General features: G+C 63.4%; 46 protein-coding genes, 1 tRNA gene, 2 rRNA genes and 1 pseudogene (1 of these 50 running past the window's edge). 31 read left to right on the top strand and 19 right to left on the bottom strand.

Going from position 1 to position 51,959, the window contains the following annotated elements; genetic code table 11:
• Positions 1 to 54 precede the first annotated feature (54 nt).
• The 3 genes from ACXJ1Z_RS04995 to ACXJ1Z_RS04985 all read left to right on the top strand — a co-directional run bounded on the left by ACXJ1Z_RS04995 (position 55) and on the right by ACXJ1Z_RS04985 (position 3,531).
• Positions 55 to 2,854, top strand: a 23S ribosomal RNA gene (locus tag ACXJ1Z_RS04995).
• Positions 2,855 to 2,995: 141 nt separating this feature from the next.
• Positions 2,996 to 3,110 (top strand): 5S ribosomal RNA (gene rrf / locus ACXJ1Z_RS04990).
• Positions 3,111 to 3,454: 344 nt separating this feature from the next.
• Positions 3,455 to 3,531 (top strand) — tRNA-Met (locus ACXJ1Z_RS04985).
• Positions 3,532 to 4,726: 1,195 nt separating this feature from the next.
• On the opposite strand, the gene ACXJ1Z_RS04980 is transcribed toward ACXJ1Z_RS04985, so the two are convergent.
• A complete protein-coding gene (locus ACXJ1Z_RS04980; RefSeq protein ID WP_463779993.1) occupies positions 4,727 to 5,086 on the bottom strand; it encodes a PilZ domain-containing protein in 360 nt (119 codons plus the stop codon).
• Positions 5,087 to 5,485: 399 nt separating this feature from the next.
• Between ACXJ1Z_RS04980 and sciP the strand changes: the two genes are divergently transcribed.
• From sciP to ACXJ1Z_RS04960, 4 genes and pseudogenes are all read left to right on the top strand, one after another.
• Positions 5,486 to 5,788: a CtrA inhibitor SciP gene (gene sciP / locus ACXJ1Z_RS04975; RefSeq protein ID WP_463779992.1), complete on the top strand. Its 303-nt coding sequence runs from the start codon at positions 5,486 to 5,488 to the stop codon at positions 5,786 to 5,788.
• Positions 5,789 to 6,236: 448 nt separating this feature from the next.
• Positions 6,237 to 6,479 (top strand): annotated as a pseudogene (locus ACXJ1Z_RS04970) (TonB-dependent receptor domain-containing protein); the annotation flags it as partial.
• 23 nt (positions 6,480 to 6,502) lie between these two features.
• Positions 6,503 to 6,718, top strand: a complete 216-nt coding sequence (locus tag ACXJ1Z_RS04965; RefSeq protein WP_463781297.1) for a hypothetical protein — start codon at positions 6,503 to 6,505, stop codon at positions 6,716 to 6,718.
• Positions 6,719 to 6,988: 270 nt separating this feature from the next.
• Positions 6,989 to 7,360: a hypothetical protein gene (locus ACXJ1Z_RS04960; RefSeq protein ID WP_463779991.1), complete on the top strand. Its 372-nt coding sequence runs from the start codon at positions 6,989 to 6,991 to the stop codon at positions 7,358 to 7,360.
• Positions 7,361 to 7,390: 30 nt separating this feature from the next.
• Here ACXJ1Z_RS04960 and ACXJ1Z_RS04955 read toward each other — a convergent pair whose 3' ends face one another.
• Positions 7,391 to 7,882, bottom strand: a complete 492-nt coding sequence (locus ACXJ1Z_RS04955) for a PilZ domain-containing protein (RefSeq protein ID WP_463779988.1) — start codon at positions 7,880 to 7,882, stop codon at positions 7,391 to 7,393.
• A gap of 94 nt (positions 7,883 to 7,976) precedes the next feature.
• The gene (locus ACXJ1Z_RS04950) at positions 7,977 to 8,189 is read right to left on the bottom strand and encodes a hypothetical protein (protein WP_463779987.1); all 213 of its coding nucleotides are present in this window, start codon (positions 8,187 to 8,189) and stop codon (positions 7,977 to 7,979) included.
• Between the two features lie 243 nt (positions 8,190 to 8,432).
• Here ACXJ1Z_RS04950 and ACXJ1Z_RS04945 point away from each other — a divergent pair, with 243 nt between their 5' ends.
• A complete protein-coding gene (locus ACXJ1Z_RS04945) occupies positions 8,433 to 9,845 on the top strand; it encodes an HD-GYP domain-containing protein (protein WP_463781171.1) in 1,413 nt (470 codons plus the stop codon).
• Positions 9,846 to 9,933: 88 nt separating this feature from the next.
• On the opposite strand, the gene ACXJ1Z_RS04940 is transcribed toward ACXJ1Z_RS04945, so the two are convergent.
• Together ACXJ1Z_RS04940 and ACXJ1Z_RS04935 are read right to left on the bottom strand one after the other, a co-directional pair.
• Positions 9,934 to 10,962 carry an SRPBCC family protein gene (locus ACXJ1Z_RS04940; RefSeq protein WP_463779986.1) on the bottom strand — a complete coding sequence of 343 codons (1,029 nt, stop codon included), beginning with the start codon at positions 10,960 to 10,962 and terminating at the stop codon, positions 9,934 to 9,936.
• 249 nt (positions 10,963 to 11,211) lie between these two features.
• Positions 11,212 to 12,243, bottom strand: coding sequence for a zinc-dependent alcohol dehydrogenase family protein (locus tag ACXJ1Z_RS04935; RefSeq protein WP_463779985.1), 1,032 nt, complete (start codon positions 12,241 to 12,243; stop codon positions 11,212 to 11,214).
• Between the two features lie 900 nt (positions 12,244 to 13,143).
• Here ACXJ1Z_RS04935 and ACXJ1Z_RS04930 point away from each other — a divergent pair.
• From ACXJ1Z_RS04930 to ACXJ1Z_RS04920, 3 genes are all read left to right on the top strand, one after another.
• The gene (locus ACXJ1Z_RS04930; protein ID WP_463779984.1) at positions 13,144 to 13,716 is read left to right on the top strand and encodes a DedA family protein; all 573 of its coding nucleotides are present in this window, start codon (positions 13,144 to 13,146) and stop codon (positions 13,714 to 13,716) included.
• 117 nt (positions 13,717 to 13,833) lie between these two features.
• Entirely contained in the window at positions 13,834 to 14,286 is a 453-nt protein-coding gene (locus ACXJ1Z_RS04925) for a hypothetical protein (protein ID WP_463779982.1), read from the top strand.
• 113 nt (positions 14,287 to 14,399) lie between these two features.
• On the top strand, positions 14,400 to 15,104 hold the full coding sequence (locus ACXJ1Z_RS04920) for a glutamine amidotransferase (RefSeq protein ID WP_463779981.1): 705 nt from the start codon (positions 14,400 to 14,402) through the stop codon (positions 15,102 to 15,104).
• A gap of 4 nt (positions 15,105 to 15,108) precedes the next feature.
• Here the strand turns inward: ACXJ1Z_RS04920 and ACXJ1Z_RS04915 are convergent, their stop codons facing one another.
• Together ACXJ1Z_RS04915 and ACXJ1Z_RS04910 are read right to left on the bottom strand one after the other, a co-directional pair.
• A complete protein-coding gene (locus ACXJ1Z_RS04915; protein ID WP_463779980.1) occupies positions 15,109 to 16,494 on the bottom strand; it encodes a glutamate--cysteine ligase in 1,386 nt (461 codons plus the stop codon).
• Positions 16,495 to 16,505: 11 nt separating this feature from the next.
• On the bottom strand, positions 16,506 to 17,282 hold the full coding sequence (locus ACXJ1Z_RS04910; RefSeq protein ID WP_463779978.1) for a 16S rRNA (uracil(1498)-N(3))-methyltransferase: 777 nt from the start codon (positions 17,280 to 17,282) through the stop codon (positions 16,506 to 16,508).
• Positions 17,283 to 17,332: 50 nt separating this feature from the next.
• Between ACXJ1Z_RS04910 and ubiA the strand changes: the two genes are divergently transcribed.
• Both ubiA and ACXJ1Z_RS04900 read left to right on the top strand, forming a co-directional pair.
• Complete coding sequence (gene ubiA / locus ACXJ1Z_RS04905) at positions 17,333 to 18,232, top strand: 4-hydroxybenzoate octaprenyltransferase (protein ID WP_463779976.1); 900 nt, start codon at positions 17,333 to 17,335, stop codon at positions 18,230 to 18,232.
• A 3-nt stretch (positions 18,233 to 18,235) separates the two neighbouring features.
• Positions 18,236 to 18,892, top strand: a complete 657-nt coding sequence (locus tag ACXJ1Z_RS04900) for an SOS response-associated peptidase (RefSeq protein ID WP_463779975.1) — start codon at positions 18,236 to 18,238, stop codon at positions 18,890 to 18,892.
• A 7-nt stretch (positions 18,893 to 18,899) separates the two neighbouring features.
• Here ACXJ1Z_RS04900 and ACXJ1Z_RS04895 read toward each other — a convergent pair whose 3' ends face one another.
• The 5 genes from ACXJ1Z_RS04895 to paoA all read right to left on the bottom strand — a co-directional run bounded on the left by ACXJ1Z_RS04895 (position 18,900) and on the right by paoA (position 27,105).
• Complete coding sequence (locus ACXJ1Z_RS04895; RefSeq protein ID WP_463781170.1) at positions 18,900 to 21,533, bottom strand: hybrid sensor histidine kinase/response regulator; 2,634 nt, start codon at positions 21,531 to 21,533, stop codon at positions 18,900 to 18,902.
• A 71-nt stretch (positions 21,534 to 21,604) separates the two neighbouring features.
• Positions 21,605 to 23,107 carry an ATPase domain-containing protein gene (locus tag ACXJ1Z_RS04890; RefSeq protein ID WP_463779974.1) on the bottom strand — a complete coding sequence of 501 codons (1,503 nt, stop codon included), beginning with the start codon at positions 23,105 to 23,107 and terminating at the stop codon, positions 21,605 to 21,607.
• Between the two features lie 185 nt (positions 23,108 to 23,292).
• Positions 23,293 to 25,512 carry an aldehyde oxidoreductase molybdenum-binding subunit PaoC gene (paoC, locus tag ACXJ1Z_RS04885; protein WP_463779973.1) on the bottom strand — a complete coding sequence of 740 codons (2,220 nt, stop codon included), beginning with the start codon at positions 25,510 to 25,512 and terminating at the stop codon, positions 23,293 to 23,295.
• A gap of 4 nt (positions 25,513 to 25,516) precedes the next feature.
• Positions 25,517 to 26,470, bottom strand: a complete 954-nt coding sequence (locus tag ACXJ1Z_RS04880; protein ID WP_463779971.1) for an FAD binding domain-containing protein — start codon at positions 26,468 to 26,470, stop codon at positions 25,517 to 25,519.
• Positions 26,467 to 27,105, bottom strand: coding sequence for an aldehyde dehydrogenase iron-sulfur subunit PaoA (paoA, locus tag ACXJ1Z_RS04875; protein WP_463779970.1), 639 nt, complete (start codon positions 27,103 to 27,105; stop codon positions 26,467 to 26,469). Before paoA ends, ACXJ1Z_RS04880 begins: the two co-directional genes overlap by 4 nt.
• Before the next feature lie 241 nt (positions 27,106 to 27,346).
• Here paoA and ACXJ1Z_RS04870 point away from each other — a divergent pair, with 241 nt between their 5' ends.
• From ACXJ1Z_RS04870 to cobA, 9 genes are all read left to right on the top strand, one after another.
• Complete coding sequence (locus ACXJ1Z_RS04870) at positions 27,347 to 27,760, top strand: VOC family protein (RefSeq protein ID WP_463779969.1); 414 nt, start codon at positions 27,347 to 27,349, stop codon at positions 27,758 to 27,760.
• 134 nt (positions 27,761 to 27,894) lie between these two features.
• Complete coding sequence (locus ACXJ1Z_RS04865) at positions 27,895 to 28,473, top strand: ANTAR domain-containing response regulator (RefSeq protein WP_463779967.1); 579 nt, start codon at positions 27,895 to 27,897, stop codon at positions 28,471 to 28,473.
• Positions 28,473 to 29,681: a CmpA/NrtA family ABC transporter substrate-binding protein gene (locus ACXJ1Z_RS04860; RefSeq protein ID WP_463779965.1), complete on the top strand. Its 1,209-nt coding sequence runs from the start codon at positions 28,473 to 28,475 to the stop codon at positions 29,679 to 29,681. The genes ACXJ1Z_RS04865 and ACXJ1Z_RS04860 overlap by 1 nt, the downstream gene beginning before the upstream one ends.
• A 244-nt stretch (positions 29,682 to 29,925) precedes the next feature.
• On the top strand, positions 29,926 to 31,176 hold the full coding sequence (locus tag ACXJ1Z_RS04855; RefSeq protein WP_463781169.1) for a nitrate/nitrite transporter: 1,251 nt from the start codon (positions 29,926 to 29,928) through the stop codon (positions 31,174 to 31,176).
• Between the two features lie 88 nt (positions 31,177 to 31,264).
• A complete protein-coding gene (locus tag ACXJ1Z_RS04850) occupies positions 31,265 to 32,578 on the top strand; it encodes an alginate export family protein (RefSeq protein ID WP_463779963.1) in 1,314 nt (437 codons plus the stop codon).
• A gap of 230 nt (positions 32,579 to 32,808) precedes the next feature.
• Positions 32,809 to 35,322 carry a nitrite reductase large subunit NirB gene (gene nirB, locus ACXJ1Z_RS04845; protein WP_463779962.1) on the top strand — a complete coding sequence of 838 codons (2,514 nt, stop codon included), beginning with the start codon at positions 32,809 to 32,811 and terminating at the stop codon, positions 35,320 to 35,322.
• On the top strand, positions 35,322 to 35,678 hold the full coding sequence (gene nirD / locus ACXJ1Z_RS04840; protein ID WP_463779961.1) for a nitrite reductase small subunit NirD: 357 nt from the start codon (positions 35,322 to 35,324) through the stop codon (positions 35,676 to 35,678). Before nirB ends, nirD begins: the two co-directional genes overlap by 1 nt.
• A gap of 4 nt (positions 35,679 to 35,682) precedes the next feature.
• Positions 35,683 to 38,283: a molybdopterin-dependent oxidoreductase gene (locus tag ACXJ1Z_RS04835; RefSeq protein WP_463779960.1), complete on the top strand. Its 2,601-nt coding sequence runs from the start codon at positions 35,683 to 35,685 to the stop codon at positions 38,281 to 38,283.
• Entirely contained in the window at positions 38,276 to 39,055 is a 780-nt protein-coding gene (gene cobA, locus ACXJ1Z_RS04830; RefSeq protein WP_463779959.1) for a uroporphyrinogen-III C-methyltransferase, read from the top strand. The genes ACXJ1Z_RS04835 and cobA overlap by 8 nt, the downstream gene beginning before the upstream one ends.
• Before the next feature lie 97 nt (positions 39,056 to 39,152).
• Here cobA and ACXJ1Z_RS04825 read toward each other — a convergent pair whose 3' ends face one another.
• Entirely contained in the window at positions 39,153 to 39,584 is a 432-nt protein-coding gene (locus ACXJ1Z_RS04825; RefSeq protein WP_463779958.1) for a DUF3597 family protein, read from the bottom strand.
• A 151-nt stretch (positions 39,585 to 39,735) separates the two neighbouring features.
• Here ACXJ1Z_RS04825 and ACXJ1Z_RS04820 point away from each other — a divergent pair, with 151 nt between their 5' ends.
• Together ACXJ1Z_RS04820 and ACXJ1Z_RS04815 are read left to right on the top strand one after the other, a co-directional pair.
• Positions 39,736 to 40,308, top strand: coding sequence for a DUF4142 domain-containing protein (locus ACXJ1Z_RS04820; protein WP_463779957.1), 573 nt, complete (start codon positions 39,736 to 39,738; stop codon positions 40,306 to 40,308).
• Positions 40,309 to 40,435: 127 nt separating this feature from the next.
• Positions 40,436 to 41,746 carry a cation:proton antiporter gene (locus ACXJ1Z_RS04815; protein WP_463779955.1) on the top strand — a complete coding sequence of 437 codons (1,311 nt, stop codon included), beginning with the start codon at positions 40,436 to 40,438 and terminating at the stop codon, positions 41,744 to 41,746.
• 109 nt (positions 41,747 to 41,855) lie between these two features.
• Here the strand turns inward: ACXJ1Z_RS04815 and ACXJ1Z_RS04810 are convergent, their stop codons facing one another.
• The 3 genes from ACXJ1Z_RS04810 to ACXJ1Z_RS04800 all read right to left on the bottom strand — a co-directional run bounded on the left by ACXJ1Z_RS04810 (position 41,856) and on the right by ACXJ1Z_RS04800 (position 42,924).
• Positions 41,856 to 42,227, bottom strand: a complete 372-nt coding sequence (locus tag ACXJ1Z_RS04810) for a cupin domain-containing protein (RefSeq protein WP_463779954.1) — start codon at positions 42,225 to 42,227, stop codon at positions 41,856 to 41,858.
• Positions 42,228 to 42,392: 165 nt separating this feature from the next.
• Positions 42,393 to 42,605, bottom strand: a complete 213-nt coding sequence (locus ACXJ1Z_RS04805) for a hypothetical protein (protein ID WP_463779953.1) — start codon at positions 42,603 to 42,605, stop codon at positions 42,393 to 42,395.
• A gap of 55 nt (positions 42,606 to 42,660) precedes the next feature.
• Complete coding sequence (locus ACXJ1Z_RS04800) at positions 42,661 to 42,924, bottom strand: hypothetical protein (RefSeq protein WP_463779951.1); 264 nt, start codon at positions 42,922 to 42,924, stop codon at positions 42,661 to 42,663.
• A gap of 535 nt (positions 42,925 to 43,459) precedes the next feature.
• On the opposite strand from ACXJ1Z_RS04800, the gene ACXJ1Z_RS04795 reads away from it, so the two are divergent.
• The 7 genes from ACXJ1Z_RS04795 to ACXJ1Z_RS04765 all read left to right on the top strand — a co-directional run bounded on the left by ACXJ1Z_RS04795 (position 43,460) and on the right by ACXJ1Z_RS04765 (position 50,361).
• Positions 43,460 to 44,653: a DUF2252 family protein gene (locus ACXJ1Z_RS04795; RefSeq protein ID WP_463779949.1), complete on the top strand. Its 1,194-nt coding sequence runs from the start codon at positions 43,460 to 43,462 to the stop codon at positions 44,651 to 44,653.
• Positions 44,653 to 45,147, top strand: coding sequence for a nucleoside deaminase (locus tag ACXJ1Z_RS04790; RefSeq protein WP_463779948.1), 495 nt, complete (start codon positions 44,653 to 44,655; stop codon positions 45,145 to 45,147). The genes ACXJ1Z_RS04795 and ACXJ1Z_RS04790 overlap by 1 nt, the downstream gene beginning before the upstream one ends.
• Before the next feature lie 415 nt (positions 45,148 to 45,562).
• Positions 45,563 to 46,717 (top strand): HlyD family secretion protein, encoded by a 1,155-nt coding sequence (locus ACXJ1Z_RS04785; protein WP_463781168.1) that lies wholly within the window; start codon positions 45,563 to 45,565, stop codon positions 46,715 to 46,717.
• A 1-nt stretch (position 46,718) separates the two neighbouring features.
• A complete protein-coding gene (locus tag ACXJ1Z_RS04780) occupies positions 46,719 to 48,305 on the top strand; it encodes an MDR family MFS transporter (RefSeq protein ID WP_463779947.1) in 1,587 nt (528 codons plus the stop codon).
• Positions 48,305 to 49,801 (top strand): efflux transporter outer membrane subunit, encoded by a 1,497-nt coding sequence (locus ACXJ1Z_RS04775; protein ID WP_463779945.1) that lies wholly within the window; start codon positions 48,305 to 48,307, stop codon positions 49,799 to 49,801. Before ACXJ1Z_RS04780 ends, ACXJ1Z_RS04775 begins: the two co-directional genes overlap by 1 nt.
• Positions 49,802 to 49,874: 73 nt before the next feature.
• On the top strand, positions 49,875 to 50,081 hold the full coding sequence (locus ACXJ1Z_RS04770) for a hypothetical protein (RefSeq protein ID WP_463779943.1): 207 nt from the start codon (positions 49,875 to 49,877) through the stop codon (positions 50,079 to 50,081).
• A 70-nt stretch (positions 50,082 to 50,151) separates the two neighbouring features.
• A complete protein-coding gene (locus tag ACXJ1Z_RS04765) occupies positions 50,152 to 50,361 on the top strand; it encodes a hypothetical protein (protein ID WP_463779942.1) in 210 nt (69 codons plus the stop codon).
• On the opposite strand, the gene ACXJ1Z_RS04760 is transcribed toward ACXJ1Z_RS04765, so the two are convergent.
• From ACXJ1Z_RS04760 to ACXJ1Z_RS04750, 3 genes are all read right to left on the bottom strand, one after another.
• Entirely contained in the window at positions 50,358 to 51,284 is a 927-nt protein-coding gene (locus tag ACXJ1Z_RS04760) for a formylglycine-generating enzyme family protein (protein ID WP_463779941.1), read from the bottom strand. The two genes, ACXJ1Z_RS04765 and ACXJ1Z_RS04760, sit on opposite strands and share 4 nt — an antisense overlap.
• 97 nt (positions 51,285 to 51,381) lie before the next feature.
• Entirely contained in the window at positions 51,382 to 51,714 is a 333-nt protein-coding gene (locus ACXJ1Z_RS04755; RefSeq protein WP_463779939.1) for a hypothetical protein, read from the bottom strand.
• Positions 51,715 to 51,742: 28 nt separating this feature from the next.
• Positions 51,743 to 51,959, bottom strand: partial view of an SPL family radical SAM protein gene (locus ACXJ1Z_RS04750; RefSeq protein ID WP_463779938.1) — the 3' end only. It continues 869 nt past the right edge of the window; 217 of the gene's 1,086 nt are visible here — the last part of the coding sequence; the start codon falls outside the window, past its right edge — the gene reads right to left on this strand; its stop codon occupies positions 51,743 to 51,745.

Here is a 51,959-nt window from a genome sequence, read left to right as displayed (position 1 = left end):
CATCTATTACAGCGCAGTTTCTATGCAGGGCTGTCGTTGATGGTGTGGATTTCTCAAGCGTGAGGTAAGAGCATTTGGTGGATGCCTTGGCATGTACAGGCGATGAAGGACGTGGCACGCTGCGATAAGCGTCGGGGAGTTGTGAGCAAACTTTGATCCGGCGATTTCCGAATGGGGAAACCCACCTTCACCATTTCTCTCGATGGTTGGTCTTCGGACCAGTTATTGAGCGAGGTGGACAAGGTATCACCGAGCTGAATAAAATAGGCTTGGTGAAGCGAACCCGGGGAACTGAAACATCTAAGTACCCGGAGGAAAAGACATCAACCGAGATTCCGTTAGTAGTGGCGAGCGAACGCGGACCAGGCCAGTGCCTTCATTTCAACTAGCAGAACACTTTGGGAAGAGTGGCCATAGCGGGTGACAGCCCCGTATGCGAAAGTGATAATGAAGGACTCGAGTAGGGCGGGACACGTGAAATCCTGTCTGAACATGGGGGGACCACCCTCCAAGCCTAAATACTCGTACATGACCGATAGCGAACTAGTACCGTGAGGGAAAGGTGAAAAGCACCCCGATGAGGGGAGTGAAACAGTACCTGAAACCGAATGCTTACAATCAGTTGGAGCCTCTTTAGGGGGTGACAGCGTACCTCTTGCATAATGGGTCAGTGACTTAATCTGTCGAGCAAGCTTAAGCCGTTAGGTGTAGGCGCAGCGAAAGCGAGTCTGAATAGGGCGACTGAGTTCGACGGATTAGACCCGAAACCCGGCGATCTAGGCATGACCAGGTTGAAGGTGCGGTAACACGCACTGGAGGACCGAACCGTTGAATGTTGAAAAATTCTCGGATGAGTTGTGTTTAGGGGTGAAAGGCCAATCAAGCCGGGAAATAGCTGGTTCTCCGCGAAATCTATTGAGGTAGAGCGTCGGATGTATGCCGTTGGGGGTAGAGCACTGGATGGGCTAGGGGGTCGCGAGATCTACCAAACCTAACCAAACTCCGAATACCAACGAGACTTATCCGGCAGACAGACGGCGGGTGCTAAGGTCCGTCGTCAAAAGGGAAACAGCCCTAACCTACAGCTAAGGTCCCCAAGTCATCACTAAGTGGGAAAGCATGTGGAAGTCCCAAAACAACCAGGAGGTTGGCTTAGAAGCAGCCATCCTTTAAAGAAAGCGTAACAGCTCACTGGTCTAAATAAGGGTTTCTGCGGCGAAAATGTAACGGGGCTCAAGTGATGCACCGAAGCTTAGGGTGTGATCGTTTACGATCACGCGGTAGCGGAGCGTTCCGTAAGCGGATGAAGCGGGAGGGTAACCGACCGTGGACGTATCGGAAGTGCGAATGCTGACATGAGTAGCGATAAAGAGGGTGAGACACCCTCTCGCCGAAAGACCAAGGGTTCCTGCTTAAAGCTAATCTGAGCAGGGTGAGCCGGCCCCTAAGACGAGCCCGAAGGGGGTAGTCGATGGGAACCACGTTAATATTCGTGGGCCTGGTGGTGTGTGACGGATCATGTGTGTTGTCTGGCCTTATTGGATTGGTCAGGCTTCGAAATGGTTCCAGGAAATAGCCCCACCGTATAGACCGTACCCGAAACCGACACAGGTGGTCAGGTAGAGTATACCAAGGCGTTTGAGAGAAGTATCCTGAAGGAACTCGGCAAATTGCCTCCGTACCTTCGGAAGAAGGAGGCCCTCTCACCGGGCAACCGGTGTGGAGGGGGCACAGGCCAGGGGGTAGCGACTGTTTAGCAAAAACACAGGACTCTGCTAAGTCGGCTTCAAGACGACGTATAGGGTCTGACGCCTGCCCGGTGCTCGAAGGTTAAGAGGAGGAGTGCAAGCTCCGAATTGAAGCCCGAGTAAACGGCGGCCGTAACTATAACGGTCCTAAGGTAGCGAAATTCCTTGTCGGGTAAGTTCCGACCTGCACGAATGGCGTAACGACTTCCCCACTGTCTCCAGGATATGCTCAGCGAAATTGAATTCTCCGTGAAGATGCGGAGTACCCGCGGTTAGACGGAAAGACCCCGTGCACCTTTACTGCAGCTTCAGAGTGGCATTAGGAAGAAATTGTGTAGCATAGGTGGGAGGCTTTGAAGCGTCGGCGCCAGCTGACGTGGAGCCATAGGTGAAATACCACCCTGTTTGTTTCTGATGTCTAACCTCGTACCGTAAGCCGGTACAGGGACCCTCTGTGGCGGGTAGTTTGACTGGGGCGGTCGCCTCCTAAAGAGTAACGGAGGCGCGCGATGGTAGGCTCAGGACGGTTGGAAACCGTCTGCAAGAGTGCAATGGCATAAGCCTGCCTGACTGCGAGACTGACGAGTCGAGCAGAGACGAAAGTCGGTCATAGTGATCCGGTGGTCCCTCGTGGAAGGGCCATCGCTCAACGGATAAAAGGTACGCCGGGGATAACAGGCTGATGATTCCCAAGAGCTCATATCGACGGAATCGTTTGGCACCTCGATGTCGGCTCATCACATCCTGGGGCTGGAGCAGGTCCCAAGGGTTTGGCTGTTCGCCAATTAAAGTGGTACGTGAGCTGGGTTCAGAACGTCGCGAGACAGTTTGGTCCCTATCTGCCGTGGGCGTCGATACTTGAGAGGAGTTGTCCCTAGTACGAGAGGACCGGGATGAACATGCCTCTGGTGTACCTGTCGTTCCGCCAGGAGCGCAGCAGGGTAGCTATGCATGGACGGGATAACCGCTGAAAGCATCTAAGCGGGAAGCCTCCCTCGAGATTAGGTATCATCGAGTCGTGATAGACCATCACGTTGATAGGCCGGGTGTAGAAGTGCGGTAACGCATGGAGCTAACCGGTCCTAATCACTCTGTTCATGCTTGTGGAAATTCGCACCATCAATGACAGCCCTGCCTGACAGCAGCGCAAACCGTCATCGGTACGGACGATAAACCAGCCAGACACATCATCTAATCCAGCACGGGCCATCGATTAAAAACCCATACGAAACGCGCCAGCTCCATTGCTTGGTGACCATAGCGTCAGTGACCCACCCGATCCCATCTCGAACTCGGCCGTGAAACCTGACAGCGCCAATGGTACTACCGCTCAAGCGTTGGAAGAGTAGGACGTCGCCAGGCATTGAAGCCGGCGCGCTTCGTATCGGATAAAAACCCATTCACATGACAAGGGCGTCACCGCCCGCAAAACAGGGCCGCTCCAGATATCCTGGCGAGGCCCTGTTCGCGTCGGATCAAGACACCCAACCTTGGGCTGAAACATTCAGCCCACACGGTGACGCGGGGGTGAGCAGCCCGCCGTCCAGACCGACATCGTCGGGATGGGCCGACAAACAACTGCTTCCGGGCTGACCACTCAGCCCACACGGTGACGCGGGGTGGAGCAGCCCGCCGTCCAGACCGACATCGTCGGGATGGACCGACAAACAACTGCTTCCGGGCTGACCACTCAGCCCACACGGTGACGCGGGGTGGAGCAGCCCGGTAGCTCGTCAGGCTCATAACCTGAAGGTCGTAGGTTCAAATCCTACCCCCGCAACCACCGTTCTAAAACTCCACGCGCCGCCCCTCAGGGCGGCGTTGTCGTTTACAGCCCAGAACACCAGATCCGCGACATCAGTGACAACCCCCGGGCTCTAAGCCGTCGAAGCCATCGGGGGCGATCGGCACCCTCCATCAAGGCCGTTCATAAATCCGACGCGTCTATCCGGATTGGCTCCTAGCTAGCGGCTCGCGCTAAGCGACAGCCCTCTACGTCACAGTGAGCGAACTCGGGGTGTCAACAAGGTCCTCGCGAGGTAATTCGCTTCGAAGCACCCGTCTTCCTGTGTCCTCTTGGTACATCGGGTGGTTATATCGGTTCTAACCATCTGGTGGTGATGCCTGCTTAGTCGCAGTGCGAACCGATAAGCCGTTGGATGAGACCGTTCATGGCGTTCTTGCCGTGGTAGTCGTGGATGTGGTCCGTCCAAATCCTTAGCTGGGTGTTTGTGGCGGGATGCTATTGATGATGTCCGTAGTGTGAGACGTTTGCTGCCAAAGGCTGATTTGCCGTTGTCTTGCGGCAGCAGCAGTTAAGCGCCCATGCTTGTCTTTCGTTCACTCTGTAGAACCGCATGCCATAACGGACTGAATAGGCTGCGAGCGCTGTAAGTTCTGCTACTCGGCGCAAACACATCAGGGCAACCTGCTACTGGACATAGGTGTCATTTGCAGCCGGTGAAACATGTTGCCATCACTTCGACCATCGACCCGCTGGTCCCACAGGAGGCGCCGGCGCGCTTCTCCTCAATGGTCCGGCCAATGATGTCCAGTTTTATAATATTGATGATCGCGATTGGAAGATGGAGCAGCGTCCCATCGGCGACCCACCCCGATCATTGGTAGGACAAAACCTTAGCATCTTGTAAAATCGAACGTTCAGGGTGCGAAGACCGCGCTGGCGAATGTCCGTTCAGGATAGGCGGGAACAGCTTGTTCTTCGCAATCACGATGCCGCCGGGTTTGACGTCCCTGTGCGCAAAATTCGCATTTATGAGATCGCCGTGATCACGGGCCACATAGCTGCCGGCTGCTTGGCATCACTCGGCGATCCACGCGGTGCGATGGTTCGTGCTGTTCTTGCCACTCGTCCGGCAGATGCGGTCTGCAGGAGAAACCATAGCTGTTAGGAGTGGACGAGATGCTTACGCACGTAGCGCGCCAAACCAGCACAAATTCGAGTTGCTCCAGATCCCTTAGCCGTCGCCTAGGTATCGCGGCGATGGATCAATCCAGCCTAGGAGCAACCGCTCGAACTCGGTGGCATCGAAGATTTGAGAAAACGCACAACCAACGACGCCACCTTCCCACCACACGACCTCGGCTTCCAGCGGTGGCATTCCAGGCAGGCTGAGCCAACATCGTGCACCGGGAACAAGCCTCGTCATCGCGATGGCGGAGAAGCCTGAGAGTGAGATGTTCCGGGTTGTCGTAACTAGACGCTTACCGCCGACTGGGCGTAGATAGCCAGGTATGGAAACCTTGATGCGGTGTGCCGAGCGATCTTCCTGTGTCACGAACTCGTATGTGCTTAAATCCGACGTAGTCTTGATCATCGAGCGCGATCCCATGCGACCCATCCGTTGATGGCGACTCACACATAGCACGATTTATTTACGTAATGTTGTTGGTCGCTTGCACGGAACATTTTGCCGCTCTCCGGGAACTTTTTGCCTAGTTTGTGGTTTAGGCGATACATCCGACCTCCGGTGTGATGATCCGAATACTGTTCAAGTAATTCAGATGCATTGTTGCCAGTTTGAGATGTCTAAACTCCAAGCAGTGGCCGTGGACTTATAACTTGGCGAAGCTTTGCACGCGTCGTGGCAGCCCCGTCTTGGTTAACTTGAATGTTAACCAGCCCATGTAGTTTGTTTTTAACTTTTTCCCCCCAAAAAGGACGGCATCAGGCATTTTGCTGAATATATCCGGCGAATGGCGGAGGGAAATTTGCTATGTTTGAAGTTATACGTGAAGTTGTTGGTCCTCGCGGTGAAGTTCTTCGAGAAGAAGATCTGCCCGGTCAAGGCACGACGCGTTGGGTCGCGCGGCGCAAGGCGGAGGTAGTAGCTGCGGTAAACGGTGGCCTTCTGACGGTACGCCAAGCGTGCGATCGCTACCAGTTGTCGCTTGAGGAGCTTGTCTCATGGCAGCGAGCTGTTGATCGCGATGGCATGGGCGGTTTGCGGGTAACAAGGACCCAACAACTGCGGGCCCAACATGAACGCACTGAGCGGTCTCGCGCGTTTGTGGGCTGAGCGTTTCACAAACCACGCTGCCGCGGCGATCGAGGACTTCTATGCTTTTGCAAAGATGTCCCGAGTTCGATTGATCCGGTTTGCAGGCGACCAGATCGATGGTCTTGGCAGACGTACGCAGCGGCAAAATAGCCGTGTGAGGAGCGCCACGTCCCAATTGGCACTGATTACTCGGGCCGATCCGCAACGATGAATTATTCCGAGGCAGCCTTCTTCCAGGGCATGGCCGTGGCGCATGTCGTTGCATGGGAAGATCATCAGCGCATTCTTGCTCTCGCCAAGCGATGTCGAGCCAGAGGGCGTGAGCGCGAACGCGAGATGCGACGCCAGGAAAGCAGCGCATCCCGCCGCAAAGTTGCGCCCTCTCACTCTGCAGACGCATCACGTGTGCAAACGCGTGTATTGAGGCCGGTATGCTAACGTTAGCAGTCGTGAGGGATCCTGCTGTGTGATCTTTTCGTTTTCCTCAGTGCAGAATTCTGAATCGGACCATGAAGCGCAGATCGGCAAGCTGCTGCTTGGGTTTGCGGGCCGTGGTGAGAGCTATTTTGACTTCCGCGAGACCGGTACCGGGAAGTTCTCTGCTCGCTATGACATCGCGGACAGCTTCGCGTTGCGCGGCACCGCCTCGACCGGCTTTCGCGGGCCATCGCTGCAGCAGCAGTTCGACACGCTCACGCAGCCGCAGGTACCAACATCGGCGGCGGCGCGACGGTGGTCGATACCGGCATTTTCCCCCCGAACAGGCCGCACGCGGCGGCGCTGGGCGGCAAGCCGCTCGACGCCGAGAAGTCGTTCAATTTCTCGGGCGGCTACGTCTTTCGGGCGGGCGGGTTCGACCGCACGGTCGACGCATGCCGCATCAAGTTGTGCAACCAGCTCGCGCTGTCCGACAATATCGGCACGTGGCGGAAGCACGCTTCTTCGTGAATGGCATCCGATCGACCACCATGGGCATCTCCCTCGTCGCGTAGTATCGCCTGACAACGGATGCGGCCGGCAACCTCGACTTCACGGTTGCGGGCAACATCCGACGTGACGCTGACCCGCGTGCGCACGGCGCTGGCACGATCACCGTACCCGCGCTGCTCGGCAAGCTACGCATCGTCGGCATCGAAGATGAGACGCCGGGCGAGAAGCTGACGGAGCAGGTCGACTGGACCAAGTCAGGCTTCGGCGGCCTGCTGCGCGCGATGTCCTATGGCAGCATCACCCAACCGGCTTGACTATCCCGAGACGGGAAAGCACGTCATAGTCGATGCCGGCCTGCGCGCGCCGCTGTTCGGCAAGTCCAACGTGGCGATCGGCGTCAACAATCTGTTCGACGTCTATCCCGAGCGCGTTCCTGACATCAACGTGATCAACCGCAACGACGGTGGCACCGCTTTCCCGTATTTATTCGCCGGTCGGCTTCAACGGCCGCTTCCTTTACGCGGGCGTGAACCTGACTTGCGAAACAAGCGGCAGCATTCGTTTAGAAGTGTGGACTGGCAGCGGTCGCGCAGGGCGATCCAGCGTGTTGCCGCAGGGGTGAGGCAAGTCGGTCAATCCAACAGAGCTTTACGAAGGTAGATGGAGCGGCTGCCTGACCGGTGCAGGTCCTCAGCCGCCAAGCGCAATGCGCACCGTTGCCGACACCCCCCCTAACACGTTACTGACAATGCTGAACACCGCCACTGCGGCGCAAGCTCCGGCGCCTCCGATCGCGGCAAACTGAAAAGCGCTCGCGAACCTCTGGCTCCGCTCCGCGCGAGCATCGATCGCTCGTCTGGCATTATTGCGCCGCTCTGCCTGGTTGATGACTACAGCAGGGTCGGGCCGCTTGATCAGGCGTGGCTCGCTGACGATATCCTTGGCGCTCAGCCGATCCTGAGACCTTAGGCCAAGATACTCATCGCGTGACCAGATGACCCTGGCCACGATCGTCAAGGTGCCGCGGCGTACCTCGACGTAGCTACCCCTTCCAAGACCACACGGCGCTCTCATCATCAGCCCGTGCGAGGACACGTTCAGGATTGTAACGTCGATCCACTCGGCACCGGTGTGCATGCGGGCCGCAACACTGACGGGCGACCGAGGCTCGCGAGCCTTCATGACCTGTTGCCGAAGATCGCCATTCAACCGCGATAACGGTGCATCGGTTTAGAACCACCGAACTTAGCCACCGTAGTTGTACTAGGTGCGCGAATCAGGGAGACGTCGCGTCAGGCAGACCCGGCAAGATCGCCCATACCCCACCCGCATTCCTAGCCACCGTGAATACAAAATGGCCGTCCTGCAGAACCCGTGCCTTGTTCCAGCCCTGGCCATATATCTCATTCAGCAACTCGCGAGGTCCGTCCGCTATCAGCTCTTCGGGCTCGAAGTCGTGTTCGTCGGGAATCAGAGAATAAATCGGCATTGCACCCTCGGCTTGTTTGCCATTCCGAACCGACAGGGATCGGACCGGTTCCGCGACGAGGGGCGTCACGATGGTCGGTTTGCGTGTAACTCCAGCGCGATGTTTCTGCAGGTGCACCTTGTCAGGTGCGGATCCGGGGCGTCGACATTGCGGCGCTGCGGGCAGAATAAGCGCTTAAGGATTAACCGTTTTTACGTCGGTTCATGGTTAGGCCTCCATAGGACTTCATCGTGGGTGGCCTGTATGTTTGCGTATTCCTCGTCTGACTTCGTTTCCAGTGCCACCACGACACAAACCACGCTGGCCGAGATCATGGGCGCGTTTTCCTATGCTCTCGACCTGACCGAAGGGCAGCCTGCTGGTCATAGCTTGCGGTCCTGCTGGATCGGCAGCCGCATCGCTCAGGCAATCGGCCTGTCTGCCGAGGATCGGCGTACGGTTTACTACACGGTGATGTTGAAGGACCTTGGTTGCAGCAGCAACGCAGCCCGGATTGCGGAACTGTATCTGACCGATGATCGCAGCTTCAAGCGCGACTTCAAGCTGGTGAACGAGGGATTGGGCCCTGTCCTGAAGTTCGTCTTCGCAAAGACAGGCGCTGGCTGGCCGCTTGGAAAGCGCGCCAAGGCGATCGCCACCATCTTGCGCAACGGTCCGGAGATCGCGCGATCATTGATCGAGACGCGCTGCACCCAGGGCGCAGATATCGCACGCCGGTTGCGCTTCCCCGAAGCCGTGGCACAAGGCATTGCCGCACTCGACGAGCACTGGGATGGCGGTGGCAAGCCGCTTGGGTTGCATGGCGACGAGATACCGCTCGCGGCCCGGGTCGCTCTTCTGGCTCAAGTGGCCGAGGTGTTTTTCACCAACGCGGGACCGTCGACCGCGATCGCCGAAATCGCACGCCATCGCGGTGGCTGGTTCGATCCTGCCCTATGCGATGCCTTCAGAACGATTTCTGCCGACCCCGCCTTCTGGGCCGATGTCGCATCGAGCGATCTTCCCGCCCGCATCCTGGCGCTTGAACCAGAACAAGGCAGGATCGCGGTCGACGAGGACTATCTCGACGATATCGCAACGGCCTTCGGGCAGGTCATAGACGCAAAGAGCCCTTACACGGGTGGCCACAGCGAGCGGGTGGGATACTACTGCGACGCGGTGGCTGCAGAAGTCGGCATCGCACCTGAAGCTCGGCGACGTCTGCGCCGCGCTGCCATCTTGCACGATGTCGGCAAGCTGGCGGTAAGCAGCGCGGTTCTGGAGAAGCCGGGCAAGCTCGACGATGCCGAATGGGAGATCATGCGCAGCCACGCTGGGCACACGGCCGAGATCCTCGGGCGTATCGGCCCGATGCGCGACATGGCGATGATCGCAGCGGCGCACCACGAGCGACTAGACGGACGCGGGTATCCTCTTGGTCTCGATGGCGCGATGATCTCGAGCGAATCCCGCATCATCACGGTTTGCGACTTCTACGATGCGCTTACCGCCGATCGGCCTTACCGCGCCGCCATGTCCGTCGACAAAGCACTCGGCATCATGGCCCCAGAGTGTGGGCGCGCCATCGATGACGGTTGCTTTGCCGCGCTTAAGACCGTCGTCACCAATGGACGGGCGATCATACCGCTTCCGGTGATTTCGCCAGTCCTTTCGTGAGAGGCCAGTCCTTTCGTGAGAGGCCAGTCCTTTTCGTGAGCGTCCGTGTTCTCAGCTGAGCTCTGATCGTGCTGTGCGCTCCAGGGTATCAACCAGGCGGCGCATCATCTGCTTCGGCACGATCCTTGATTATAGCCAGGACGTTTTTCTCGATGTCGCCCAAGAGGATTTCGCCCCAGATCTGCGAATAAGGATTAAGGTGCGTCTTGGCGATATAATGGGTTCGAAGTGTCAGCAGCGTGGTTGAAGGGTTCAATCGGGTCACGGTATAATCGCCGGTGCTGATCTTCAGGAATGGCCCGTCGGGCGAGATGTGTCTATCGGTGTAGTCCTGCAGCGAATTATTGCCGAAGCGGAACGTCCATCCCAGGCGGCGGCCGGGCGCCCATTCGGTGATACGTTCTTCGAAGTTGATCGTGTCTCCCCAATAGGCTGTCCGAATGGCGCCGACGCCTTCGCCTGCAAGCGCGGTCCGACGAGGGCGGGCTAGTCCGAGAACGTTCTGGGTGAAGTTCCAGCGGCCTTCGTCCTTGCGGATGTGGTCATTGGCCAACATGTAGGGCCAAATGGTCGCAGGCGTGGCGTGGATGACGATGGAGCGAGTCAACGTGACCGGCTGATCGACGACAGGAATCTGACTTTCGAAACCGCCGCACAGCAAGGGTAGAAACAGGAGTGATGCGTTGAGGCGGGAACGCGCCGCATGTCTCTGGCGGAGCCGGCGCAGAAGGAAGGCCCCGATCCAACCGGAGAGTATCCAGATCGGAGCAAGCATGATCAGGCAGATGACGCCCTCGCGCAGGAACACGGCCGATGCCAAACTCACGATGGCGACGAAGACTGGCGAAACCCACAAGTAAAAGGACCGTGGTCTGCTATCGTCGGGATCGCCAACATAGCAGATCAGCGCGCATAGGTAGGCGGGTAGAACAGCCAGAAACCAGAAGCTGGCAAAGGCGACGTTGATCGCCTTGGTGGCATCGATGACGATATAGGCGCTGATCGCGATCGCAAGCGCAAGGGTGAGACCGGCGAAGAGACGCCTGTGCCGCCGCACGATGAGTGCAACCCTAGTCATACGATGAACTCCGGTTTGGTCCCGCCTTTCGGCGACCAAGTTGCGCGCTCGAATTCATGGTCCGGCTTCGACAGGCGCGGGGCGCGCTACGCGAGGTCGTCGTCGTCTTCGTTGATCCCGCGTCATGACCAAGATCACGAAAGGGCGACCACGCCAAGAGGTACCTCGGGTGATCGAGCGCAGCTCCGATATTGGCATTGCCGCACAGATTGCCCCCGGCTGCCTCGTCACGATGGCATTCGGCATGTTGCCGGGGCAGAACACGCGTCCAAGGCGATGGCATCGCCATCAGATATCGATGCAGATCTTGCCGAACTGATCGCCTGATTTCAGGCGGCGGAAGGCATCCGCCAAGTGCTCAAGCGAGAAACTGCTGTCGATCACCGGTCGAATGGTGTGCGCATCGATTGCGCGGATCATGTCGATCTGGTCACGACGACTTCCGACCGTGACCGCCTGCAGCTTGAGCCGCTTGGCCTGCACTATGGCAAAGGGCATCGTGTCGATGTCGAACCCGCCGACTGCACCGATGATGGCGATGTGACCGCCGGTGCGAGCCGCGACGAAGCTCTGGCCGATCGTGTGGGGGCCACCGACCTCGATCACATGCTCGGCACCACGCCCGTCGGTAAGGGCGAGAACGGCATCGCCCCATTTCTCGACCTCGCGATAGTTGATCAGGTGGTCGGCGCCCAGAACTGCGAGCTTCGCCAGTTTCTCGTCGCTGGAGGAGGTGGCGATGACGGTGGCGCCGGCCATCTTGGCGAACTGCAGCGCGAACAGCGATACGCCTCCCGTGCCTTGCACGACCACGACGTCGCCGGGCTTTACCTGACCGTCGGTGATGACGGCGCGCCAGGCGGTGACGCCCGCGCAGGTCAACGTCGCCGCCTCCGCATGGCCCCAGCCGCGCGGGGCATGGGTGAAGTGGGTGGCAGGGCGGGTCGTCAGCGCGCACGCGAAGCCATCCGCAGGTGCACCTGGGGCATTGTCGAGGTCGCTGCGATCCATGTGACCATCAAGCCATTTGGGATGGAAGGTGGAAACCACCGCATCTCCGACCGCGAACTGCGTGACCTGTGGTCCCACCGCGACAACCTCGCCTGCACCATCGGATAACGGAATCAGGCCGTCCTGCGCGGGAAAGACGCCGTTGACGACCAAAGCGTCGCGAAAGTTCAACGACGCGCCGCCGATGCGGACCTGGATTTCGCCTGCGGCCGGCGCTGGCACAGTGATGGTTTCGAGCTTGAGATTTTCGAGGCTTGCCGGATGATTGAGGCGCATGGCCCGGGCGGCTTGCGTGTCGGGCGTTGGCATGAATCAAGAGCCTGTGATGTCTGGGGGGCGCCGTCGATTACGATGGCGCATCGGTGCGCGCCACCCATTTGTCAGGTGGTCACGTCCGGCCGGCGCACCATGCTCGGCGCAATGGCGTTATTGTGCGTGATGCCGACGTGCCTGATGGCGAATGTCCTGCTTCAGGCGGACGGGCGGTCCGTCTGCTCGTCCTTGCGGTGGGCCTGGCTGTGGCGACCATCGATGCGGACAGGTACGTCCCCGTTCACGGTGGCGCGGCACAGCTCGTGCGCCTTGGCCGAATGCGGGTTCGGCAGGCAGGGGAAATCCGCGTCGCTGCCGTACTGCGGGTGCGCGCGGGGCTGGATCGTATTCGAATGACGTGGAGGGAATCCGCCGGGGCGCTGGCATGGGGCGCACGACTCTGCGGGAGCCAGGAGAGAGTTATCTACGAGCCTGGCTGGCGCGAGAGCGATGACGTCGGGCAGCCGACGCCCCGGGGAAACCTATCGAGATTCAGTCTGATACATTCGCATCGTTTCACCTCATGTTGAGGGGAACACGAAGCCTGGCGCCGTCGCCTTAGCATCGCGCGCTTTAGCCATTTGTAACGCGGGGCAAGCTGCTTCCCATTCAAAAACCGCGGGTCAGGATCTTGCCGCACGGTGGCCTGACCATCCATTCCGTGCTTATGTCTATCTAGCGCGTAGATATTGCGCAGGTCAACCCATAGCTTTGCTTTGCGACAGTGTAGGGTGAGTTGTCAGGTTGCCGCCGCCGCACCTACGCGGCTGATTTCTGCACGCATCGGCTACCCCCAAGCCTGTCGTTCGGCTAGGAGTCCCGCTGGAACGATCGCCAGTCATCATGGGCGGTGGTGATGGCAGAGGCGGCATTCTCGATGTTTGTGGATCGCGGCGTGTGACCATCGAAGCCATCATGGCGCACTATGGCGTCCTGGCCTTGTTCCTGGGGGCGGGGATCGAGGGTGAGACGGTCGTGGTGCTGGGAGGCGTGATGGTCCATCGCGGCGCCATCCCCTTCGGTACGGCAATCGCGGCGGCCGCCTTGGGCTCGTTTGTCGCGGACCAGATATTCTTTTCGCTCGGCCGGCATTTTCGCGACCACCGCTTTGTCAGGCGATGGCAAGCCAAGCCTGCCTTCAGCCGGGCACTGGCTGCGTTCGAGAAGCATCCGACGCTGTTCGTTTTCGGGTTCCGCTTCCTCTACGGCCTGCGCACGGTAAGCCCGATCGCAATCGGTACGACCACCCTCGCACTGTCCCGGTTCATGGTGATCAATGCGTTGGCGGCGGTGGTCTGGGCCGTGGTTTTCGTAACGCTGGGCTACTTTTTCGGCCATGCGGTGGAAGCGGCGTTCGGCCATATCCGCGATGCGAGCCACGTGCTGTTGCCGGCACTGGCGCTGCTTCTGGTCGTGGGCGGGATCGTCCACCATGTCCGGCGCAAGCGTGATAACGCGACCGCCGAGTAGGAACTGCGCAATCGGCTCGATCCGGCAGATGACGGACGCACATCGATGTTAGGCTTGTCCTAACCGAAAACCGAGCGGTAAGGCTCTGGACTTGTATTCCGAGCGACCGGAAATCGAATGCTGAGCAAGGCCGAGCAGGCATCTTTCAACCTCGAAGAAGCGCGCAGCCTGCGCGCGCAAGGGCTTTCCTATCGGGCGATCCGCCGCCGGATGGCGATCAGCCCTGCGCAGCTTGGCCATATCCGCCGCGCGCTCAAGAGGGAGAAAGCTGCTCGCACGAGGCTTGCCAAGAAGGCGCCGATGGCCTCCGATCGAGAACTTCCGGTTGCCCAGTCGGTGCTTCCGCCCGGCTTGCGCCGGAGCCTGGTTGCGGCAGGTTTGCACACGCTTGGCGACGTGGCCGACAGAGTGGCGGATGCCGATAGGCCCGGGTTGCAGGCGCTGCCCGGTGTCGGCCCCCACAAGGCCCGTCTTGTCATGGCCTTGCTGGAGCACTTCGCGTTGCTGCCGGAATGTGGCGACCTGCAGGCCAGCATCGAAAGCCTGTTTCCAGAATTCGGCGCCGATTGACCCTTCAATCAAGCCTCGATGTCGGTCGAAACATAATTGTCGACCATGGCGCTTGAATTTGGTCCGGCATCGTCCCTACTCTGTCCGGCCATTGACCATCTTCCTGGATCGTGATGCCCCGCAAGACCGCTCTCATCATCCGCCATGTCCCTCATGAAGGCGTCGCCGGATACCGTGATCCGATCGAGGCGGCGGGGTATGTGGTGGATCGCATCGATGTGGCCGATCCCGCGTTCGCCACACTCGACCTGACGCGGCACGATCTGCTGATCATGATGGGCGGACCGATGGGCGTGTACGAGCAGGAGCGGTATCCATGGATCGCCTGCCAGCAACGGCGGCTCGCGGCGCGACTGGCCGTTGACCGGCCAACGCTGGGGGTATGCTTCGGAGCGCAGATGATCGCCGCGGCCATGGGCGCCCAAGTCTACCCCGGTCCCGCCAAGGAAGTCGGGTTCCATCCCGTGCGGGTGCACGACAATGCTGCGGGAGGCCCTTTGCGCCATGTGATCGACGTACCCGTGCTGCATTGGCATGGCGATACGTTCACGCTGCCCGATGGCGTCGAGTTGCTGGCATCGAGCCACCTCTACGAACACCAGGCCTTTTCCCGTGGATCGAACATCCTCGCGCTGCAGTTTCACGCGGAGATGGGCCTGGACGAACGTTTCGAGGCGTGGATGGACCAGTGGCCCGAGGCGGTGGTCGAAGCCGGCGGCGACGAGGCCAGCCTGCGCGCGGCGCACGATACGCATGGCCCCGGCGCGGTGGCGGCGGGGCAGGCGATGATCGCGGAGTGGCTGGAAGGCCTGCGCTAGGGGATCAGAAACGCTCTTCGTAGACGCGCGTAATGTCGCCGGCCCATGCGCCCTCGTACTTGTCGAGCAGGCGCTGTGCCGGGACTTTGCCCGACTTCGCGATCTCGGCCAGCGGCGCCAGAAACCCGGTCTCGTCCTCGCCCATCGAGTTCAGGCGCTTGCGCGCAACGAGGCCAGAGCGCGAGATATCGATCACCTCGGCGGCGATGTCCTTCAAGGTGCCGCCGCCGGGCAGCGGCGCGTCAAGGCCGAGCCGGGGCACTTCGCTGCGCAGGCGCTCGCGCCCGTCGATGTCCCAGCCCTTGACCAGATCCCATGCGGCATCGAGCGCACCCTGGTCGTATAGCAGACCCACCCAGAACGCCGGCAGCGCGCAGATCGTGCTCCAGGGGCCACCATCGGCACCGCGCATTTCGAGGAACGACTTCAATCGGACTTCGGGAAACGCGGTGGAGAGATGGTCCGTCCAGTCGCTCATGCGCGGCAACTCGCCGGGCAGGACCGAGAGCTTGCCCGCCATGAAGTCGCGGAATGACAGGCCGGAGGCGTCGATGTACTTGCCGTCGCGGAACACGAAGTACATCGGCACGTCGAGCATGTAGTCGACATAGCGCTCGTAGCCGAAACCCTCGTCGAAGACGAACGGCAGCATGCCGGTGCGCTGTGGGTCGGTGTCGGACCAGATGTGGCTGCGATACGAAAGCATGCCGTTCGGCTTGCCTTCGGTGAACGGAGAGTTGGCGAACAGCGCCGTCGCCAGTGGCTGCAAGGCCAGCGACGTGCGGAACTTTTGCGCCATGTCCGCCTCGCTCGAATAATCGAGATTGACCTGGATGGTGCAGGTGCGCAGCATCATGTCGAGGCCCATCGAGCCTACGCGCGGCATGTGCCGCAGCATGATGGCATAACGGCCCTTGGGCATGATCGGCAGTTCGGCGCGGGTCTTGTCCGGCCACATGCCCAGCCCCAGAAAGCCCAGGCCCAGCTTGTCGCCGATCGCCTTGACCTGCTCGAGGTGGCGCCCAGTTTCGCTGCAGGTCTGGTGCAGGTTTTCTAGCGGCGCGCCCGACAGTTCGAGCTGGCCGGCAGGTTCCAGGCTGACATTGCCGTCGGCGCCTTTCAGCGCGATGACGTTGGTGGTGCCGTCGGGGCCGATCTCCTCGATCGGGGTCCAGCCGAATTCCTCCAGACCCTTCAACAGATCGCGGATGCCGCCAGGCTCGTCGTAGGAAGGCGCGCGGTGGTCGGCGAGACGATAGACCTGCTTCTCGTGCTCGGTGCCGATCCGCCAGCGCTCGCGCGGCTTTTCGCCGGCGGCCATCGGCTCGGCAAGTTGGGATACGGTCTCGATCACCGGATCGTCGCGATCCGATTCCTCACGGGTGCTCATGGCCTGAGCCGTTAAGCGAGCGGCAATTGTTGCGCCAGCGAATTGTGCCAGTCGCCCACGGTTCCCATCCACAAGGCCGTTCCCGCGATCGCCGCCGTCTCGGCGCGCAGGATGCGCGGACCGAGGCCGATGGGGTGGGCCTGGGGCAAGGCGCGAATGGCGTCCCGCTCGCTGTCGTCGAAGCCGCCCTCCGGTCCGATGAGCAGCGCTGCGGGGCCAGCGTGCGCGGCAAAGGCCGTGGCGGCTGGATCACCTCCGTTTTCGTCGGCAAAAAACAGAGTGCGCTTCTGCGGCCAGTCACGCAGCATCGCCTCGAGTCGCACGACGGCGCAAACCTCGGGCAGGGCGGTCCGGGCGCATTGCTCTGCCGCTTCGGTGACGATGGTACGAGCGCGCTCGTCGTTGAGCTTGTCGGCTACGCACCGGCGCGTGACGAGCGGCTGGATGCGCCGTACGCCAAGCTCGGTGGCCTTTTCGAGTACAAGATCGAAATTCGGCTTCTTGAGCAGCGCGGTGCACAGCCAGAAGTCGGGCACGTCCTCACGCGGGCGCGATCGCTCCCGTACGATGAGCGAGACGCCGCGCTTGCCCGCCTCGGCCACTTGCGCCACCCATTCGCCGGTTTCGTCGTCGCAAAGGACGACGGCGTCGCCGCTGACGATCCGCATCACGCGCGACAGGTAATGCGCCTGTGGTCCCTCGATCGCTACCGCACCCCCTTCGGCAAGGGGACCGGGAACGAACAGGCGCGGCGCGCTCTTGGGAGGCCAGGCGGGGGTGGCAGACATGCAGCCGCACCTAGCGGATCGGATCGGCTGCCGCTATCTCCCCGAACGATATGTCCCAGATCGTACCCGACACGCAGCACCGCGGGCTGGTTTCCGCGCTGCCGCCCACTTTGCGCGACCTGGCGCTGCTGGCGCGCTTCGACCGGCCGATCGGCTGGTGGCTGTTGTTCTGGCCGGGCGCTTGGGGCGTGGCCCTGGCGGGCGGTGGGGATCGCTGGGGCCTGATCGCCTGGTTGCTGCTGGGATCGATCGCCATGCGGGGGGCGGGCTGCGTCTATAACGACATCGTCGATGCCGACATCGATCGCCAGGTCGCGCGCACCGCCGCGCGCCCGGTTGCCAGCGGACGGATCGGCAGGAAGCTGGCGTGGGCCTGGCTGCTCGCACTGTGCCTGGTGGGACTGGTCGTGCTGCTGCAGTTGCGCTGGCAGGCGCAACTGGTGGCACTGGCCAGCGTGGCGCCGGTCGCCGCCTACCCCTTCATGAAGCGCATCACCTGGTGGCCACAGGCGTGGCTGGGACTGGTCTTTTCCTGGGCGGCGCTGGTCGGCTGGGTCGAGGTGCGCGCGGATGGCCTGCCCGCGCTCGCCTTGCTCTATGCCGGTTCAATCGCCTGGGTGATCGGCTACGACACGATCTATGCGCTGCAGGACCGCGAAGACGATGCGCTCGTCGGAGTGCGATCCTCGGCTTTGCGCATGGGGAGCCACGTGCGCGGTGGTGTCGCCACGTTCTATGGTGTTGCCGTCGCCAGCTGGGCGGCGGCGTTCTGGCTGGTACGGCCGGACTGGCTGGCGTTGCTCGCGCTGGTGCCGATGGCGCTGCACTTGCTGTGGCAAGTGGCGACGCTGGAAGTGGCGAGTGACGGCAACGCGCTCGATCGCTTTCGTGCCAACCGTTTCGCCGGTCTGCTGATGACGCTGGCGTGCTGGGTGGTCGGGAACGCCTGAGCCATGTGCAATCTCTATCGCATGACCAAGGGCGTGGCCGAGGTCGCGCGGCTGTTCGAAGTGCTGCCCGATACCGGCGCCAACCATGCCGAGGAAATCTATCCCGGCTATCCCGGGCTGGTCGTCGCCGAAGGTAAGGCGCGCGCGATGACGTGGGGCTTCCCGCTGGTGCTGAAAGGGCGACAGGGCCAGCCGCTGAAACCCAAGCCGGTGACCAACGCGCGCGACGACAAGCTGCTGACCGGCTTCTGGCTGCCCAGCTTCAAGACCCGCCGCTGCCTGATCCCCGTCGACGCCTGGGCCGAAGCCGAAGGCAAGCGCGGCCACATGACCCGGACCTGGTACACGCCGGCGGGTGCGGAGACGTTCGCTGTCGCGGGGCTGTGGCGCCCGACCGACGAGTGGGGCGATGCCTACACTATGGTGATGACCGATGCCTCTTCGCAGATGGTCGATGTGCATGACCGGATGCCGGTGCTGCTCGCACGCGACGACTGGGAACGCTGGACCGATGGCAGCGCCGACGAGGCACTGGCGCTGTGTCGCAGTCGCGACGTGGAACTCGGCGTCGAGCGAACCGGCGAGCGCTGGGCCAGCGAACCGGTTGCCACGCCGCCGGTCGAGGGGCCGCGCGAGCAATGGTTGCCGGGCTTGTTCTAGCGGGTCGCTAGATCTGTTCGAGCGATGCAGCCAGTTCGTCGGCGCGGAATGGTTTGGCAAGGCGTGGCAGATCGGGTTCCAGCCCGTCGTTCTCGGCATAGCCCGATACGAGCAGCACTGGCAGGCTCGGGCGTTCGGCGCGTATGATGCGGGCGAGCTCCACCCCGGTCATGCCCGGCATCATGTGGTCGGTAACGAGCAGGTCGAAGGTCTCGTCACGATGGATAAGATCGAGCGCTTCCTCTGCCGAAGCGGTTTCGACCACCTGATAGCCAAGGTCGGTAAGCATGTCGGCCGTGCTCATGCGGACGAGCTGCTCGTCGTCGACCAGCAAGGCGCGGCCACGGCTTGAAGGTTCGGCGATGGTCCTCGCGGTCTCGGTCGCCACCGGCGCGGCCCCGCGTGCCTGGGGAAGCCACAATTCGATCGAGGTGCCGACCCCGACCTGACTGTCTATGCGCAATGCGCCGCCCAGCTGCGAGGCAAGCCCGTGGACCATCGAGAGCCCGAGGCCGGTGCCCTTGCCGATGCCTTTCGTCGAGTAGAATGGCTCGACCGCGCGCGCGAGGGTCGTTTCATCCATGCCCGTACCGTTGTCGGCAACCGAGAGGCGGATGTAGCGCCCGGTCCGCAAATCGTCGTGAGCGGTCGTCACCTCGTCGGCCATCGCCGCGATGCGCAAGGTGCCGCCCTCCGGCATCGCGTCGCGCGCGTTCACCGCCAGGTTGAGCAGCGCCATCTCGAGCTGGTTGGGATCGACCATCGCCGCAGGCAAGCCGGGTGCCGTGTCGATCTGCAGCTTGATCTTGGGGCCAGTGGTGCTCTCCACCAGGCTGGACATGCCCGCGACCAGCGTGGCCAGATCGACCGGGACGGCTTGCAGCGGTTGTCGGCGGGCGAACGCGAGCAGGCGCTGAACCAGCACCCTGGCGCGTTCTGCCGATTGCATGGCGCCGTTGATCAGGCGCTGTTCGCGCTCGCCACCAAGACCACGTCGACGCAAGAGGTCGAGGCTGCCGACGATCGGGGTAAGCAGATTGTTGAAATCGTGCGCGACGCCGCCGGTCAACTGACCCATCGCTTCCATCTTCTGGCTCTGGCGCAAGGCCTCCTGCGCGGCATCCAGCGCGGCGGTCTGCTCCTTGTCGGCGGTGATGTCGCGCGCGATGCAATAGAAGAAGTCGTCCTCCAGCGTCACCGACCACGCCAGCCAGCGGTAGGAACCATCGCGTGCGCGGAAACGGTTCTCGAACAGGAAAGCCGGGGAGTCCGTGCGCGAGGCGTCGAATGCCGCCGACATCGTCCGCTCGTCATCGGGATGGATGAGGTCGGAGAAGTGCTTGGCCGCGATCTCATCGGCCGACCAGCCCAGAACGCGCTGCCATGCCGGATTGGTGCGGAAAAAATAGCCGTCGCCATCGGCGATGCCGAACAGATCCTGGCTGAGGCGCCACGTACGGTCCAGTTCGGCCGATCGCTCGGCGACCTGTCCTTCCAGCGTCTCGTTCATCCGGCGCAGGCGTTCGCGCGCGTTGCGCTGCTCCGACACGTCGTGGAACAGCACCGCGACATGTCTTTCCTCGGGATAGTCGATGCGAAACGCATAGACGTCGAACCAGCGACCCGCCTCTGCCGACCCCACCTCGAACCGCTCGGGGACGCCGGTGTCGACAATCCGGGCGTAGCGCTGGTACCAGGATTCCTCCACGCTAGGCGCCAGGCTGCGCAATTGCTTGCCAGGTGCGTCAGTAATCCGCGAGTGTCGCTCGAACGCAGGGTTCGCTTCGATGATGCGCAGGTCCGTCCCGCCTCGGGGATCGTCGCGACACACCTCGATCACGCAGAAACCCGATTCGATCGTCTCGAACAGGGTGCGGTACCGCGATTCACTGGCGCGTAGCGCAATCTCGGCGTTGCGACGTCCGGTGACGTCCTGGAATATAACCGCCACTTCGCGCCGCTCCGGCGGCTCGATGCGGAATGCTGCGAGTTCGAGATGGCGTCCGTTCACTTCCAGCTCGCGTTCGAAGCGCGCCGGCTCACCGGTCACCAGGACGCGACGGTAGATCTCGATCCAGTCATCCGCTTCATCGAGGACGACTTCGCGCACGCGCTTGCCCACGACCTGCGTAATTCCGGCGTGGCGCTCGTATGCGGGATTGGCCTGAACGTGGATATAGTCGCTCAAGGGACCATGCGGGCCATCGATGAACTCGATGATGCAGAACCCTTCGTCCATCGTATCGAAGAGCATGCGATACCGCTCTTCGCTCTCACGAAGGGCGATCAGTCGGGCCCGCGCCTCGTACTGGCGGCGGCGGCCACGGATCGCCGAACGCGCGAGACTGAGCAGGGTAGTAGGATGAAATGGTCGCTCAAGGAAGGTGACGTTCCCGAGCAGTTCCAGATTGCGTGCGGCCGCCGGGTTGCGTTCCAGCCCACCACCACGGTTGGTAAGCAGCACGAAGGGCAGATCCGACCATTCCGCCTGGCGCGCCAGCCAGCCCGACAACTCGCGCATGTCGGCGGTCGCGATCGCCTCCTCCGTGACGACCACGAACGCCGCACCCGTATCGAGCTCGGCGATAAGGTCTGCGATGGACGTGCAGGCGGTGGCATCGATGCTTGCCTCGCCCAGCATTGCCACCGCCAGCGCCGCATCGCGACCGCGCGGCGCCACGACCAGCGCCCGCTCCGACAGAGTGGTACGGTTCAAACGTCCTCACCGGTGAGCAATCCCGTGCCCGATGGCGCCGCATTTTCGCCGACGATGATCGGCACGCCACGCAGGATGCCCTGAAACTGCTTGAGCGGCGGTCCGAGAGAGACGCCGCCCGCGCCGATCTGGTATTCGCGGATGGTATCCTCATGCGCGCCGGTGCGCTTCTTCACGATCGAAATCGCGCGTCGGACACGGCCTGTCGCCTCGAAATAACGTAGCAGAACCACTGTATCGGCGAGATAGGTGACATCCACGGGCGACTTCATATCGCCGACCAGCCCGTGCTGAGCGACAGTGAGGAATGTCGTCGCGCCCTTGCGGTTCAGGTATTGCAGCAATTCGTGGATGTGTAGCACCAGCGCAAATTCGCCCGGCATAGCTGCCTGGTAGCCGTTGAGGCTGTCGATCACGACTGTTCGCGCATCGCTGGATTCTACGCAGGAGCGCACCCGTTCTGCAAATTCGCCTGGCGTCAGTTCGGCGGCATCCACTTGTTCCAGCACCAGCGAGCCGGAATCGACCATGGTTTGCAGGTCGATGCCGACCTTCTTGGCGCGTTCGATCAGCAAGCCCAATTCCTCATCGAAGACGAACATCGCCGCGCGTTCGCCGCGCTCGATCGCGTTCTGGATGAAAGTGAGCATGATGATCGACTTGCCGGTCCCCGCGGGGCCGAGCACGAGCACGCTCGATCCGCGCTCGACGCCGCCGCCGAGCAACGCATCGAACTCGGGCAGGCCGGTGCCGAACGCGTCACGACTGAACGAGCCACGATGTTCTGCGGAGACGAGTCTGGGGAACACGTGGACGCCGCCGGTACGGATCGCGAAGTCATGGTATCCACCGCGATAGCGGCGCCCACGATACTTGATCACGCGCAAGCGTCGCCTTTCGGCGCCATAGTCGGGCGCAAGTTCTTCCAGCCGGATCACGCCATGCGCCACCGAATGGACGGTCTTGTCGTTGGTATCGCTCGTCATGTCGTCAAGCATCAGCACGGTCGCGTTCTGATGCGCGAAGTAATGCTTCAGAGCGAGGATCTGGCGGCGATACCGCAGCGAGCTTTGCGCCAGCAGGCGGATCTCGGACAAGCTGTCGAGCACGACACGATCGGGTCGCGTACGTTCGAAAGTCTCGAAAATGCGCCGGGTGGTCTCGCCCAGTTCGAGGTCCGAGGAATAAAGCAGGCTTTGCTGTTGTTCCTCGTCGAGCAGGCTTTCAGGCGGGACCAACTCGTAGATTTCGATCCCGTCCAGAACCCATCCATGCGACACGGCGCTCGCCCGAAGTTCGTCCTCGGTTTCTGACAAGGTGATATACAGGCAGCGTTCGCCCAGCGCCGCCCCTGTCAGCAGATATTGCAAGGCAATCGTCGTCTTTCCCGCGCCGGGGCTGCCTTCGATAAGGTAGGCTCGGCCGCGTGCAAAGCCGCCTTTTAGTACGTCATCGAGACCGACGACTCCGGTCGCAGCATCGTGCGGGACAGGCTGCATTCTTCTCTCCGCAAGTGAGCGCCCCAATGATCGGAACCCCCGTCAGCCTCCATGCGCTATTTATGGGCTGCAGCACAACACCTTACCCCCGATAGTGCCACGCCGGTGCAACGCCGCCAGCGACCCATACAGATCGAAATGCGCGAGACAACCCGGCCACGCGGCAAGGGGGCCGGGTTGTGGTTTCAGGCGACTTGCGGAAGATTCGCGAGGTGCTTGTCCAGCGTAACGGGATAGTCGCGCACCCGTACGCCGGTGGCGTTGTAGATGGCGTTGGCGATCGCCGCACCCACGCCGCAAAGTCCCAGTTCGCCCACACCCTTGGCCTTCATCGGCGAGGACTTGTCGTCGGGATAATCGAGGAAGATCACCTCCTGGTGCGGGATATCTGCATGCACCGGCACTTCGTAGCTCGCGAGGTCGTGATTGACGAAATACCCGAACCGCTTGTCGACGGCGAGTTCCTCCATCAGCGCGGCGCCCACGCCCATCGTCATCGCGCCGATCACCTGGCTACGCGCGGCCTTCGGGTTGAGGATACGGCCGGCATCGCACACTGCCAGCATGCGGCGGACCCGCGCCTCGCCGGTGTAGCTGTTGACCGCCACTTCGACGAAGTGCGCGGCGAAGGTCGACTGCTGGAACTTCTTGGCGAGATCGCCGTACTCGATGCCGTCTTCAGCCGTGATCGGACCGGCACGCGCGGCATCCGCCAACGCCACGCTCTTGCCGCCGGACGTGACCTTGCCATCGGCAAACTGCACATCGGTACCGCTCATCCCCAACTGCTGGACGATCGACTGGCGCAGCTTCATCGCCGCGGCATAGAGTCCGGCGGTGGAGTTGTTGCCGCCCCACTGGCCGCCCGATCCCGCCGATGCCGGAAAGTCGGAGTCACCCAGTCTTACCGTCACCCGGTCGATATCTACGCCCATCACTTCGGCTGCGGTCTGCGCCAGGATGGTATAGCTGCCGGTGCCGATGTCGGTCATGTCGGTTTCGACCGTCAGGCGCCCATCGCGTTCGAGCCGGATGCGCGCTGCGGATTTGGTGAGCACGTTGTTGCGAAAGCCTGCCGCCATGCCCATGCCGACCAGCCAGCGTCCTTCGCGCACTTGCGCGGGCTTGGGGTTGCGCCTGGACCAGCCGAACCGATCGGCGCCGGTGCGCAGGCATTCGATCAGATGGCGCCCCGAATAGAGGCGTTCCGGCTTCTCCGGGTCGACTTGCGTGTCGTTGACGATCCGCAATTCGACCGGGTCCATGCCCAGTTTTTCGGCGAGCTCGTCCATCGCCATTTCCAGCACCATCAGCCCCGGCGCCTCGCCCGGTGCGCGCATTGCATTGCCTTCGGGCAGATCGAGCACGGCGAGCTTCATGTACGTTTCGCGATTGGGGGCAGCATAGAACAGCCGGGTCTGCGCCACGGCCGCTTCCGGCTTGCCGTCGGGCAGGTTGCCGCTGGTGGACGAGTGCGCGATCGCGGTCAGCTTGCCGTCGCGCGTAGCCCCCAGGCGCACGTGCTGGATCGTGGCGGGGCGGTGCGTGGTGTTGTTCATCATCAGCGGGCGTTGCAACGCCACCTTGACCGGGCGTCCCGCAGCCTTCGCGCCCAGCGCCGCGACGATCGCGTCTGAGCGCACGAACAGCTTGCCGCCAAACCCGCCGCCGATGAAGGGCGAATCCACCCGCAGGTTCTCGGGCTTGATCTTGAGCGAGTTGGCGAGGCTGGCCTTGGCCCAGGCGATCATCTGATTTGACGTCCACAGCGTCAGCTTGTCGCCGTTCCACGCCGCGATCGTGGCGTGCGGCTCCATCATCGCATGGCTTTCATCGGGCGTGGTGTAGATCTGATCGATCTTGACCGGTGCCTTGGCGAAGGCGCCTGCGAAGTCGCCGATGCGCGCGATCGGCGGCGCTCCAGATCCTTCACCGCTGTCGCCCTTGGCCAGGGGCGCATTGGCTTCTTCCTTGGCGAGGTCGAACTTGCCGGCGGCACGCGCATATTCGACGCGCACCAGCCCGGCGGCGGCGCGCGCCTGCTCGAACGTCTCGGCCACGACGAGCGCAATGGCCTGGTGGTAGTGAAAGATTTCCGGTCCGCCGAAGTTGGTGACTGCGCAGGATTTGGATGGCGCGGTCGCCTCATGCTCGAGCGCGGTGATGACCGTCACCACACCGGGTGCGGCTTTCGCATCGACGGTGTCGATCCGCGCGATGCGTCCCTTGGCGATCGCCGAACCGACGATGTAGCCATAGGCCTGGTTGGCGACCACATCGTGGCGTTCATAGGCGTAAGGCGCGGTGCCTGTAGTCTTGCGCGGTCCGTCGATGCGATCGGTAGGCTTGCCGACGACCTTGAGCTGGTCGATCGGATTGGTGGTCGCTGGCGTGTCGAACTTCATGGGGTCAAGCCTCCTTGGCTTGGGCGAGCACCAATGCGAGCGTACGCTCGGCAAGGGCCAGCTTGAAGCGGTTGTCCTCGGTCGGACGCGCACCGGCAAAGGCGCTGCGGGCGACGGCGGCGGCGCCGCGCGGCATCATCGCGTCGGCGGCCTCGGCGCGCCACGGCTTGGGAGCGACGCCGCCAAACGAGGCTCTGCCGGTACCGTCCGGCTGAATCACCGCCGCGACTGAGACGAGCGCGAAGGCGTACGATGCGCGGTCGCGCACCTTCTGGTAGAAGTGGCGCCCGCCCAGCGGCTTGGGCAGCGTCACCGCCGTGATCAGCTCACCGGGTTGCAGCGCGGTTTCGACATGCGGCGTGTCGCCCCACAGTCGGTGGAAGTCCGCGATCGGGATCGCGCGCGCCTCGCCTTGCGGGTTGACGGTCTCCACGGTGGCATCGAGCACGCGCATCGCCTGCGCCATGTCGCCGGGATGCGTGGCGATGCACGCGTCCGAAGTGCCGATGACACCAAGCTGGCGCGAATAGCCTCCCAATGCCGCGCAGCCCGTTCCCGGCTTGCGCTTGTTGCATGGCTGGTTGGGGTCGTAGAAGTAGGGGCAACGGGTCCGCTGGAGCAGGTTTCCGGCGGTCGTCGCCTTGTTGCGCAACTGACCCGAGGCACCCGCGACGATCGCCTTGGTAAGCACGCCATAGTCGCGGCGCACGCGGGTATCGGCCGCGAGCTTGGTGTTCGTCACCAAGGCGCCGATGCGCAATCCACCGTCGTCTGTCGGCTCGATCTTGTCGAGCTTCAGATCCTGCACGTCGACCAGATGTGTGGGTGTCTCGATCTCAAGCTTCATCAGGTCGAGCAGGTTCGTACCGCCCGCCACGAACTTGGCGCCGCGCTTGCCGGCTACCGCCGCGGCGGCCTGTGCCGGCGACTGGGCGCGTTCGTAAGTGAAGGACTTCATGCACGTACTCCCGCGACGTCTTCCATCGCTTCGAGGATGTTCGAATAGGCGCCACAGCGGCAGATGTTGCCGCTCATCCGCTCGCGCATCTCGGCATTGCTCAGTGTCGGCTTGCCGGCGACATCGGCCTGTACGTGGCTGGGGATGCCGCGCTTGATCTCGTCCAGCACCGCGACCGCCGAGCAGATCTGCCCCGGTGTGCAATAGCCGCACTGATAGCCGTCGTGCTTGATGAAGGCGGCCTGCATCGGGTGCAGCTTGTCCGGTGTGCCCAGACCCTCGATCGTGGTGATCTCGTCGCCTTGGTGCATCACGGCCAGGCTGAGGCAGCTGTTGATCCGCTCACCCTCGACGATGACGGTGCAGGCGCCGCACTGGCCGTGGTCGCAGCCTTTTTTCGTTCCGGTCAGGTGCAGATGCTCGCGCAGCGCGTCGAGCAAGGTGGTGCGCGTGTCGAGGTTCAAATCCTGCCGCTTGCCGTTGACCTTCATCGATACCATCGCCAGGGGCGACTGCGGGCTGGCCGCCTGGGTCTGCGCGTCGGCTGGCAACGCGACTGCGGTGCTCGCTGCCGTCACCGCGCCGGCAACCAGCACACCGCGCCTCGAAAGCTCGAGCCCGTTCTTGTCGTTCATGAAAAAGAGAGTCCCTTGCTTCAAGCCATGCGTATGGCAGCTCATCTTGTAACGCACGAACAAGCCATTGGTATACATGGTCTTGATGACATGGTGCGTTGAGGATGGCGCACCGCTGGCGGCTGTGCGCTTCGATAAACCATGCGCCTCCCTACGCAAAAGTGTGGCTTTGAAAATTCCATTTGCAGTCATCACGATTTTCCATCGCGCGCTCGCGTTAGCGATGAGGCATAGGCCCCTGATGAAGTATCTTCACACGATGGTCCGGGTCACCGACCCCGACGCCACCATTCGTTTCCTCGAACTGCTGGGCCTCAAGGAAACGCGCCGCATGAGCAGCGAGCAAGGCCGTTTCACACTGATCTATCTGGCCGCGCCCGGAGACGAACAGGCCGAGATCGAATTGACCCACAACTGGGACGCCGAAGAATACACCGGCGGTCGCAACTTCGGTCACCTCGCCTATCGGGTCGATGATATCTACGAGACGTGCCAGCGACTGATGGAAGCCGGCGTCACGATCAATCGCCCGCCTCGCGATGGACATATGGCCTTCGTGCGCACACCCGATGGCATTTCGATCGAATTGCTGCAGGATGGCAGGCTGCCACCCGCCGAACCATGGCTGTCGATGCCCAACACCGGCAGTTGGTGATGTTGCCTGGCCTGCGCAGGACGGACCCGTCCGCCTGCGTTGCCCAACCTTCATGCTCCCGATGAGACACGGGCGTACGTAGATGAAGCGAGCGGGTTGCCGCCATGCGATCCATGCTGCATTGCAATGTGACCATGCGGATCGCCATCGTCGACGAAAGCGCCGCACGCGCCTCGATCATCCAGGAGGGACTGGCGTCCCTTCCGGAGTGCGAGCTATTCGTCATCACGCAGCGGCGCGGGATCGTGGCGCGGATCTCGGAGATCGCCCCCGACGTCGTGCTCATGGATCTGGGCAATCCGTCGCGTGACGTTCTCGAGGAATATTTCGCGGTCAGCCGCGTGCTGGATCGCCCGATCGCCATGTTCGTCGACGAAAGCGACGACGAGGCGATCGCCGCCTCGATCGATGCCGGGGTCTCGGCCTACGTCGTGGATGGCCTTTCGGCTCACCGCATCCGCTCGCTGGTCGACGTGGCGGTCCGACGGTTCAATGCCTTCTCGCGCCTTCAGTCGGATCTGGCCGAAGCACGGGGGCGTCTGGCAGAGCGCGATACGGTCGATCGGGCCAAGCGCATTCTCATGGACAGCCGTGGTCTGACAGAGCCAAAAGCCTATGCGGAACTGCGCAAGGCGGCGATGGACCAGGGACGCAAGATCGTCGAAATCGCCGATGCGATCACGACGGCGCACAAGCTGATGGGAGGTAAGTGATGGGCCAGGAACTGACGATCGGCTTTCTGCCGCTGGTCGACGCCTGCCTGCCGATCCTCGCGCATGTGCATGGTTTCGCCGAGGATGAGGGATTGTCGCTGCGCCTCATCAAGGACGTCAGCTGGGCAACGGTGCTCGATCGATTGCTATACGGACACAGCGACGCCGCGCATCTGGTGGCGCCGCTGGCGATCGCGACGACGCTGGGGCGCGGACGTCCGGCACAACCGCTGTGCGTGCCGTTCGTGCTGGGGTTGAACGGCAATGCGATCACGTTTCGGCCCGAGCTTGCGGCGGCTCTTTGTCCGCAAGGGGGACTGGGCGATCCGCTCACTGCGGGCGCGGCGCTCAAGGCTATCGCCCTGCAGCGGAGCCAGGCGGGCAATCCGCTGCGGTTCGGGGTGGTGCATCGGTATTCCAGCCATAACTACATGCTGCGGTATTGGCTGGCGGGATGCGGTATCCGGCCGGATCGCGACGTCGAGATAACCACCGTTCCGCCACCGTTCTGTGCCGATGCGCTCGAATCCGGAGAGGTGGACGGCATCTGTGTGGGCGAGCCGTGGAACAGCGTCGCGGTCGAGCGCGGGGTGGGCCGCATCGTCCTGGCGTCCGCGCAGATCTGGCGACGCGGTGTGGAAAAGGTGCTGGCCATGCGCGAAGGTGTGCTGGCCGATCGGCGCGACTCCGTAGAGGCGATGATCCGGGCGATGTGCCGGGCCGGACGACACTTCGTCGATCCCGACAATTGGGACGCCAACGCCGCGATCCTGGCACGATCAGAGTATCTCGACGGCGATCCGGAGCTGATCCGGCGGGCAATCTCGGACCGGCTGCTGCTGGCGCGGGGCGGTGACCTTGTCCATTATGCCGACTTCATGTTCCAGTACCGCGAGGCGGCGAACTTCCCCTGGGTCAGCCAGGCGGAGTGGCTCTACACGCAGATGGTCCGCTGGGATGGCGGCGCGTTCGATCCCGTTGATGCGGCGAAAGCGGCGCGGGTGTTCCGCCCGGACGTTTATCGCAGCGCGTTGCTCGGTACCGGCGAACCACTGCCCGGCGCCAGTTCCAAGGTCGAAGGCAGCCTGGTGGGTGCGACGGCGGTGGGAACCCAGCAGGGGCGCATGACCTTGCAAAGCAATCGTTTCTTCGACGGCAAAGTGTTCGATCCCGCGCATCTGGCCCAGTACATGGCCGCGATGGACTGAGCGCGAACTTCGCTGCACTGCAAAAAAAGCTTGTCGAAGCGCGGGCGAATCGGTTACTCATCTTGCTGACAGTCGTTTCGACCGCCGCTCAACGATGAGCGGCAACGAGGTCTACGGCTTCACTTCAAACATTCATGTGGCAACGTCGCCGCCCTGATCCGCTTCCTTGTGGGAAGTCTCGGGTTGCGGCGGCTTTCTTGCGTTGTCTCTCCGCGCCAAGGGGGCACCGATGAACAGCATAGCCATGCCGCAGCAAGGGTTACACACCGAACCGAGGGCCACCACCCCGGCTTCTGGGTTCTGGCAATCGGGACACCGCGGAACCCTGTTCGCCGCGTTCCTGTATTTCGACGTATCGTTCATGGTATGGGTCATGCTGGGCCCGCTGGCGCCGATCATCTCGAAGGATCTCGGTCTGGATGCCGCACAAAAGGGCCTGATGGTCGCGGTGCCGACGCTGGCCGGCGCAATCCTGCGGATCGTCAACGGCCTTTTGGGTGATCGCATCGGCCCCAAGCGCACCGGCGCAATCAACCAGCTTATCGTCATCTTTGGCCTCGCGTTCGCCTGGCACTTCGGCGTCGCTTCGTATGCCGGAACCCTGGCGCTGGGGGTGATCCTGGGCTTTGCAGGCGCCAGCTTCGCGGTGGCGCTGCCACTGGCCAGCCGCTGGTACCCGCCAGAGCATCAGGGCAAGGCGATGGGTATCGCCGGCATGGGCAACTCGGGCACCGTGCTTGCAGCGCTGTTCGCGCCGCTGCTCGCCAAACTATTCGGCTGGAACGACGTCCTGGGCCTAGCGCTGATCCCGCTGGTCGCCGTCTTCATCTTCTACATGATCGCGGCGAAGGACAGTCTGAACCAGCCTGCGCCCAAGTCGCTCGGTGCCTATGCGCAAGTGCTCAAGGAGAAGGACGCGTGGTGGTTCATGCTGTTCTACTTCGTCACCTTCGGCGGTTTCGTTGGCCTGTCCAACTCGCTGCCCACCTACTATGCCGATAGCTTCGGTCTCACTCCGGTCCTGGCGGGATACTGCACCGCCGCTTGCGTCTTCGCAGGTTCGCTGCTGCGCCCGATCGGTGGCGCATTCGCCGACCGCTTCGGCGGGATCAACACACTGACCGCGGTCTATGCCCTGGCGGCGATCGTGCTGCTGGCCGTGACCATGATCGGTACGTCGCTGTTCGGCACGCTGCTGATGTTCCTCATCATCATGGGCACGCTTGGTGTCGGCAACGGGGCGGTGTTCCAGCTCGTGCCACAGCGTTTCCGCGAAGAGATCGGGGTGATGACCGGGCTGGTCGGCTTCGGCGGTGGCGTCGGTGGGTTCTACCTCGCTTCCTCGCTGGGCTTTGCGAAGAAGCTGTCGGGCAGCACCGCTCCCGGCTTCCTGATCTTCGCCGGACTTGCCGTCGTCGCACTGCTCGGACTGACGGTGGTCAAGGCGCGCTGGCGCTCGACCTGGGGCGCGAAGCTGGGCGGCGTGCGCATCTAGGCTGCACGGCGGAGTACGGATTTCCGCGCTCCGCCACAGCTCGCCGTGACCCTTCGCGCAGCCGCGCCCGCTTCCAGGACCACTGACCATGACGCTTCGTTTCACACTGGGAGCAGTCGCGATCGCGGCCCCCTTGAGCCTTGCCTGCCCCGCCGACGCGGCGGCGCCTTCTCCGCAGATCGGAGATCCCATCGCAATCGGCAGCGGCCTGTCGATCGATCCCATCATCGATGCCCGCCTTCGCTGGGAAAGCGTCGATCAACCTACGACCGACGCCGATGCCGTCACGCTGCGGCTGCGGTCGGGCGCGGAAATCAAGCACACTTCGGGTTTGTCGGTGCTGGTCGAGGGAGAGGCCACACTTGCGCTGGGCACGCGGTACAACGCGTTCCCTTTCGCCATCGCCAGCGGGCAGCGCCGCCCCCGGTTCTCGACCGTGGCCGACCCGGAGACGATCGAGCTCAACCGCGTGCAGATCCAGTACACCTCGAAGGCGGCCACGCTCACGCTGGGTCGCCAGCGCATCAACCTCGACGATCAGCGCTGGGTGGGCAGTGTCCTGTGGCGGCAGAACGAGCAGACCTTCGACGCCGTTCGCGGTGAAGGCAAATTTGGCCCGATCAGCATCGACGCGACGTATGCTAACTCCCAGCGGACCATCTATGGCAGCGAAGCGGGCCATCGCCAGGATTTCGCGCCGGGCACCGGACCGCGCCAGCACTACGGCGGTGATTTCGTGTTCGTGGACGCGGGTGCGAAGCTTGGGCCAATCAACCTGAAGGCGTTCACCTACCTGCTGGATTACGATCCGACGTTCCTGCAGGCGAACAGCTCGCAGACGTATGGCGCGCGAGCGACCGGTTCGTTCGTTCTTGCTCCCAAGACCAAGCTGAACGTCGCGGCCAGCTTCGCGCGGCAATCGGACTACGGCGGCAATCCCGTGGCCTACCGCGCCGATTACCTCGCGGCGGAACTCGCGCTGGCATTCAAGGCGCTGACGGTCACCGCCGGTTACGAGGAGCTTGGCAGCGATCGCCAGGCTGCTGGTGGGGCTGGCCGGGCGTTGCAAACGCCGCTGGCCACGCTGCACAAGTTCAACGGCTGGGCGGACGTGTTCCTGACGACACCCAACGCCGGCTTGCGCGATGCCTATGTCGCAGGTGCCTGGAAGTTCGATGCCAAGGCCATTCCCGGCCTCAACGCGAACGTCATTTGGCATCATTTCTCAAGCGATGTGGGCAGCGTGACCTACGGGGACGAATGGAACGCGTCGGCCGGTTGCAAGCTGGGCAGAGTCGCGCTGCTGGCCAAGTACGCGAACTATCAGCGCCGCGGCGCCCAGCGGTTCACCAGCGATGTCGATACCGAGAAGTTCTGGCTCGAAGCGGACGTGGCTTTCTAGCCACCCTGCGCGAAGTTCCATGCTGCACTGCGAAAAGTCCTTGCCCCGACGCGTGCGAATCGGTTAGGTTCCAATCAGAAGATCAACCGTGCCGCCCAACGAAGGGCGAACCAGCGCGGCCTCTTTTTCAACACATGATGCGTGGCAACGAAGCCGCCCGATACGCTCCTGCCAGGGGGCTGTTCGTGGCGGCTTTTTGCGTTGTGCGCGCTCGATACGGAGATGCGGCGATGACTCAACTCAGGACAATCGTGAACGACGACGATCCGCGCCTCGCCGAGCCCGAACGGCTCGTCGTGATCGGCAACGGCATGGCCGGTTGCCGGGCGGTCGAGGAGATCCTGACGCGGGCCCCCGGGCGCCACCACATCACCATCTTCGGTGCCGAACCACGGGTGAACTACAACCGGATCATGCTGTCGCCGGTTCTGGCCGGCGAGAAGACGTTCGACGATATCGTCATCAATCCGGTCGCCTGGTATGCCGACAACGCGATCGAGCTGGTCTCGGGTGATCCGGTCGCCAGCATCGACCGGGCCGCGCGGACGGTCATCACACGTTCGGGCCGGATCGAACCCTACGATCGGCTGATCATCGCCACAGGCTCCGACCCGTTCATCATCCCGGTTCCGGGACACAAGCTGCCCGGGGTCGTCACCTTCCGCGATCTCGATGATGTCGACGCGATGGTCGCGGCGGCGCAGGCCGGCGCGGACCGGGGTGGCGGCACGGCGGTGGTGATCGGCGGCGGCCTGCTGGGTCTGGAAGCCGCGCACGGGCTCAGCCTGCGCGGGATGAAGGTGACCGTAATCCACCTGATGCCGACGTTGATGGAACGCCAGCTGGATGAGGCCGCCGGCTGGTTGCTGAAGGCCGAGCTGGAACGGCGCGGCCAGACGATCCTGACCGGTGCCGACACCGCCGAGATCATCGAGGGCGACGGCAAGGTCGCCGGTGTGCGCCTGAAGGACGGGCGCGAGATCCCCGCCGACATCGTCGTCATGGCGGTGGGCATCCGTCCCGCCACGGCGCTGGGCAAGGCCGCCGGCCTCGATGTCGAGCGCGGCATTCTGGTCGACGATCACATGGTAACGTCCGATCCCGCCGTTCTGGCGGTGGGCGAGTGCGTGCAGCATCGCGGTCTGTGCTATGGCCTGGTCGCGCCGCTGTGGGATATGTGCCGGGCATTGGCCGATCACGTCGCCGGCGCGCCGACCGGCTATATCGGGTCGGCAACTTCCACCAAACTCAAGGTTTCGGGCATCGACCTGTTTTCCGCCGGCGACTTTTCGGGTGAGGACGGCGCCGAGGATATCGTCATGCGCGACGCCTCGCGCGGGGTGTACAAACGGATCATTGTAAAGGACGACAAGCTGGTCGGCGCGGTGCTGTACGGTGATACCGCCGATGGCGCCTGGTACTTCGACCTGCTGAAGCGCGGCGAGGATGTCTCCGAAATCCGCGATGCCTTGATCTTCGGCCAGGCCTTCGCCGCGGGGGGCGCCCCCTCGGACCCTAACGGTGCCGTTGCCGCCCTCTCGGACGATGCCGAGATCTGTGGTTGCAACGGCGTTACCAAGGGCACTGTGGTCAAGTCGATCCTGGCGGGTGCGTGCTCGCTCGATGCGGTGCGCTCGACATGCAAGGCCTCGGCTTCGTGCGGTTCGTGCACCGGACAGGTCGAGAGCCTGCTGTCGCTCACGATGGGCGCCGATTACGGCGGCGCGCGCGAAGTAAAGACGATGTGCAAGTGCACGACATTCGGGCACGACGATGTGCGCCGCCTGATCCTCGAAAAGGATCTGCGCGCGATCCCGCAAGTCATGCAGGAGCTGCACTGGTCGACGCCGGACGGCTGCTCGTCTTGCCGCCCTGCGCTCAACTACTACCTGCTGTGCGCGCTGCCGGGTGAATACGTCGACGATCAGAAGAGCCGCTTCGTCAACGAGCGGATGCACGCCAATATCCAGAAGGACGGCACCTATTCGGTCGTGCCACGGATGTGGGGCGGGCTCACCAATCCACGCGAACTGCGAGCGATCGCCGATGTGGTCGAGAAGTTCAATGCGCCTATGGTGAAGGTGACGGGCGGCCAGCGCCTCGACATCTTCGGCATCAAGAAGGAGGATCTGCCTGCCGTCTGGTCCGATCTCAACGCCGCCGGGATGGTTTCGGGTCACGCCTATGGCAAGAGCTTGCGCACGGTGAAGACCTGTGTCGGGTCCGACTGGTGCCGCTTCGGAACGCAGGATTCCACCGGCCTCGGCGTCAAGATCGAGCAGATGACCTGGGGGTCGTGGATGCCGCACAAGTTCAAGATCGCCGTATCGGGTTGCCCACGCAACTGCGCCGAAGCGACGATCAAGGACTTCGGCATCATCTGCGTGGATTCGGGATACGAGCTTCACGTCGGCGGCAACGGCGGCATCAAGGTTCGCGTCACCGACCTGTTGTGCAAGGTCGCGACCGAGGAAGAGGCGATGGACGTCTGCGCCGCCTTTACCCAGCTCTATCGCGAGCAGGCATGGTACCTCGAGCGCACCGCGCCGTGGATCGAGCGGGTCGGCCTGGACCATATCAAGGCGGGCCTGTTCGACGAACCGGGCACCGTCGCCAGGCTGGCGGCGCGGTTCCGCCATTCGCAGCAGTTCATGCAGGATGATCCCTGGGCCAAGCGTGTCGCTGGCGAGGATACCCAACTGCACCAGCATCTCGCCGAAGTGCGCCCCCTGGAGTTAGTGTGATGATCGGAGACTGGCTGGATATCGGCCCCACCACCCAGATTGCGCCCGGCAACGCCCGGACGCTGCCGGTGCGTGGCGGCGACGAGATCGCGATTTTCCACACGATGGACCACCAGTTTTTCGCGTTGTTCAACGCCTGCCCGCACAAGCAGGGGCCGCTGTCGCAAGGCATCGTCCACGGCAACGTCGTGACGTGCCCGTTGCACAACTGGAACATCTCGCTGCGCACCGGCGAGGCGCTGGGTGACGACAAGGGATGCGTGCCCACCATCCCGCTCAAGGTCGATGCCGGGCGCATCTATCTGCTACGGTCCGCCGTCGTCGGTGGCCGCGCCGCACCGGCGAAGGCGGCTTGAGCCGATGACGGCGATCCGCACCACTTGCGCCTACTGCGGGGTGGGTTGCGGCATCCGGGCCGAGGTGACCGGGCGCACGGCGACGATCGCAGGCGATCCGGATCATCCGGCCAACGCTGGCCGCCTGTGTTCGAAAGGTACGCATCTGGGCGAAACGGTCGGCCTGGAGGGTCGGCTGCTCCATCCCGAGATCAATGGCCGCCGCGTCGGCTGGAGCAAGGCGATCGAGCGTGTCGCGCATACTTTCGCCGATACGATCGCCCGCCACGGTCCAGACAGCGTGGCGTTCTATGTCTCGGGCCAGCTGCTGACCGAGGATTACTACGTCGCCAACAAGCTCATGAAGGGCTTCATCGGTTCGGGAAACATCGACACCAATTCGCGCCTGTGCATGTCGAGCGCGGTGGCGGGCCATGTCAGGGCTTTTGGCGAGGACGTGGTTCCGGCCAGCTACGAGGATCTCGATCACGCCGACCTGATCGTGCTGGTGGGGTCCAACACCGCCTGGTGTCACCCGGTGCTGTACCAGCGCATGATGGCCGCCCGTGCCGCGCGCGGCACCCGGATCGTCGTGATTGATCCGCGCCGCACCGAGACATGCGAGGATGCCGATCTGCACCTGGCGTTGCGTCCCGGCAGCGACGTCGCGTTGATGAACGGCTTGCTGGCGCATTGCCGCGAGGCGGGACTGCTGGACGAGGCTTATCTTGAGCGTCACGTCACCGCGTCGGACGGCTTCTGGGCGGCGCTGGGCAGCGGCTACGACTTGTGGTCCACTGCCGCGGCTTGCGACCTGGCGCCCGCGGACCTGCGCGCTTTCTACGATCTGTTCGCCGCGAACCCGCGAACCGTCACGATGTTCAGCCAGGGCATCAACCAGTCGATCCGCGGCACCGATCAGGTCAACGCGATCATCAACGTCCACCTCGCCACGGGGCGGATCGGCAAGCCCGGCGCGGCGCCTTTCTCGATCACCGGGCAACCCAATGCAATGGGCGGGCGCGAGGTCGGCGGTCTGGCCTCTACGCTGGCCGCACACCGTGACTTCACGCCCGATGACATCGCCGAAGTCGGTCGCTTCTGGGCCGCGTCGCGCATGGCGACCAAACCGGGCCTGAAAGCGGTCGACCTGTTCCGTCAGGTGCGCGAGGGCCGCGTCAAGGCGTTGTGGATCATGGCGACCAATCCGGCGGTGTCGCTGCCCGATGCCGGTCTGGTGCGTGAGGCGCTGGCCAAGTGCCCGTTCGTCGTCGTGTCCGACTGTATCGCCGATACCGACACCGCGCGCTTCGCCCACGTCAAGCTGCCGGCTCTCGGTTGGGGTGAGAAGGACGGTACCGTCACCAACAGCGAGCGTCTGGTCAGCCGTCAGCGGGCGCTGTTCCCGGCCGCCGGGGAAGCCAAACCGGACTGGTGGATCGTCAAGGAAGTCGGCCAGGCGATGGGCTGGACCGAGGCGTTCGCCTATACGCGCGCCGCCGACATCTATCGCGAGCATGCCCGGCTTTCCACATACCGCAACCAGGGCAAGCGGTTGTTCGATATCGGCCATCAGGCCGCGATCTCCAATGCGGCGTATGATGATCTCGATCCGTTCCGCTGGGGGGCAAAGCCGTTCGTCGATGGGCGGTTCTCGACGGCGGACGGCAAGGCGCGGCTGGTTCCGGTGCTGCAGATGGCCCTCGAAGCGCCGCTGGCGAAATGGCCGCTGACCCTCAACACCGGGCGCTATCGCGATCAGTGGCACACGATGACTCGGACCGGGCTCTCTCCGCGCCTTTCGCAGCATCGGCGTGAGCCGATGGCGGAGATCCACCCTGCCGATGCAGCCGAACACGGCATCGCTGCCGACGATCTGGTGCAGGTGACTACGCCACAAGGCCAAAGCGTCTTTCGTGCGCTCATCAGCGAGGGCCAGCGGCGCGGCGAAGTCTTCGTGCCGATCCACTGGACCGATCGCCAGTCCACCGGGGGTCGCGCCGGACTGCTGGCGCGTGCACTGGTCGATCCGGTCTCCGGTCAGCCGGGCTTCAAGTGCACGCCTGCGCGCATGGCCAGGTTCGCGGCGCAATGGCGCGGCTTCATCATCGCGCGCGATCTGCCGCAGGACTTGCCCGTGACGTACGCGACGCGGGTTCGGGTGGCGCAGGGCTGGCTCGTCGAAGTGGCGGGCGAGGGTGACCCGGCGGTGCTGGCGAAGGCGGTGCTGCCCAAGGGCGAGCGAGTCGAGATTGTCGACCGCGCGCGCGGATCGCTGCGGGTCGCGGTGGTCGAGGCGGGGGAACTCGTCGCCACATTGCTGGTCAGTCGGGACGGGCCGCTGCCCTCGCGCGAATGGCTGATCGAGCAGCTGAGCGCGCTGGAGCCGGCTTCGTCCAGCGAATTGCTGGCCGGGCGGCCCGCAAAGCCGCAGGTGGACCGTGGGCCGATCGTATGTGTATGTTTCGACGTCGGCATGAAGACGATCGTCGAGGCGGTGGCGGCCCAGTCGCTCATGTCGGTCGAGGCGGTGGGCAAGGCGCTGTCCGCCGGCACCAATTGCGGGTCATGCCGGCCCGCTATCCAGCGCCTGATCGCGGACTGCAGGGAGACAGCACATGGTTGAACGCATTGCCGCAGGCGAAGTCTGGCTGGTCGGCGCCGGGCCGGGCGATCCCGAACTGCTCACACGCAAGGCCGAACTGTTGCTGCGCGAAGCAAGCGTCGTATTCTACGATGCGCTGGTCGGTCCCGGCGTGCTGGAACTGGCCAACGAAAGCGCGCGGTTCGTCCATGTCGGCAAAAGGTCCGGCCGCCATTCGAAGGATCAGCCGACGATCGACCGGCTGATCGTGGAGGCGGCATCGGCGGGCGAGCGGGTCGTTCGGCTCAAAGGGGGCGACCCGGCGATATTCGGTCGCGCGAGTGAGGAACTCGATGCCTGCCGCGCCGCCGGTATCACGGTGCGCATCTGCCCCGGCGTCACCGCGGCCAGCGCCGCCGCCGCCAGTCTTGGCTTGTCGCTGACGTTGCGGGGGCTGGCGCGCAAGCTGACGTTCGTCACGGCCCATGCCCGCGCGGGCGAGCGCCTCGACCTCGACTGGACGTCCCTCGCCGATCGTGAAGCGACGCTGGCGGTCTACATGGGCAAGGCGGCGGCGACCCAGGTGTCCAACCAACTGATAGCGGCCGGCCTCGCGCCCGACACGCCCGTCGCCTTCGTGGAAAGTGCCAGCCTGCCCGAAGAGCGCGTGCTGCTAACGCGCCTCGATCTACTCGGCTTGGCGAGCAAGACGATGGGCGGCGATGGTCCGGCGCTGCTGCTGATCGGCGAGGCGATCCGCGGTTGTGCCACACCACAACCGGCCTTGGCGCAACGCGCCGACCACACGGTTTGACGCCACACTTGCTGCAAGGCGGAAATGTCGCGCCCAGATGCGGCGCCGACGTCGCTAGCCCCATGGGCTTGCGTGCACGCCGACGCCGCGCTGTAGTTCAGGCGCGCAGGCTGTCCGGAACGATGCCGCCATTTGCGGCCAGCTTGTCCATGACCGCGCGATGCAGCGCGATGTTCTGTTCGGCCGAGCCGTTGTCTCCAGCGTGGACACCCAACTCCTCACCCAGTTCCTTGCGCGCCGACAGGCTGGAATCGAGATCGAGCAGCTTGAGCAGATCGACGATCGAGCTTTGATAGTTGCCGCCATGATCGGGCTTCATCTCGGCCATCGCCGAGAGCACCGCGCCGACATCGACGCTGGCTGCAGGTTCCGGAGCCGGCGCCGCTGCGGGAGCCGGTGCCGGCGCTATTGGCGCGGCTGGTGCTGCTTGTGTCGGGGCAGGTGAGGGCGCAGCCGGTGCCGGTGCCGGAGCCGCCTTGGCCGTGTCGTGATGGAAGATCTTGTTGAGGATGTTGCCGAAGAGGCTCATTTTGTCCGTTCCCGTCTTGCGTTGCAGGCAGGTGCCTGCCTCATCATCGAGCTAAACGCGCCACGATGCGGAAAGTCTGCCGGGAACGTCGCCTTTTGCCGGTCGTTGTTGGAAAAATGCTGTTTCTTCAGCGGTATCAGGAGCGTCTTTCATGAAGCATTCCCTTATTCTGGCGGTATCGATCGCCGCACTATCACTCGCCGGCTGCAAGAAGTCCGAGGCTCCGGCGGGCGATGGCACTGCCACCACAGCCGTCGCCACAGACGATAGCGCGATGGCGCCTGCCACACCGGTCGCCGCAGCCAACCCCGATCAGGCCTTCGCCGACGCTGCCGCTGCCAGCGATACTTTCGAGATCGAAACATCCAAGCTTGCCGAGACCAAGGCCGAAAGCGCCAAGGTAAAGCAGTTCGCAAAGTCGATGATCAAGGCGCATACCGACTCCACCGCCAAGCTGAAGACAGCGGCGTCGGCCGCATCGCCGGCACTCACGCCGGTGGCGCAGCTTACGCCGATGCAGCAGCAGACGCTCGACGCGCTGGCGGCAAAGTCGGGCACCGATTTCGACCAGGCCTATGCCAAGGCGCAAGTCGAGGCGCATCAGATGACGCTCGACAAGTTGAAGGCCTATTCGGCATCGGGCGCCCAAGCCACGCTCAAGACGTTCGCGACCGGCCTGATCCCGACCGTGACCGCACACCTCAACATGGCGAAAGCGCTGTAAAACCGATCCCGACCGGTCTGCCGGATGGCGGGCCGGTCGACCGGGTTATTCGAACCTTACCCTGAACAGGCCTTGTCGGCGTTGATCCCTTAACCGAGCGGGCGTCATCGATCCGCCGGTCGGAGACATGATGCCTGATCTGCCTGTACCCGAGCCTTACATCTTGTGGCTGACCGGCGCCGGAGTCCTCGTGGCGCTCGTCGCGTGGCTGCCGCTGGCGCTCAAGCGTTTACCCCTGTCGCTGCCGATCTTCTGCATCGGTTTTGGTGCGGTGCTTTTCTCGTTCGTCTCCGTTCCATTCAGTCCGCTGCCGCGCGAACTGCCCCACGTCACCGAGCGGTTGACCGAATTCGTCGTCATCATCGCGCTGATGGGCGCCGGTCTCAAACTGGACCGCGAGTTCGCCTGGAGGCGGTGGAGCGTCACCTGGCGGCTGCTGGCCGTCACCATGCCGTTGAGCATCGTCGCGATAACCGTACTGGGTGTCTGGGGTTTGGGCCTCAGCGGAATCGCCGCGCTGTTGCTGGGGGCGAGCCTTGCTCCCACCGACCCCGTGCTGGCCGCCGATGTCCAGGTCGGACCGCCGAAGTCGGGCGAGGAAGACGATGTGCGGTTCGGCCTGACATCCGAAGCCGGGCTCAACGATGGCCTGGCGTTTCCGTTCGTGAAGCTGGCCATCGCGTTGGCGCTTGCCGCCAGCACGGGTGAGCCATGGGCGCGTGACTGGGTCTTGCACGATGTCCTTTGGGAGATTGTCGCCGGAATCGGGCTGGGTTGGCTGATCGGTCGCGTCTTTGGTTGGCTGACGTTTCATGTGCCGGGCGAAACCAAGCTGGCGCAGACAGGCGATGGACTGATCGCGATTTCCGCGACGTTCCTTGCTTATGGCCTGACCGAACTGGTGGCGGCCTATGGCTTCCTGGCCGTGTTCGTTACGGCGCTGACGCTGCGCCGCTCACATCGCGACCATGATTTCAACCATCAGATGCATGCCTTGACCGAGCAGGTGGAGCGGATCGCCATGATGGTGCTGCTGATCCTGTTCGGTGGCGCGCTGGTCAAGGGTTTGCTCGCCCCGCTGGTATGGCAGGACTGGCTCGCGGCCTTGGCGATCATCCTCGTTATCCGTCCGGCATCAGGCATGATCGCGATGATCGGCCACAAGGCCGACTTTTCGGAAAAGCTCACGCTCGCCTTCTTCGGCATCCGCGGCGTGGGCTCGTTCTACTATCTGGCTTATGCCCTGAACCATGCCGCGTTTCCGCATCCGGATCGGTTATGGGCGATCGTCGGTCTGGTCGCCCTGATGTCGATCCTGCTGCACGGACTGACGGTGACGCCCATCATGCGCGGGCTCGATCGCCTACAAGGCCGAGACCCGGACCAGCCTGAGCAAGGCGTCGTCGACGAGGAAACGCGCCCGGGTATCCCGGGGTGAGATCGCGATCATCGACAAGCGAAAGGCGCACCCGTCCATCGGGACAGGCGCGCCTTCAAGGTGCGGTTCTAGCACACGCCCGCGTCAGTGCGGGTGTGGCGTCGGCCGATCAGTCTTCCTCGGCCGCTTCCGCCTCAGCCTTGGTCTTGTGGTTCACGCCCTCTTCCTCGGCCGGGGGCGAGTACACGGTGAACAGCTTGAGCGGCTCTTCGCCCTTGTTGATGATGTTGTGCTTGGCGCCCTTGGGAATGATGATCATCCGGTTCGCGACCACTTTCGTACGGCTGCCATCGACAACGGCCTGACCCTCGCCCGACACGAAGAAAGTGGTCTGGTCGGCGTCATGTGTTTCCTCGCCGATATCGTCACCCGGCTCGATACTCATCAAGACCACCTGGCAATTTTCGTCGTAATAGACTTCCTTTTGGAAGTTCTTGTTCTTGGTTGCCAGGTCGATCATGTCTTTGTTGAAGACGGCCATCCGATTATCCTTTGTTAAGTGCGCTGTCGTGCACGATGTCGGACGAACCAAGCCTTGGCTTCATGCCGATCCCAGCCCCAACGATGCGCGGATCATGAAGGTTCCTGCAAAACTATTGCGACCCGATGTCCATTATGCCATTCGCTTTGTTGGTTATCGATCCGGCTAAACGCGGTAGAACGGGAATCGTGGGACCGGACCTTCGATGATATGCGCTCGTAGTTTTTGGCGCATCGTCTCGGCTCCCGCGCTTGTCGTACAGACAAGATGGGTGCCGCCCGATGGCAGCACTTCGATCGCGCTTACATCGACGCCAGCCTTCTTGCACAAGGCCAGAACGGCGGCTTCGTCCATGCGCGTATTCATCGCTCGGCTCATGTGTAACGCGCTTTCTGTTTGATGACGGAACGTCGAAGGAGCTTGAGCCCCTATGTCAGACGTCGGTGCCGTCCCGATCCAAACGATATTCGTCATCGTCGGTGTGCTCATCGCTCTGGTTGGCGACCAGTAGAGCGGCGGCAACATCGCGCGTCCGTTCATGCCGGGCCTCGCGCTTTTCGGCAGCCGCTGCTTCGGTGCCCCAGGCACTGGCGGCTCTTTGCGCAACTACGCGTACATTTTCGAGCGAGGCATTGGCCGCGCGATCGCGCTGCAGACTTTCCTGTTCGCGGCAGAGGCTGGCTGAAGGATACATCATGGTGCCTTTCGAGGTAGTGCGATCGAGGCGAAGGAAGCGCTGCTACGCCGGCTCAGGATGTTGACGGCTTGGGTGCCGCACCCTTCTGCGACGGGTTCGAGGCGTTTGGCTTGGGTGGCGCAGGCTTCTTGGGCTTGCGAACTTCCTTGGAACTGCGGGCTTGGCTCTTTGCCATTATGTGGATCCTGTCTGTTGATCGGCGTCCATCGGGCAAGCGTTCGGCGCGCGGACATGCGGTCGGCACGATGAGGCTGCCCGGATCGATCCGGCTGATACGATGAAGCGGATGGAAAAGATGGCACAGCTCCACTTCCGAGCGGGAGCGTGAACTCTCAAGCGCAACCAGGCTCACGGCGGACGGCTGCGACGTCCTGTATATGGGCGCGGCGAGGGCTTTTAGCCAGTCCCAAGTGTGCGCGGCACCGATCGAACGCCCGCGCGCATGGCCATAGGGGCAGAAACAGCAAAGCTTCGTTACATCTGCCGGAACCGTGCGTTACTTTTGCACTAACCCGCTTCAGGAAGACGAGCTGAGATGCGAATGCCCACTCCCCAAGAACGTCATGCGGTGCTGGAAACCAACCGCATGCGCAAGATGGCCCGGTCGGCGCATGCTTACGTTCGGGGCAACACTGCGAAGTTCTACGAGTGGCTGGATGCGTCTCCTGCGGCAGCGCGGGTTCCGGCAGGCCCCTCGATCTGGATCTGCGGCGATTGCCATCTCGGCAATCTGGGGCCGCTGACGAATGGCAGCGGGCGGATCGAGATTCAGATTCGCGATCTCGATCAGGCGGTGGTTGGTAATCCGGCCCATGATCTGATCCGGCTCGGTCTATCGCTGGCGACGGCGGCGCGTGGGTCCGACTTGCCGGGCGTGACGACCGCGCGCATGATCGAGGAGATGGTCGAAGGCTATGCCGCGGCGATGCACGACCACACCAGCGAAAACCCGGGCGTCGAACCCGAGGTGGTCCGCAGCATCAAACGCGAGGCGCTGGGGCGACGGTGGAAGCATCTCGCCCGCGAACGGCTGGACGCGGTGGAACCCGAAATCCCGCTCGGCAAGAAGTTCTGGTCGCTCGACCCGGACGAACGCAGCAGCCTGGAGGAAGTGGTCGCCGATCCGGCCGTGGCCGGCATGATCCTGTCGCTGGACGACAAGGACAGGGATCGCACCGTCAGGCTGATCGACGCGGCATACTGGATGAAAGGCTGCAGTTCGCTGGGCCTGCTACGCTATGCCGCAATCGCCGGGCTGAAGAACGCGAAGGGCCGTTCGGACTATGCCCTGATCGACATCAAGGAAGCGGTCGATCCGATAGCGCCTGCAACCCCCGATGCGGTGATGCCGACCGACAATGCCGAGCGCGTGGCGGCCGCCGCCCGGGCCCTGTCGCCGCATCTCGGCAAGCGGCTGATCCCGGTGCGGATGTTGGGCCGATCGCTGTTCATACGCGAATTGGCGCCGCAGGATCTCAAGCTGGAGGTCGATCAGTTCAGCCGGTCGCAGGCGGTGATGGCTGCGCGCTATCTCGCGTTCGTGGTCGGAAAGGCTCACGCGCGCCAGTTGGACGTGGCCTCGCGCAATGAATGGCTCGGCATACTGGAAGCGGACCGCCGGGGGCAGATCGATGCGCCTTCGTGGCTGTGGCAAAGTGTGGTCTCGCTGGCGGGCAGCCACGAGGCCGGCTACCTCGAGCACTGCCGTCGCTACGCGCTGGCCGCCTGATGTTCAGCGAGGACGATATCAAGTGGATGCGCGAGGCGTTGGCCATCGCCACGTCCAAGGGATCGGATCCCGCCAGCTCCCCGCTGGGCAGCGTCATCGTGCTGGACGGCAAGGTCATCTCCGCCGAACGCAACCAGACGCAGGATCTGCCCGATGCGACCGCGCATGCCGAGATGATGGCGATCCGGCGCGGGTGCGAGGGCAGCGGCAGCATGGAACTGCGCGGCGCGACGCTGTATTCCACACTGCAGCCATGCGGCATGTGCACGATGGCTTCGATCTGGTCGAAGGTCGGGCGCGTCGTCTATGGTGCCGGGCGCGACGATGTCCACGCGATGTATTTCGAAGCCAGGCACGTCGACACGCTTGCCTTCATCTCGGATGCCTATCGTGACGATATCGTCATCGAGGGCGGTTGCCTTCGTGAGGAATGCGCGGAGCTGTACTTCGGGCCTGATGACGATGTGCCCGAGGAGGATCAGGGCAACATCTAGCGCGCGATAATATCGCGGCCTGTCACGCCGGGGCATGCCAAAGCCCGCGCGGTCAAAGCCCTACCAGCCACAGTGCGAACAAGAACACCAGCAAGGCCGCCATGCTGGATAGGCAGAGAATGCCGAACGGACAGCGGTGGATCGTGGGATGGATTCTATCCATGACATCCAGCTCCGGGCTTGTTCTGTTTATGCACCCAAGTTACCCGCAAGCGGCACATCTGACAAGATGGCCGTCTCCCGCGCGATCGGGCGGCCGGGCTTCGGCGGAGATAGTGCGGGGGGGATGTATGATAGGGTGGCCGCGAAGCCGCCGGTATCAGACGCGAAGTACGATTTGGAAAAATCCATGACCGACGGGCGTAAGCAGGACGAGCCGCAAGACGCTTCGCAAGACGACCTGCGCAGCGGTGACATGCAGGCCGACTTCGCGAAGGAAGGGGATGCGCCTGAAACGGCCAAGCGTCGAAGCCTTGGCACGCGCACCAAGCTGATACTGGTGGCCGTGGCGCTGGTGGCCCTGATCGCGGCAATCGTCTGGTTCGTGCGCTACAAAACATATGGTCAGTTCTTCCAGGAAACCAACGACGCGACGATCATGGCCGATGCCGTCACCATCGCCCCGCGCGTGAACGGTTACGTGGCGCAAGTGCTGGTGAACCAGAACGACGACGTGCGCGCCGGTCAGCCGCTGGTCCGGGTGGATGCCAGATCGTACCAGGCGCAAGCCGCGCAGGCGCGTGCGCAGATCGCCCAAGCCGAGGCGAGCGCCGACAACGCGCGGGCGAGCGTATCCGAACAGCAGGCCGCGATCGCCCAGGCAGAGGCGCAACTGGCTGCTGCGCGCGTGAAGGCAGCTCACGACGCCGCCGAAGTCGCCCGCTACACCCCGCTCGCCGCCAGCGGCGCCGAGACGCGGCAGCAGCTTGCGCAGCTTCGGCTGTCGGCGGCATCGTCGGCGGCACAGGTGCGTGAACAGGCCGCCGGGCTAGAGATCCAGCGCCGCAAGACCGCGGGCATCGCCTCGCAGATCCGTCAGGCACAAGCGCAGGCACAAGGCGCCAAGGCTCAGCTCGCGTCCGCCGAGGTGGATGTCGGCGGCGCGCTGTTGCGCGCGCCGATCGCCGGGCGGGTGGGCGACAAGACGGTCACCGCCGGGCAGTATGTCCAGGCCGGCACCCGGCTGATGTCGCTGGTGCCGCTGCAGCAGTTGTACGTCACCGCCAACTTCAAGGAGACGCAGCTGGCACTGATGCGGCCCGGCCAGCACGCCAGAATCGCAGTCGATGCGTTGTCGGGCGTCGAGATCGACGGGCGGGTGCAGAGCATCTCTCCCGGAACCGGCGCGCAGTTCTCGATCCTGCCGCCGCAGAATGCGACCGGCAATTTCACCAAGATCGTACAGCGCGTTCCGGTGCGCATCGCCATCGAGGCGACCCCGGCGGCGCGGCGGCTGCTGGTCCCGGGTCTGTCCGTCACAGTCACCGTCGACACACGCAGCGCCAAGGGTGAACTCGACCGCATTCAGGATGCGCAGGAACGCCAGCAGTCCGGCGCCGGGAGCCGCTGACATGGCGGCCGTCGCCAGCGCCGATGGCGAGACTGCCCGCGGACGGACGAAGGGCGCGGTGCAGGAAGAGCGCGCCGATCTGAGCGCCTGGCTGGCGGTGGCGGCGGGCACGCTGGGCGCGTTGATGGCGACGCTCGACATCTCGATCGTCAATTCGGCGCTGCCCACGATTCAGGGCGAGATCGGCGCGACCGGCACCGAGGGCGCTTGGGTGGCGACCGCCTATCTGGTGGCGGAGATCATCATCATCCCGCTTTCGGCCTGGCTGGAACGGTTGCTGGGTCTGCGCACCTTCCTGCTGATCGCGGTTACGCTGTTCACGTTGTTCTCGATCGTCTGCGGCTTCTCGACATCGCTGACGATGATGATCGTGGGCCGTGTCGGGCAGGGGATCACCGGCGGCGCGATGATCCCCACCGCGCAGACGATCATCGCCACGCGCCTGCCGCGCAGCCAGCAGCCGATCGGCACCGCCCTGTTCGGCGTGGTCGCGGTGCTCGGGCCCTTGCTTGGCCCGTTGGTGGGAGGCTGGCTGGCGGAGAACCTCAGCTGGCATTACGCCTTTTTCCTCAATGTGCCGCTGTCGGTACTTCTGATCGTCCTGCTGCTTACCGGACTGCCACACCACAAGGCGAAGCTGTACCTCCTGCGTGAGGCGGACTGGATCGGCATCGTCGGCCTTGCGCTCGGCATGGGAGGGCTGACCGTGTTTCTGGAGGAGGGTGCGCGCGAGGAATGGTTCGCATCGTCGCTGATCCAGGCGATGGCGGCGGTCAGCGTGACCGGCTTCGTCCTGCTGATCTATGCCCAGTTCACCGCCGCACGACCGGTCATCAAGCTGAGCATCCTGCTCGACCGGCAATTCGGATCGCTGGCGGTGATGGGCATGGCGTTGGGGGTGGTGCTTTACGGCACGTCTTATGCGATCCCGCAGTTCCTCGCCTCGATCGCCGGTTACAACGCGCTGCAATCGGGCAAGGTCGTGCTGCTGTCCGGTATCCCCAGCCTGCTGATGATGCCATTGGTTCCTTTCATGGTGCGCAGGATCGACTTGCGGCTGGCGGTGGCGATGGGGATGGCGATCATGGGCTTGTCCGCCTTCCTGGAAACCGGCCTGACGCCCTCGTCGTCGGGCGGGGACTTTACCGACTCGCAGCTGATGCGCGGCGTGGGTCAGATCATGAGCATGCTGTTCTTGAGCCAGGCGGTGGTCCAGGCGGTTCCGCGCGAGGATGCGGGCGACGCATCCGGGCTGTTCAATTCGATGCGGAACCTTGGCGGCAGTTTCGCCCTCGCCGGTATCTCGATCCTGCAGCAAGACCGGGTCTGGCTGCATTCGCGGCGGATCGAGGAATCGCTGAATGCCAATTCGGGCACCGTTCAGACGTACGTGAACGGTCTGGGTCAGACCGTGGGCAGCACCGATGGCGGAATGCTGTTGCTGTCCCAGCAGATACAGGGGCAAGCGCTGGTGATGACCTACAACGACATCTTCTTCGCGATGAGCATGGTGACGCTGATGGTGGTCCCGCTGGCGCTGTTCCTCAAGCCATTGCCCGGCAACGCCGCGCCGGCGGCGATGCACTGATGCGCCGGGCGTTGACCATCGGCCTGAGTTGTGCCCTGGCCGGCTGCACCGTTGGCCCGGACTATGTGGGGCCACCACCGGTGGGCACTGTCGCCGCCACTCGCGGTACGTTCGTCCGCGCCGACGATCCGGCTTTCGCTCCCACGCCCGGTCTTGCGCGCTGGTGGGATACGTTGGGCGATGCCACGCTGTCGGCGCTGATCGATGATGCGCTGGCGCACAGCCCGAACATCGACGTCGCGCAAAGTCGCATTCGCGAGGCGCGTGCCAAGCTCGACGCGAATCGGGCCGAGCGTCTGCCAAGCGCTTCGGCGAGCGGCACGTATGTCCACGCGCGGCTACCCGGTGCGGGGCTCGGCTCGGCGAGCAATGATGCTTCTCAAGTGGGCGAGGGAGCCGGCGATGGCAGTTCCGGCAATGGCTCGTCTTCATCGCTGAATTTCTACAACGTCGGTGCGAACGTCTCGTGGGAGCCGGACCTGTTCGGTGCCAACCGGCGTGGGGGCGAGGCGGCGCGCGCGACCGTCGATCAGCGCTACGCGGATCTAGCTGATGCGCAGGTGTCGTTGAGCGCGCAAGTCGCGCAAAGCTATGTGAATTTGCGCGATACACAGGAGCGGGCGCGCCTGAACGCAAGATCGACCGAGTTGCAGCGCCGGGCGGTGGCACTGACCAGACAGCGCTATACCGCCGGCACCGCATCCCGCCTCGATGTCGACCGACTGCAGGGTCAGCTGGAATCGACCGACGCGCAGAATGTGCCGCTGTCTGGCCAGATCGCGATGTACAAGGACGCGCTGGCGGTGCTGACCGGACGTGTTCCGGGAGAACTCGACGCCACGCTCGATCCTGCGGGTCCTTTGCCATTGCCCCCGGCGAAAGTGCCGATCGGCGATCCCGCCATGCTGATCGCCCACCGGCCGGATGTCCGCTCGGCGGAACGCGCACTGGCTGCGGGGGTCGCCAACATCGGGGTCCAGAAGGCGAAGATGTACCCGGGCATCAAGTTTTCTGGCATTCTCGGTCTTGGCGGGACGAAGCCCGGCGATGTCCTGGATACCGGCAATTTCAGCGCTTTGCTGCTGCCGCAGTTGACCTGGCCGATCCTCGACTTCGGTCGCAATCGCGCCGCCGTCAATCAGGCCGAAGCACAGCGTGACACTGCCGAGGCCCAGTATCGCCAGGCGGTGCTTGAAGCCTTGCAGGATGCGGAGGACAGTCTGGCGCGCTTCGGCGCGACACGTCGCCAGCTGGCGGGCTTCGTCCGTTCGCAGCGTAGCGCCGCCAGCGCCGCCGTACTGAACCGGACCCGGTACGAGGCCGGCACCAGCACGCTGATCGACCAGCTGGACATCGAACGCCAGGATCTGTCCGCGGCGACCGCGGTGTCGCAGGCCAAGGCGCAACTGACGATCGATTATATCGCGGTCCAGAAGGCGCTCGGACTTGGCTGGACGCAGCCCGTGGAGACATCAAGGCAGGCGGCAGCACGATAGTCGGGCCCGACAGGCGGTTGCAGCTATCGCTTGGCTTGGGCGTTATCCCGCTTGCAACGATCAAGGATCAGCCATGCTTCTCAGACTAGCCGTCCTCGGCACCCTCGGTTACCTGGGTTACCGCGAGCTTCAGAAAAGCCAGACCGGCACCGGCACCAAGGCGCCGTCACTGGCACTTGCGGGCGGGCCGCTGAGCGATCGGGCGCGCCTTCAGTCCAACCCCGATGCGCCGCCCTCGGTCACCGCTGCAGGTGACGTGGTCGGCACGACGATGCCGTGAAATTCCTAGCCCCGACGCCAACACTCGGACGTCGGGGCTTCGAGGAGAGGTCCGCAAGATGCAAGATGGTGTGAAGCCGGACGACGACAGCCAACAGGATCTTCCCGAGCAGATCGGAGAGGATATCGGCGGCGTTCAGGGCACCGATCCGGACGAGGCGGCCGACGACGAATCGGTGGCTGTTCAGCCCGGATCTACGCCGGATGCCCCTGCGCCGGACGCGGGCGAGATCGAATGGGCCGGCCAGCTCGTCAAGAAGCCACCAACCCCCGCCGCTTAGATATTTCGCATCACGCAGCGAAAGCCGATGTGGGTCGTAGCGGTGTCGATCATCTCGGGATGGCGTGCGGCGGGTCGATAGCGCTGGCAATAGTTGGGTGCGCACAAGTGCGATCCGCCCTTCAACACTTTACGGCCGATCTTCACCTGAGGCTGCGCTCGATCGAAGCTGTCCTTCAGCTTGGCGCCGCGCGGATTGCTGAGCGCGCAGCACGATTGCCCCGCCTTGCGCGAAACTTCCGGCTTGTCGCTCCACCAATCCCGCGTCCACTCCCAGGTGTTACCGATCATGTCGAGCAACCCGAACCCGTTTGCCGGAAAGCTGCCGACGGGCGATGTGCGCTCCCATCCGTCGAGCAACTGGTTTGCGAAGGGAAACAGCCCCTGCCAGGTGTTCGCCATCATCGTGCCGCCGGGCGCGAGTTCGTCGCCCCATGCATAGTCGTGTCCATCGTTGCCGCCCCAGGCCGCGTATTCCCATTCCGCTTCGGTCGGCAGGTCCTTGCCCGCCCAGGTGGCATAGGCCACCGCATCGTCGAAGGCGACCTGCACCACCGGATGATCCCATAGCTCCAGCATCTCGACATCGCTGCCCGGTCCCAGCGGATGAAACCAGTCCGCGCCGAATTCGAAGCGCCACCAGTTGGCAGGATTACCCGTGTCGACGGGCGCTGCGGTCTTGTGAAAGACCAGCGATCCGGCTTGCGCCATCTCGGCGGGCATTCCGGGATAGTCCTTGGGATCGGGCGGAACCTGCGCGACGGTGATGTGCCCGGTGGCGGCGACGAAGGCGGCGAACTGGCGGTTGGTGACAGGCGCGGTGTCGATCCAGAAACCATCCACGGCCACCCGACGTAAGGGCGCCTCTTCGGGATAGAAACGTTCCGATCCCATAGTGAATTCGGCGCCGGGCAACCAAGTCATTCCAGACGGCGCAGCGGCCTCAGGGGGCAGGGTCGATGTCGAGGGGGTGGGTCGAGGCATGGCCGATCAGCTAGCAACTGTAGCCCGGCGGAACAACTCAGGCGGTAGCTTCAAGGACGGCGTACCAGTCGGCATAGGGCGAGTTGCGGGCCATGTGTCGGTTGTAGTCCGGCGCGCCATCGTCCCACCAGACCGCCCCGCGCTCGCCCAGTGCTATCTTTGCCGCGTCGACGCGCGACCGCGCGGCGGCAAGGTCTTGCGGATGGCCATGCAGCGCCGCCTTCACCGCGCGGCGGCCATCCATCAATGCCGCGACCAGGGACGTGCGCTCATCGTCCGAAAGGTGCGGGTTCGCACGACGCCACAAGCGTCCGCGCACGACGAGATAGCGCCCGTCGGGCGTGACGGGGGGTGGTCCCGGCGCGGTCATCGTGGCCCGCTCCGGCCCTTGCCTCGCCTCAGGTCCAATAGAGCACCCGTGCGGATGGGAGCACCCGGTCGATCTCGGTTTCGAAGAATGCGCGCAGCGCCTTCATCGTCGATACGTCGTAAACCTGCTTTTCCGATCCGAACTTGGTGCGCTTGGTGACGCGATCGGTCATGTCCATCGACAGTGCCGAGCCGGGATACCAGCTATCGAGCACGGCTTTCGAACCGGCAGTGAAGCGGTGGGTG

The sequence above is a fragment of the Novosphingobium sp. TK46 genome, from assembly GCF_055361525.1.
The sequence above is the reverse complement of the archived record's forward strand: the minus strand, read 5'-3'. Positions and strand labels throughout refer to the sequence as shown.

Coding starts and splice junctions, on each gene's coding strand:
- ACXJ1Z_RS04955 (WP_463779988.1), bottom strand. CDS start 7,882: ATGAAGGCTCGCGAGCCTCGGTCGCCCGTCAGTGTTGCGGCCCGCATG.
- ACXJ1Z_RS04895 (WP_463781170.1), bottom strand. CDS start 21,533: ATGCTGGGCGAGGCAAGCATCGATGCCACCGCCTGCACGTCCATCGCA.
- ACXJ1Z_RS04760 (WP_463779941.1), bottom strand. CDS start 51,284: ATGACTTGGTTGCCCGGCGCCGAATTCACTATGGGATCGGAACGTTTC.
- ACXJ1Z_RS04780 (WP_463779947.1), top strand. CDS start 46,719: ATGGCGGCCGTCGCCAGCGCCGATGGCGAGACTGCCCGCGGACGGACG.
- ACXJ1Z_RS04865 (WP_463779967.1), top strand. CDS start 27,895: ATGCGGATCGCCATCGTCGACGAAAGCGCCGCACGCGCCTCGATCATC.
- ACXJ1Z_RS04850 (WP_463779963.1), top strand. CDS start 31,265: ATGACGCTTCGTTTCACACTGGGAGCAGTCGCGATCGCGGCCCCCTTG.
- ubiA (WP_463779976.1), top strand. CDS start 17,333: ATGTCCCAGATCGTACCCGACACGCAGCACCGCGGGCTGGTTTCCGCG.
- ACXJ1Z_RS04855 (WP_463781169.1), top strand. CDS start 29,926: ATGCCGCAGCAAGGGTTACACACCGAACCGAGGGCCACCACCCCGGCT.
- ACXJ1Z_RS04755 (WP_463779939.1), bottom strand. CDS start 51,714: ATGACCGCGCCGGGACCACCCCCCGTCACGCCCGACGGGCGCTATCTC.
- ACXJ1Z_RS04945 (WP_463781171.1), top strand. CDS start 8,433: ATGTTTGCGTATTCCTCGTCTGACTTCGTTTCCAGTGCCACCACGACA.
- ACXJ1Z_RS04835 (WP_463779960.1), top strand. CDS start 35,683: ATGACGGCGATCCGCACCACTTGCGCCTACTGCGGGGTGGGTTGCGGC.
- ACXJ1Z_RS04820 (WP_463779957.1), top strand. CDS start 39,736: ATGAAGCATTCCCTTATTCTGGCGGTATCGATCGCCGCACTATCACTC.
- ACXJ1Z_RS04815 (WP_463779955.1), top strand. CDS start 40,436: ATGATGCCTGATCTGCCTGTACCCGAGCCTTACATCTTGTGGCTGACC.
- ACXJ1Z_RS04980 (WP_463779993.1), bottom strand. CDS start 5,086: ATGATCAAGACTACGTCGGATTTAAGCACATACGAGTTCGTGACACAG.
- cobA (WP_463779959.1), top strand. CDS start 38,276: ATGGTTGAACGCATTGCCGCAGGCGAAGTCTGGCTGGTCGGCGCCGGG.
- ACXJ1Z_RS04915 (WP_463779980.1), bottom strand. CDS start 16,494: ATGAGCACCCGTGAGGAATCGGATCGCGACGATCCGGTGATCGAGACC.
- ACXJ1Z_RS04880 (WP_463779971.1), bottom strand. CDS start 26,470: ATGAAGTCCTTCACTTACGAACGCGCCCAGTCGCCGGCACAGGCCGCC.
- ACXJ1Z_RS04935 (WP_463779985.1), bottom strand. CDS start 12,243: ATGCCAACGCCCGACACGCAAGCCGCCCGGGCCATGCGCCTCAATCAT.
- ACXJ1Z_RS04950 (WP_463779987.1), bottom strand. CDS start 8,189: ATGCCGATTTATTCTCTGATTCCCGACGAACACGACTTCGAGCCCGAA.
- ACXJ1Z_RS04890 (WP_463779974.1), bottom strand. CDS start 23,107: ATGCAGCCTGTCCCGCACGATGCTGCGACCGGAGTCGTCGGTCTCGAT.
- ACXJ1Z_RS04795 (WP_463779949.1), top strand. CDS start 43,460: ATGCGAATGCCCACTCCCCAAGAACGTCATGCGGTGCTGGAAACCAAC.
- ACXJ1Z_RS04925 (WP_463779982.1), top strand. CDS start 13,834: ATGCTGAGCAAGGCCGAGCAGGCATCTTTCAACCTCGAAGAAGCGCGC.
- ACXJ1Z_RS04825 (WP_463779958.1), bottom strand. CDS start 39,584: ATGAGCCTCTTCGGCAACATCCTCAACAAGATCTTCCATCACGACACG.
- ACXJ1Z_RS04900 (WP_463779975.1), top strand. CDS start 18,236: ATGTGCAATCTCTATCGCATGACCAAGGGCGTGGCCGAGGTCGCGCGG.
- ACXJ1Z_RS04860 (WP_463779965.1), top strand. CDS start 28,473: ATGGGCCAGGAACTGACGATCGGCTTTCTGCCGCTGGTCGACGCCTGC.
- nirD (WP_463779961.1), top strand. CDS start 35,322: ATGATCGGAGACTGGCTGGATATCGGCCCCACCACCCAGATTGCGCCC.
- ACXJ1Z_RS04910 (WP_463779978.1), bottom strand. CDS start 17,282: ATGTCTGCCACCCCCGCCTGGCCTCCCAAGAGCGCGCCGCGCCTGTTC.
- ACXJ1Z_RS04800 (WP_463779951.1), bottom strand. CDS start 42,924: ATGATGTATCCTTCAGCCAGCCTCTGCCGCGAACAGGAAAGTCTGCAG.
- ACXJ1Z_RS04785 (WP_463781168.1), top strand. CDS start 45,563: ATGCAGGCCGACTTCGCGAAGGAAGGGGATGCGCCTGAAACGGCCAAG.
- nirB (WP_463779962.1), top strand. CDS start 32,809: ATGACTCAACTCAGGACAATCGTGAACGACGACGATCCGCGCCTCGCC.
- ACXJ1Z_RS04960 (WP_463779991.1), top strand. CDS start 6,989: ATGGCAGCATCACCCAACCGGCTTGACTATCCCGAGACGGGAAAGCAC.
- paoC (WP_463779973.1), bottom strand. CDS start 25,512: ATGAAGTTCGACACGCCAGCGACCACCAATCCGATCGACCAGCTCAAG.
- ACXJ1Z_RS04790 (WP_463779948.1), top strand. CDS start 44,653: ATGTTCAGCGAGGACGATATCAAGTGGATGCGCGAGGCGTTGGCCATC.
- sciP (WP_463779992.1), top strand. CDS start 5,486: ATGTTTGAAGTTATACGTGAAGTTGTTGGTCCTCGCGGTGAAGTTCTT.
- ACXJ1Z_RS04920 (WP_463779981.1), top strand. CDS start 14,400: ATGCCCCGCAAGACCGCTCTCATCATCCGCCATGTCCCTCATGAAGGC.
- ACXJ1Z_RS04775 (WP_463779945.1), top strand. CDS start 48,305: ATGCGCCGGGCGTTGACCATCGGCCTGAGTTGTGCCCTGGCCGGCTGC.
- paoA (WP_463779970.1), bottom strand. CDS start 27,105: ATGAACGACAAGAACGGGCTCGAGCTTTCGAGGCGCGGTGTGCTGGTT.
- ACXJ1Z_RS04870 (WP_463779969.1), top strand. CDS start 27,347: ATGAAGTATCTTCACACGATGGTCCGGGTCACCGACCCCGACGCCACC.
- ACXJ1Z_RS04805 (WP_463779953.1), bottom strand. CDS start 42,605: ATGAGCCGAGCGATGAATACGCGCATGGACGAAGCCGCCGTTCTGGCC.
- ACXJ1Z_RS04770 (WP_463779943.1), top strand. CDS start 49,875: ATGCTTCTCAGACTAGCCGTCCTCGGCACCCTCGGTTACCTGGGTTAC.
- ACXJ1Z_RS04810 (WP_463779954.1), bottom strand. CDS start 42,227: ATGGCCGTCTTCAACAAAGACATGATCGACCTGGCAACCAAGAACAAG.